The 56,717-nt window shown below is 68.5% G+C and carries 52 protein-coding genes and 5 pseudogenes (1 of these 57 running past the window's edge); 34 read left to right on the top strand and 23 right to left on the bottom strand.

The window, feature by feature from the left end; all coding sequences use genetic code 11:
* Positions 1–1,249, bottom strand: partial view of an NCS1 family nucleobase:cation symporter-1 gene (locus tag ACIBBB_RS05285; RefSeq protein ID WP_398978943.1) — the 5' portion only. Its footprint begins 284 nt before the window's first position; only the first 1,249 of its 1,533 coding nucleotides appear in the window; its start codon is at positions 1,247–1,249; the stop codon falls past the left edge of the window.
* Between the two features lie 94 nt (positions 1,250–1,343).
* Here ACIBBB_RS05285 and ACIBBB_RS05280 point away from each other — a divergent pair, with 94 nt between their 5' ends.
* The 6 genes from ACIBBB_RS05280 (at position 1,344) to ACIBBB_RS05255 (ending at position 5,294) form a co-directional block, all read left to right on the top strand.
* Entirely contained in the window at positions 1,344–1,982 is a 639-nt protein-coding gene (locus ACIBBB_RS05280) for a helix-turn-helix domain-containing protein (protein WP_398978941.1), read from the top strand.
* Between the two features lie 71 nt (positions 1,983–2,053).
* A complete protein-coding gene (locus tag ACIBBB_RS05275) occupies positions 2,054–3,139 on the top strand; it encodes an alpha-1,2-mannosidase (protein WP_398978939.1) in 1,086 nt (361 codons plus the stop codon).
* Positions 3,140–3,207: 68 nt separating this feature from the next.
* Positions 3,208–3,732 carry a GNAT family N-acetyltransferase gene (locus ACIBBB_RS05270; RefSeq protein ID WP_398978937.1) on the top strand — a complete coding sequence of 175 codons (525 nt, stop codon included), beginning with the start codon at positions 3,208–3,210 and terminating at the stop codon, positions 3,730–3,732.
* A 13-nt stretch (positions 3,733–3,745) separates the two neighbouring features.
* Positions 3,746–4,357, top strand: a complete 612-nt coding sequence (locus ACIBBB_RS05265; protein ID WP_398978935.1) for a Rid family hydrolase — start codon at positions 3,746–3,748, stop codon at positions 4,355–4,357.
* Entirely contained in the window at positions 4,354–4,713 is a 360-nt protein-coding gene (locus ACIBBB_RS05260) for a DUF1330 domain-containing protein (RefSeq protein WP_398978932.1), read from the top strand. Before ACIBBB_RS05265 ends, ACIBBB_RS05260 begins: the two co-directional genes overlap by 4 nt.
* Positions 4,714–4,787: 74 nt before the next feature.
* On the top strand, positions 4,788–5,294 hold the full coding sequence (locus ACIBBB_RS05255; protein ID WP_398978930.1) for a hypothetical protein: 507 nt from the start codon (positions 4,788–4,790) through the stop codon (positions 5,292–5,294).
* Between the two features lie 77 nt (positions 5,295–5,371).
* On the opposite strand, the pseudogene ACIBBB_RS05250 reads toward ACIBBB_RS05255, so the two are convergent.
* From ACIBBB_RS05250 to ACIBBB_RS05240, 3 genes and pseudogenes are all read right to left on the bottom strand, one after another.
* Positions 5,372–5,530, bottom strand: a pseudogene (locus ACIBBB_RS05250) (IS5/IS1182 family transposase); the annotation flags it as partial.
* Positions 5,531–5,614: 84 nt separating this feature from the next.
* Complete coding sequence (locus ACIBBB_RS05245) at positions 5,615–6,172, bottom strand: dihydrofolate reductase family protein (RefSeq protein ID WP_398978928.1); 558 nt, start codon at positions 6,170–6,172, stop codon at positions 5,615–5,617.
* Positions 6,173–6,445: 273 nt separating this feature from the next.
* Positions 6,446–6,780 (bottom strand): annotated as a pseudogene (locus tag ACIBBB_RS05240) (transposase family protein); the annotation flags it as partial.
* Between the two features lie 53 nt (positions 6,781–6,833).
* On the opposite strand from ACIBBB_RS05240, the gene ACIBBB_RS05235 reads away from it, so the two are divergent.
* Complete coding sequence (locus tag ACIBBB_RS05235) at positions 6,834–7,097, top strand: DUF6221 family protein (RefSeq protein ID WP_398978926.1); 264 nt, start codon at positions 6,834–6,836, stop codon at positions 7,095–7,097.
* Positions 7,098–7,698: 601 nt separating this feature from the next.
* Here the strand turns inward: ACIBBB_RS05235 and ACIBBB_RS05230 are convergent.
* The gene (locus tag ACIBBB_RS05230) at positions 7,699–8,202 is read right to left on the bottom strand and encodes an NUDIX hydrolase (protein ID WP_398978923.1); all 504 of its coding nucleotides are present in this window, start codon (positions 8,200–8,202) and stop codon (positions 7,699–7,701) included.
* A 506-nt stretch (positions 8,203–8,708) separates the two neighbouring features.
* Here ACIBBB_RS05230 and ACIBBB_RS05225 point away from each other — a divergent pair.
* The gene (locus tag ACIBBB_RS05225; RefSeq protein WP_398978921.1) at positions 8,709–8,975 is read left to right on the top strand and encodes a hypothetical protein; all 267 of its coding nucleotides are present in this window, start codon (positions 8,709–8,711) and stop codon (positions 8,973–8,975) included.
* Between the two features lie 327 nt (positions 8,976–9,302).
* Here ACIBBB_RS05225 and ACIBBB_RS05220 read toward each other — a convergent pair.
* Positions 9,303–9,410: pseudogene (locus ACIBBB_RS05220) on the bottom strand (AAA family ATPase); the annotation flags it as partial.
* Positions 9,411–9,465: 55 nt separating this feature from the next.
* Between ACIBBB_RS05220 and ACIBBB_RS05215 the strand changes: the two are divergent.
* Together ACIBBB_RS05215 and ACIBBB_RS05210 are read left to right on the top strand one after the other, a co-directional pair.
* Positions 9,466–10,185 (top strand): DinB family protein, encoded by a 720-nt coding sequence (locus ACIBBB_RS05215; protein WP_398978919.1) that lies wholly within the window; start codon positions 9,466–9,468, stop codon positions 10,183–10,185.
* 365 nt (positions 10,186–10,550) lie between these two features.
* Positions 10,551–10,868 carry a hypothetical protein gene (locus ACIBBB_RS05210; protein ID WP_398978917.1) on the top strand — a complete coding sequence of 106 codons (318 nt, stop codon included), beginning with the start codon at positions 10,551–10,553 and terminating at the stop codon, positions 10,866–10,868.
* 228 nt (positions 10,869–11,096) lie between these two features.
* Here the strand turns inward: ACIBBB_RS05210 and ACIBBB_RS05205 are convergent, their stop codons facing one another.
* Together ACIBBB_RS05205 and ACIBBB_RS05200 are read right to left on the bottom strand one after the other, a co-directional pair.
* Positions 11,097–12,194 (bottom strand): hypothetical protein, encoded by a 1,098-nt coding sequence (locus tag ACIBBB_RS05205; protein ID WP_398978915.1) that lies wholly within the window; start codon positions 12,192–12,194, stop codon positions 11,097–11,099.
* A gap of 280 nt (positions 12,195–12,474) precedes the next feature.
* Positions 12,475–12,626 (bottom strand): annotated as a pseudogene (locus ACIBBB_RS05200) (trypsin-like serine protease); the annotation flags it as partial.
* 236 nt (positions 12,627–12,862) lie between these two features.
* Here ACIBBB_RS05200 and ACIBBB_RS05195 point away from each other — a divergent pair.
* Together ACIBBB_RS05195 and ACIBBB_RS05190 are read left to right on the top strand one after the other, a co-directional pair.
* Positions 12,863–13,558 (top strand): type 1 glutamine amidotransferase domain-containing protein, encoded by a 696-nt coding sequence (locus tag ACIBBB_RS05195; RefSeq protein ID WP_398978914.1) that lies wholly within the window; start codon positions 12,863–12,865, stop codon positions 13,556–13,558.
* Between the two features lie 366 nt (positions 13,559–13,924).
* Complete coding sequence (locus ACIBBB_RS05190) at positions 13,925–14,740, top strand: DUF899 family protein (protein ID WP_398978912.1); 816 nt, start codon at positions 13,925–13,927, stop codon at positions 14,738–14,740.
* 138 nt (positions 14,741–14,878) lie between these two features.
* Here the strand turns inward: ACIBBB_RS05190 and ACIBBB_RS05185 are convergent, their stop codons facing one another.
* Positions 14,879–15,799, bottom strand: coding sequence for an oxidoreductase (locus tag ACIBBB_RS05185; protein ID WP_398978910.1), 921 nt, complete (start codon positions 15,797–15,799; stop codon positions 14,879–14,881).
* Between the two features lie 146 nt (positions 15,800–15,945).
* Between ACIBBB_RS05185 and ACIBBB_RS05180 the strand changes: the two genes are divergently transcribed.
* The gene (locus ACIBBB_RS05180; protein ID WP_398978908.1) at positions 15,946–16,875 is read left to right on the top strand and encodes a helix-turn-helix transcriptional regulator; all 930 of its coding nucleotides are present in this window, start codon (positions 15,946–15,948) and stop codon (positions 16,873–16,875) included.
* A 122-nt stretch (positions 16,876–16,997) separates the two neighbouring features.
* On the opposite strand, the gene ACIBBB_RS05175 is transcribed toward ACIBBB_RS05180, so the two are convergent.
* Positions 16,998–17,645: a hypothetical protein gene (locus ACIBBB_RS05175; protein WP_398978906.1), complete on the bottom strand. Its 648-nt coding sequence runs from the start codon at positions 17,643–17,645 to the stop codon at positions 16,998–17,000.
* Positions 17,646–17,715: 70 nt separating this feature from the next.
* Entirely contained in the window at positions 17,716–17,880 is a 165-nt protein-coding gene (locus ACIBBB_RS05170; protein ID WP_398980078.1) for a hypothetical protein, read from the bottom strand.
* Between the two features lie 26 nt (positions 17,881–17,906).
* On the opposite strand from ACIBBB_RS05170, the gene ACIBBB_RS05165 reads away from it, so the two are divergent.
* The gene (locus tag ACIBBB_RS05165; protein WP_398980025.1) at positions 17,907–18,296 is read left to right on the top strand and encodes an alpha/beta hydrolase; all 390 of its coding nucleotides are present in this window, start codon (positions 17,907–17,909) and stop codon (positions 18,294–18,296) included.
* A gap of 135 nt (positions 18,297–18,431) precedes the next feature.
* Positions 18,432–19,544, top strand: coding sequence for a hypothetical protein (locus ACIBBB_RS05160; RefSeq protein ID WP_398978904.1), 1,113 nt, complete (start codon positions 18,432–18,434; stop codon positions 19,542–19,544).
* A gap of 268 nt (positions 19,545–19,812) precedes the next feature.
* Here the strand turns inward: ACIBBB_RS05160 and ACIBBB_RS05155 are convergent, their stop codons facing one another.
* The gene (locus ACIBBB_RS05155; RefSeq protein WP_398978902.1) at positions 19,813–20,067 is read right to left on the bottom strand and encodes a hypothetical protein; all 255 of its coding nucleotides are present in this window, start codon (positions 20,065–20,067) and stop codon (positions 19,813–19,815) included.
* Positions 20,033–20,404 (bottom strand): SMI1/KNR4 family protein, encoded by a 372-nt coding sequence (locus ACIBBB_RS05150; protein ID WP_398978900.1) that lies wholly within the window; start codon positions 20,402–20,404, stop codon positions 20,033–20,035. The genes ACIBBB_RS05155 and ACIBBB_RS05150 overlap by 35 nt, the downstream gene beginning before the upstream one ends.
* Positions 20,405–20,790: 386 nt before the next feature.
* Here ACIBBB_RS05150 and ACIBBB_RS05145 point away from each other — a divergent pair, with 386 nt between their 5' ends.
* Positions 20,791–23,946: a discoidin domain-containing protein gene (locus ACIBBB_RS05145; RefSeq protein WP_398978897.1), complete on the top strand. Its 3,156-nt coding sequence runs from the start codon at positions 20,791–20,793 to the stop codon at positions 23,944–23,946.
* Between the two features lie 234 nt (positions 23,947–24,180).
* Here ACIBBB_RS05145 and ACIBBB_RS05140 read toward each other — a convergent pair whose 3' ends face one another.
* Together ACIBBB_RS05140 and ACIBBB_RS05135 are read right to left on the bottom strand one after the other, a co-directional pair.
* Positions 24,181–25,161: a threonine/serine dehydratase gene (locus ACIBBB_RS05140; protein ID WP_398978896.1), complete on the bottom strand. Its 981-nt coding sequence runs from the start codon at positions 25,159–25,161 to the stop codon at positions 24,181–24,183.
* Between the two features lie 202 nt (positions 25,162–25,363).
* Positions 25,364–25,930 (bottom strand): dihydrofolate reductase family protein, encoded by a 567-nt coding sequence (locus tag ACIBBB_RS05135; protein WP_398978894.1) that lies wholly within the window; start codon positions 25,928–25,930, stop codon positions 25,364–25,366.
* A 687-nt stretch (positions 25,931–26,617) separates the two neighbouring features.
* Between ACIBBB_RS05135 and ACIBBB_RS05130 the strand changes: the two genes are divergently transcribed.
* Positions 26,618–26,866 carry a nitroreductase/quinone reductase family protein gene (locus ACIBBB_RS05130; protein ID WP_398978893.1) on the top strand — a complete coding sequence of 83 codons (249 nt, stop codon included), beginning with the start codon at positions 26,618–26,620 and terminating at the stop codon, positions 26,864–26,866.
* 315 nt (positions 26,867–27,181) lie between these two features.
* On the opposite strand, the gene ACIBBB_RS05125 is transcribed toward ACIBBB_RS05130, so the two are convergent.
* Entirely contained in the window at positions 27,182–27,550 is a 369-nt protein-coding gene (locus tag ACIBBB_RS05125) for a low affinity iron permease family protein (protein WP_398978891.1), read from the bottom strand.
* Between the two features lie 430 nt (positions 27,551–27,980).
* On the opposite strand from ACIBBB_RS05125, the pseudogene ACIBBB_RS05120 reads away from it, so the two are divergent.
* Positions 27,981–28,485: pseudogene (locus ACIBBB_RS05120) on the top strand (isochorismatase family cysteine hydrolase).
* A gap of 179 nt (positions 28,486–28,664) precedes the next feature.
* Here the strand turns inward: ACIBBB_RS05120 and ACIBBB_RS05115 are convergent.
* Positions 28,665–29,018, bottom strand: a complete 354-nt coding sequence (locus ACIBBB_RS05115) for a PRC-barrel domain containing protein (RefSeq protein WP_398978889.1) — start codon at positions 29,016–29,018, stop codon at positions 28,665–28,667.
* 419 nt (positions 29,019–29,437) lie between these two features.
* Between ACIBBB_RS05115 and ACIBBB_RS05110 the strand changes: the two genes are divergently transcribed.
* From ACIBBB_RS05110 to ACIBBB_RS05085, 6 genes are all read left to right on the top strand, one after another.
* Positions 29,438–29,950 (top strand): SRPBCC family protein, encoded by a 513-nt coding sequence (locus tag ACIBBB_RS05110; RefSeq protein ID WP_398978887.1) that lies wholly within the window; start codon positions 29,438–29,440, stop codon positions 29,948–29,950.
* Positions 29,951–30,023: 73 nt separating this feature from the next.
* Positions 30,024–32,318, top strand: a complete 2,295-nt coding sequence (locus ACIBBB_RS05105; protein WP_398978885.1) for an FdhF/YdeP family oxidoreductase — start codon at positions 30,024–30,026, stop codon at positions 32,316–32,318.
* A 135-nt stretch (positions 32,319–32,453) separates the two neighbouring features.
* The gene (locus tag ACIBBB_RS05100) at positions 32,454–34,307 is read left to right on the top strand and encodes a thiamine pyrophosphate-requiring protein (protein WP_398980023.1); all 1,854 of its coding nucleotides are present in this window, start codon (positions 32,454–32,456) and stop codon (positions 34,305–34,307) included.
* A 109-nt stretch (positions 34,308–34,416) separates the two neighbouring features.
* Complete coding sequence (locus tag ACIBBB_RS05095; RefSeq protein ID WP_398978883.1) at positions 34,417–35,958, top strand: FAD-dependent oxidoreductase; 1,542 nt, start codon at positions 34,417–34,419, stop codon at positions 35,956–35,958.
* Between the two features lie 134 nt (positions 35,959–36,092).
* Positions 36,093–37,349 carry an acetyl-CoA carboxylase biotin carboxylase subunit family protein gene (locus ACIBBB_RS05090; RefSeq protein ID WP_398980021.1) on the top strand — a complete coding sequence of 419 codons (1,257 nt, stop codon included), beginning with the start codon at positions 36,093–36,095 and terminating at the stop codon, positions 37,347–37,349.
* A gap of 51 nt (positions 37,350–37,400) precedes the next feature.
* Positions 37,401–39,449, top strand: coding sequence for a CocE/NonD family hydrolase (locus ACIBBB_RS05085; protein WP_398978882.1), 2,049 nt, complete (start codon positions 37,401–37,403; stop codon positions 39,447–39,449).
* 143 nt (positions 39,450–39,592) lie between these two features.
* Here the strand turns inward: ACIBBB_RS05085 and ACIBBB_RS05080 are convergent, their stop codons facing one another.
* Positions 39,593–39,817 (bottom strand): hypothetical protein, encoded by a 225-nt coding sequence (locus ACIBBB_RS05080; RefSeq protein ID WP_398978880.1) that lies wholly within the window; start codon positions 39,815–39,817, stop codon positions 39,593–39,595.
* A 148-nt stretch (positions 39,818–39,965) separates the two neighbouring features.
* Positions 39,966–40,475 carry a DUF2267 domain-containing protein gene (locus tag ACIBBB_RS05075; RefSeq protein ID WP_398978879.1) on the bottom strand — a complete coding sequence of 170 codons (510 nt, stop codon included), beginning with the start codon at positions 40,473–40,475 and terminating at the stop codon, positions 39,966–39,968.
* A gap of 451 nt (positions 40,476–40,926) precedes the next feature.
* Between ACIBBB_RS05075 and ACIBBB_RS05070 the strand changes: the two genes are divergently transcribed.
* The 5 genes from ACIBBB_RS05070 (at position 40,927) to ACIBBB_RS05050 (ending at position 44,682) form a co-directional block, all read left to right on the top strand.
* Positions 40,927–41,877, top strand: coding sequence for an anti-sigma factor RsbA family regulatory protein (locus ACIBBB_RS05070; protein ID WP_398978877.1), 951 nt, complete (start codon positions 40,927–40,929; stop codon positions 41,875–41,877).
* A gap of 219 nt (positions 41,878–42,096) precedes the next feature.
* The gene (locus tag ACIBBB_RS05065) at positions 42,097–42,498 is read left to right on the top strand and encodes an STAS domain-containing protein (protein WP_398978876.1); all 402 of its coding nucleotides are present in this window, start codon (positions 42,097–42,099) and stop codon (positions 42,496–42,498) included.
* 32 nt (positions 42,499–42,530) lie between these two features.
* On the top strand, positions 42,531–43,187 hold the full coding sequence (locus tag ACIBBB_RS05060; RefSeq protein ID WP_398978874.1) for a LuxR C-terminal-related transcriptional regulator: 657 nt from the start codon (positions 42,531–42,533) through the stop codon (positions 43,185–43,187).
* Between the two features lie 26 nt (positions 43,188–43,213).
* Positions 43,214–44,284, top strand: a complete 1,071-nt coding sequence (locus ACIBBB_RS05055; protein WP_398978872.1) for a PAS domain-containing sensor histidine kinase — start codon at positions 43,214–43,216, stop codon at positions 44,282–44,284.
* Complete coding sequence (locus tag ACIBBB_RS05050; protein ID WP_398978870.1) at positions 44,281–44,682, top strand: response regulator transcription factor; 402 nt, start codon at positions 44,281–44,283, stop codon at positions 44,680–44,682. Before ACIBBB_RS05055 ends, ACIBBB_RS05050 begins: the two co-directional genes overlap by 4 nt.
* A 77-nt stretch (positions 44,683–44,759) precedes the next feature.
* On the opposite strand, the gene ACIBBB_RS05045 is transcribed toward ACIBBB_RS05050, so the two are convergent.
* A complete protein-coding gene (locus tag ACIBBB_RS05045; protein WP_398978868.1) occupies positions 44,760–46,337 on the bottom strand; it encodes an ATP-binding protein in 1,578 nt (525 codons plus the stop codon).
* A 114-nt stretch (positions 46,338–46,451) separates the two neighbouring features.
* Here ACIBBB_RS05045 and ACIBBB_RS05040 point away from each other — a divergent pair, with 114 nt between their 5' ends.
* The 3 genes from ACIBBB_RS05040 to ACIBBB_RS05030 all read left to right on the top strand — a co-directional run bounded on the left by ACIBBB_RS05040 (position 46,452) and on the right by ACIBBB_RS05030 (position 49,299).
* Positions 46,452–47,282, top strand: a complete 831-nt coding sequence (locus ACIBBB_RS05040) for a response regulator (RefSeq protein WP_398978866.1) — start codon at positions 46,452–46,454, stop codon at positions 47,280–47,282.
* A 216-nt stretch (positions 47,283–47,498) separates the two neighbouring features.
* Positions 47,499–48,821, top strand: a complete 1,323-nt coding sequence (locus tag ACIBBB_RS05035) for a geranylgeranyl reductase family protein (protein ID WP_398978864.1) — start codon at positions 47,499–47,501, stop codon at positions 48,819–48,821.
* A gap of 298 nt (positions 48,822–49,119) precedes the next feature.
* Positions 49,120–49,299, top strand: coding sequence for a hypothetical protein (locus tag ACIBBB_RS05030; protein ID WP_398978862.1), 180 nt, complete (start codon positions 49,120–49,122; stop codon positions 49,297–49,299).
* Between the two features lie 157 nt (positions 49,300–49,456).
* Here the strand turns inward: ACIBBB_RS05030 and asnB are convergent, their stop codons facing one another.
* Entirely contained in the window at positions 49,457–51,292 is a 1,836-nt protein-coding gene (asnB, locus tag ACIBBB_RS05025) for an asparagine synthase (glutamine-hydrolyzing) (RefSeq protein WP_398980019.1), read from the bottom strand.
* Positions 51,293–51,895: 603 nt separating this feature from the next.
* On the opposite strand from asnB, the gene ACIBBB_RS05020 reads away from it, so the two are divergent.
* The gene (locus ACIBBB_RS05020) at positions 51,896–53,758 is read left to right on the top strand and encodes a CocE/NonD family hydrolase (RefSeq protein WP_398980017.1); all 1,863 of its coding nucleotides are present in this window, start codon (positions 51,896–51,898) and stop codon (positions 53,756–53,758) included.
* Positions 53,759–54,291: 533 nt separating this feature from the next.
* Here the strand turns inward: ACIBBB_RS05020 and ACIBBB_RS05015 are convergent.
* Both ACIBBB_RS05015 and ACIBBB_RS05010 read right to left on the bottom strand, forming a co-directional pair.
* Positions 54,292–55,179, bottom strand: coding sequence for a hypothetical protein (locus ACIBBB_RS05015; protein WP_398978860.1), 888 nt, complete (start codon positions 55,177–55,179; stop codon positions 54,292–54,294).
* Between the two features lie 61 nt (positions 55,180–55,240).
* Positions 55,241–55,681, bottom strand: a complete 441-nt coding sequence (locus ACIBBB_RS05010; RefSeq protein ID WP_398978858.1) for a peptidase inhibitor family I36 protein — start codon at positions 55,679–55,681, stop codon at positions 55,241–55,243.
* A 374-nt stretch (positions 55,682–56,055) separates the two neighbouring features.
* Between ACIBBB_RS05010 and ACIBBB_RS05005 the strand changes: the two genes are divergently transcribed.
* Entirely contained in the window at positions 56,056–56,625 is a 570-nt protein-coding gene (locus tag ACIBBB_RS05005; protein ID WP_398978856.1) for an AAA family ATPase, read from the top strand.
* Positions 56,626–56,717: the final 92 nt, after the last annotated feature.

The raw sequence follows: 56,717 nt of genomic DNA, 5'->3' as shown, positions 1-56,717 counted from the left end.
TCACGTAATAGCCCGCGATCAGGATGCCGAACAGCGGCCCGATGAGCGCGCCGAGCAGACCGAGGGTGTAGTGGATGGCTTCCGGGTCGCTGTACCAGTTCCACGGTGTGAGCAGCACGGACCCTACCGCCGCGATCATGCCGCCGGCCCGCCAACTGATCTTCTGCGGGCTCACGTTGGAGAAGTCGAAGGCCGGTGAGATGAAGTTGGCGACGATGTTGATGCCGATCGTCGCGATGACGAACGTCAGCCCGCCGAGAAGGATCGCGAACGCCGTGTCGATGCGCTCCACGGTGTGGATCGGGTCGGTGATCAGCTCACCGAAGACGGGGACGGTGGCCGAGGCGGTGATCACGGTCAGGAGAGAGAAGAAGAGGAAGTTGATCGGCAGGCCGAAGAAGTTGCCCTTCTTGACGGCGTCGAACGACTTCCCGTAGCGGGCGAAGTCCCCGAAGTTGAGCATCGGGCCGGAGAAGTACGAGACGACGAGGGCGATCGCGCTGAGCATCACCGGGATCGAGGCGCCGAAGCCCAGGCTCTCGCCTTCGGAGAGGTTGAAGCTGATGTTCGACCAGCCGGCCTTGCTGACCAGGTAGACGGCCAGCACGATCATGACGACGTAGACCGCCGGTCCGGCCCAGTCGATGAAGCGGCGGATGGACTCCATGCCGCGCCAGAAGACGGCGGCCTGGGCGACCCAGAGGATCGCGTAACAGAGGTAGCCGAGCGGGGAGAGTCCCAGGAAGGTCGAGTCGTTGAAGGAGGCTGAACTCGGCCAGAACTTGAGGAAGATGATGAGCAGCGACTGCGAGGCGAGGTAGGTCTGCACGCCGTACCAGGCGATGGCGATGAGCCCCCGGATGATGGCCGGGATGTTGGCACCGGCGACGCCGAAGACGGCGCGGTTGATCACGGGGTACGGCACGCCGGTGACCTGGCTGGGCTTCGCGACGAGGTTGCAGAAGACGTTCACGATGAGGATGCCGACGATCAGCGCGAACAGCACCTGCCAGCTGGCCAGCCCGAGCGCGAAGAGGCTGCCCGCGGTGACGTATCCGCCGATGCTGTGTACGTCGGACATCCAGAACGCCAGGATGTTGTACGAGTTCCAGGACTGCTTCTTGACGGGGGCGAGGTCGTCGTTGGTGAGGCTGGGATCGTAGTGGGGCTCGGTGGCTTCGGTGGCTTCGGTGGCTTCGGTGGGGGCGCTGGGTGGCGCGACGCTCGGCGCTGCGGTGTTCTCGGCCATGAATGCCTCCGGGAGCGCTGTAAAGTCATTCCTTAACAGGGTGCGTCAAGCTAGCACTTGACATCTGTCGTTGTTTTTCGGCCGTGTAAAGGATGTGTCGCAATTGGTGGGCAAGGAGTCGGGGCGGGGGTCGGGCACGTCGGTTGACGCGATCAGCTCCGAGCGCCTGGGGCTACGGCTCCGCGAACTCCGGCTCCGCTCAGGGAAGTCGCTGCGCGCGCTGGCGCGTGAACTCGGCATCTCCGCGAGCGCGGTGTCGCAGATCGAGCTGGGGGCGATGCGCCCGTCGGTGAGCCGGCTGATCGCGTACGTCTCGGCGCTCGATGTACCGCTGGCGGCGGTGTTCGACACGGACGAACCGGAAGCCCCTGTCGAGGAGCGGGGGTTCGCGATCCGCCGCTCGTGGGAGGTCGACCCGATCCTGCTCGACGGCGGCGTCACCTTCCGCAGGCTGTCGCCAGCGCCGACGTCGGACGTCGAGTTCTTCGAGTCGGTCTATCCACCGGGCGCGATCTCGAACGCACACGGTCAGTTCCTGAAGCACGACGGCTACGAGGTGGGGACGGTCACGCAGGGCGAACTCACCATCGAGTTCGGGGCGGACACGGACACGGAAACGGTGACGCTCGCCGCGGGTGACTCGATCACGTACCCCTGTCGTCGGCCGCACATCATCGGCAACCGGTCGGAGAGCGTGACGGCGGTCGCGACGTGGCTGATCATCCACCGTTGAGTCCGTTGAGTCCGCTGGACCTGCTGGACCTGCTGAGGCGCTGTCAGAGGGCGCCGATAGAGTCCTGACGTATGGAAGCGACCTTCGCAGACTTGTCGATGTCCCCGCCGCTGTGCGGCAACGCCGAAGTACGGACCGACGGTGGTGGGTTCGGCGGGGACCACGTCCATCTCGGCGCGGGCGGGAGCGCCACGCTGGACTTCGAGGTGGAGGCGGGCGAGACGTTCATCGAGGCGACGTTGAAGGTGACGGCGCTGGTGTCCAAGCTCGGGGGCTCGCCCGGCTTCGCACCGATGGACATCGAAGTCAACGGCGATGCGCTGGTGGAGTCCCTGATGCTCCCCGGAGGCGGGGACCTGCCCCAGACGATGGTGTTCGCGGTGCCCGGCGAGCTGCTGCGGGAGGGGACGAACACCGTGACGGTGCGCAGCTCCTCCAAGGCCGCCACCATGCTCTGGCTCTACCGGATCACTCTCGACTCGGTGTACGAGCGGGACCGCTCCGAGCGGGCGATGGGCGCGAAGGCCGCGGAGCGTGCGGTGTTCGCCTTCCGTACGGAGCGCCGGGCCGTGGGCGCGGACTGGACGGACGCCGGCAGGCTGCGCCTCTACGTCGAGCGGGGCGAGGGCTCCCTGCCCGCGCAAGTCTCGTGGCGCGGCGTCGACGGTGCGGAGGGCGCGGCCAGCTTGCAGTCAGCCATGACCGACTTCCTCGGCCACCACCGGGGCGCGGACGGCACGATGGCCGAGTTCCGCGGTCGGCTGGACGGCCGCTGGACCTTCCCCGAGGGCACTGTGGACGCGCCTCTGCACCACTTCCGGACGGAGGAGGGCTGGGGTGGCGGCTGGCACACCTCCGGTGACCTGCGCATCCTGGTGGACCACGGTGGGGCCGCGATGGAGCGCGTCACGTGGCGCGACCAGCGCACGAATGGCGGCTCGATCTGCCTGCAGTCTGATGGGTCCGGTTTTGTGGGTTTCTACCAACGGGTCAACGAGGGGCCGATCGGCTATCGGGGTACGGCTGTTCGGGTGGAGGCGGAAGGCCCCGCAGGGCAGAGCGAGTTGCAGGAGGAACTGGAGCGGACGGCACGCCAGCTCAAACTCGTCGCCGACGTGGCGGTCGACAAGCTGACCGACTGGCTCCGGACCCGCTGATTCAGCTGATTCAGCGCTGGACGTGGTTGCGTAGGGTGAGTACGCCGCGATTGCTATGTTCCAGCACCATGGCGGCTCACTGGATCAAGCTCGAACTCGACGTACGCACCTTCGACGCGGCGCGCTTTGTGAAGTACGTGGAGCGTTGCCGAGCCGCCGGCATCCGGCTGACCACGCTGGCCGAGTTGGGGGACACCCCGCCCCACCGGCGGGAGCTCTACGCGCTCAACAAGGAGTGCGCCGCCGACATCCCCGACCGCGGCGAGTTCTACACCTTCGACGAGTACATCGAACTCCGGGTCGACGTCCCCTCCTTCGACCCGCGTGGTGTCGTCATCGCCCTCGACGGCGACACATGGTGCGCTCTCGCCGCGACATCGGACCGGCGGTCCGACGGCTTCGTCTTCAACGAGATGACCGGAGTCCGGGCCGGCTACCGCGGTCGGGGCGTCTCCCTCGCGATGAAGACGTTCGGGATCGGCTTCGCCCACCTCTGTGGCGTGGACAAGATCCGAACGATCCACCACCCTGCGAACACGACCGCCATCGAGATGAACCGGCGGCTCGGCTACGTGGACGCCCAGTGGCACTGACAGAAGGAACGGTATGGAGGACGCACGACAGGTGGTCAGTTCCGGATCCCCGTTGGAGCCGGAGATCGGGTTCTCGCGGGCGGTGCGGGTCGGGTCGTACGTCGTCGTCGCCGGTACGGCTCCGATCGGGGACGACGGTTCCACCGTCGGGCCCGGTGACGTCTACGCGCAGACCGTACGGTGCCTCGACATCGCCGAACGCGCGCTGCGGGAGGCGGGGGCCGGGACGGCGGACGTCGTACGGACCCGCCTTGCCCACCGGTCGCGGCGACACCTGTGCCCGTCCGGCCACCGCCTTCGGGCGCTCCCATTCCGGCCTGGACTCGGACTCCACTGTGAAACCGAAAGCGGGCATGTCTGCGCTCCTGAATGGAAGGGGCCCGACCCGCCGCCTCGCCGATACGCAATGACGAGGCCGACTGCGCCCCGTCCGACCAGGCAGGACAGCACGCGGCGCGCCACGCGGACCCCACATCCGGCCGACCCGCTCCCCGCCCTCCCACCTCGACCCGGCCGACTGACATCCGACAGGTCCAAAAGGGGTAAAGCGCCTATAGTGATCCATGCGAGGGGCTGGACTGCGGCACGCCGCGTCACCCGCGGGACCGACCGGAGGGCGAGATGAGCACCTACCTGATCAACCACCTGCGCATCCCCGGCGGCGTGCCGAACGAGCAGGGCCTGACGTACCTGGAGCGCGTCGAGGAGACCGCCAGGCCGTACGGCGGCAGATGGCTGGCGCAGGGCGAGGCGGAGGTGGTCGAGGGCGCCTGGCCGGGCACGGTGGTGCTGATGGAGTTCCCCAGCAGGGAGGACGCGCGGAACTGGTACGACTCCCCGGCGTACCGGGCGATCCGGCCGCTGCGGATCGACAACTCCATCAGCGACATGATCCTGGTGGACGGCGTCGGCCCCGACTTCACCGTGGCCGGCTTCGCCCAGCACGTGCGCAGTGCTGGTCGCCGCTCGGAGGCTCCATGAGCCGACCGGGGCAAGCGTCTGAGCCGGTGAGCCATGATTAGTGCTGGAAGCGATCGGCTGGGGGAGGAGTGCGGTTGAGCAGGACTGTGCCGGTGATCTCCGGTGAAGCGATGTTCTGGGCCTATGACGTGGCGCTCGGGATTCTCTTCATCGAGGCGGCACGAGTTGGTGAGGAGATACCGGCGGAGCTGCGGCCCTCGCGTTGGCCGGAGCTGGAGCAGGGGCTCCGCACTCAGGCGTTGGCGGGCAGCGGTTCCGCTGTCCCGCTCGACGACTTCGCCGTCGAGCAGCGACAGCTACTCCTGAGCTGCGTTGCGGAGGCAGCTCGCCGGATCGAGGCCCGCGGCGGCGTGAGCCGAGAGGAAGTCCCGACCTGGCCCGAGTTGGAGGGGAGTGTGACCAGCTTCCTACGCGGTGCAGAACACATCGCCGCTGCTCCGCTTGTTGAGCCGGCGGAGGCTCTGGTCGACCTGGCTGCCGGCACGCTCTCCCCAGCTCCAGCCGAGCGCTATTGGTACTACGGAACTCCGGAGGGGCGGATCGTGCAGGGCGGACAGGGAATACTGCGCCCCCCGTCATAGCTACTCGTTGATCACTGCGACCAGCACGGTCGCTTCGGAGTGCGCGGAAGCTGTCAAGGCCGAGGTCGCCGTTGGGTGGTACTTCGCCTTTTGCGGCGGCTATGAGGCGTGACGGCGAGTCCTGCGCATGGACAGCCACCGTGAACGATCGTCATGGCCTTGCTCACGGCAGCCTTCGCGCCCGATCCCTCGCAGAGTATGCAGTCGTCGCGGTTGCCGAGAAGGGGCCGACCAACTCGCTCTGGGGCCCGTTCCTCGTCCGTGGCTCGGTCTTACCCGCCCCGGCTCGGTCGTCGGCAGGTGAGACCAACCGGTATGGCTCAGCGGGTCCGGTAGCGCGCGTAGATCAGTCCGCTGTCGAAGGCACGCTGCTCAACCAGCCTGAGATCGAGGCGCACGCCGTCGGGGAAGAACCGTTTGCCGCCGCCTACCACGCTCGTGGTGATGAACAGGTGGTACTCGTCCACCAGGCCGGCCGCGATCGCCTGGGCCGCGAGGTTCGGGCCGTCGACGGTGAGGTCGTGGTCAGCCTCGGCCTTGAGCTTGCGCACCGCGTCCGGGTCGAAGGTCCGCTCGATCCTGGTCTTCGCGCTGGACACCGACTCGAGCGTCGTGGAGTACACGATCTTCTCCGCGGCCTGCCAGTCGCGGGCGTACTGCAGGATGTGCGGCGGCTGGTCGGGCTCGGTGTGCGCGGTCTCCCAGTAGGCCATCGTCTCGTACATCCGCCGGCCGTAGAGGTACGTGCCGACGGGGCGGAAGAGGTCGTTGACGAAGGTATGCACCTCCTGGTCGCCGGCCCCGGTGCCGAGGTCGCCCTCCGCAGCCTCGGCGTAGCCGTCGAGTGAGGTGATCATCGAGTAGATGAGCTGTGCCATGGGTCTCCTTCGGGTACGAGCGCGTCAGCCTGCCAACGGTCCCGCAGGCTGTGACCTCCGCACGACCCGGAACTCATCGATCGGCCTGCCGGCCGGTTCCGTCGACCGTCGGATCCCGGACGAAGCGAACCTCGTGGGCGGGTTGCCCGCGCAGTTCCGCGCCCTGACCACCCGCTGCGCGAAGCGAGTGGCCTACTACTGCTCGGAGATCATCATCGCGGCCATCGTGTGGTGGCCGCGCACCGACTTACAGCACACGCCCCGTCACGGGTGGACCAGGGCGCCGTCCACGAGAACACGGTGCCCTTGCGGAACCGCCACCAGGGCTGCAGGGCAAGCGCGGTGCCGAGGTGGTCGATGATGCGGTCGGCCGCGGCATTCGGCACCCAGAAGATCGGTGGGAGTTGGCGCGCCGTCAAGTCCGTTCGCCAGTAGGCCGACACCAGCAGCACCCGGTCCTCCAGCGGAAGAGACCACGAGCGATCCCTGCGAACCGGATCTGCGCCTTCGCGGCGCAGCGCGATCACCAGCCTCCCGAAGGAACGCGGACTCAGCCCGCTGAACGGGGCGATCGAGGACGGCTCCGAGGCCGTGATCACACCAGCCACCACAAGATCTTTTCATTGCCCGGCACAACACAACATGGGACGAGGAGGCCGATTTGGCCCGGCGCTGCGACGGTGACGGATGCGGGGAGTGGGCTGCCCACGGGCACACGGTCGACTTCTGCCAGGTTGACCTCTCCGGCTTCCAGCCCACGATTGCGCTGCATGTGGCTTTGCACCAACCGGCCCGCGTCCTGCGCGAGATCGAGGCCAAGCGGCGCATCCTGGCCCGTCACGCCCGCGACCCCTGGCCGTACCACGACTTGCGTGACCTTGCTTCGCCCTACAGCGACCATCCTGACTTCCCTGCCCGGACCTGAGGCGTGCGACGGGGCCGTGTGCTTGAACCGAGCCTCGCCCACTGAAGATCGTTTACGGGGCAGCCCTTAGGTGACCCGCCGACCGTTCGAGACTGGAAGGTTTGTCAGCTGTGGTCTCCCTGTCAGAAATGGCTCCGTGCTACTGAACTTGACCGGGTGATGCCGGGCTGTTTGTCGGACAGCGTGCCGGCCGCCTCGGGGCGCCCGAGGCAGTGATCGGCGGATTCTGCCCGATCCGACGCCCCTTTGTTCTCGCGCCTGCCGCACGCTGGCGGCCCGGCAGACGGTGGAGTCCACTGACACGGTCCAGGCGATGCCGTCGCCGTCGTCCGCTGCCGCCGGGACAGCGGACGAGGATCCGTTCCCAGGTGCCGTCCACGGCCCACTTGACCAGCCATCAAAGAGATAGGTTCTGGGTATGGCGGTGTTTCTCGAAGGTCGCGCGACGCGTATTGCTTTCAGTGCGACAGGAGTCAGACGGCGTGTCAAATCTGTGCCGCGGTCATGACATCATCCGGGAAAGCTGCGTGGTCCCAGAGCCGACCGTGCGAGTGGCGCGGGCGAGCAATACCAGGGGCACCACGGCCATGGCCATCTGCGACTACCTCAACGGCCCGTTGAGTGAAGTGGGGCGCGTGAGCGCGGCGATATAGGAGTCCAGGGACTGCACGTGCCCTGGGAGACCTTCGAGGAGATCCCACCAGCGAATCGCTGCGGTCTCCTCATTGGCCTGGAAGGCGCGGACTCCGGCGCAGTGACCTGCGAACACAGCCAGGTATTCGGCTCGCTGGTCGGGTGCCAGTACAAACCTTGCGTAGCCGATGAACCGCAACGGTTCGTGAGGCTCCTGCCCACTCTCCTCCAGCAGTTCACGCGTTGCCGCCTGACGAGGTGTTTCACCGTACTCGATGCGCCCGCCAGGAAGTTCCCAGGACTGGCGGTAGCGATCGAAGACCATGAGGACCCGGCCGGAACACCAGAGGGCGACGAGCGCCGCCGGCAGTGGCGCATCTCCCGGCGGGGTTCCCTCCTCTCCCTGTGTAAACGAGAGCAAGGTATTGCCGCGGTCATCGATTGCGAGCGGTCGGTCGTCGGAGCTGGCCACGTTCCGATGCTTCCCAACCGGCCGACTCGGGAAGCTCGCCGCCTGAGCACACTGCCGCCGGATTCGAGTGTCGGCTCCTGTCTACTCAGTCTTAGGGAATCGACTGCAGGACACCCCGCTCTCGGCGTCGTCAACAACCTCGGTCCCCATCACCGAGAAGCAGCACTGTGCCAACGGCCCGCGGTGGGACAGGGTTTCGTGCAAAGGGAGCTGGGCAACCGGCGGTCATGGCGGAAACGAGGAAGCCGACGGGACGCGTGGCCACGGCCATCGCACCCTTCTGGCCGCTGACGCCAACGATGGCGGGAAGAGCGCCACCACGATGGCCGAGCCGCGGAGGAAACCGTCGTGGCCGACGGCCACAGCGAGCACGCAGTTGTAGGCTGATCGCTTTCTGCGAAGCCACGGCCTGCGCCCCTTCATTGGATATCTCGGGCACGGGCGGGTGAATGCCCTTCGGCAGTGTCGCTCAGCGCCCACTGGTTGAGTTCAAGCGGATTGGATGTATGGCGTTGATGAAGCGAGTTGCTCTTGCTCCCCGTGCGGTGCGGCAGCTGCGCCGTGTCCGTTCGGTGTATGTGGTCGGGGTGATGCTGTCGGTGCTGGGCCTGGTCCTGGAGTCGGGCCGGGCAACCAGCGGCCGGCAGCTGGAGATCGCGGGGGTCTTTCTGGTGGTGTTCGCCGCGCTGCTCGGCTTGACCGTGATTCAGCTGTGGCGTCACCAGAAGACGGCTCACTGTATTACGGCAAAGAAGCTGACTCCCTCCCGCTGAGCCCGCCCTCCCGGGCCGGTTCCGCTCCGGAGTCGTACAGCTTCCAGTTTGTCAGGCCTCGTCTCAGCGAGACGGTTCTCCGGCCTTCCGGTCCTGCGTACGGTCGGCGATACACAGACACGGCAGCGGGCAGAACTCACCGGGCGAGAGATCAGCGCTGTCGTGCACACACCGGGTCCGGGCACACCCCTGTTTGAGCCTGAGCACCGCTTGCCGCTTCCACCGCAGGGATGCTCGTCGGTGCGGCGTCGCGCGTTCTGGAGATCCGCCGGCAGCGAGCTCGCGCTGAGATGGGGCCTGGGCGGAGCGGGTCTGGGCGAGGCGGTACGCCCACAAGCGCGGGTCGGTGAAGGTCTTGATCCATCCGGAGAAGGATTCGGTGGAGGCGATCGCGACGCTGTTGCGTTCTTCGCGCTCGGTCAGGACCTGGAAGAGGCCAAATCAAGCCGGGGAGGCTGGCTTGTCGGTGCTCGGACCTAGTATGCGGAGCATGACGCGGTACGTTGACGAGGATCTGCACGGTGCGGAGTTCCGCGAGTGCGATCTGACCGGGGCACGCCTGATCGGCGTCGTCATGCAGGATGCCGTGATCGACGGGCTCGTCACCAACCTCGTGGTGAACGGTGTCGAGGTCACCGAGTACGTCGGGGCAGAGCTCGACCGGCGTCATCCGGTGCGGGTGCTGATCCGCTCCGAGGACCCTGCCGATCTGCGCGAGGCATCGCGTCAGCTCCATGCTGGCTGGGCCGCCACGATCGAGCGAATCCGCCGTACGCCCGGCATCGAGCGCCGCAGCGTGAACGACGAGTGGTCGGCGGTGCAGACGATGCGCCACCTGGTCTTCGTCCACGACTCGTGGTTCCGCCGCTGCTGCCTGGGCTCGACGGAGCTGTTCACGCCGATGGGCATCGGGACGACCGTCGAGCCCTACCGTGGAGCGCACGGGCTTGACCTCTCGCTCGATCCGGCCCTCGGCGAGATCGTGAGCGTGCGTGACGCACAGGCCGCCGAGCTCGACGCCTGGCTCGACGAGGTCACCGCTGTGCAGCTCGCAGCGCGAGCGCCGGTGCCCGACGACGATGTCTGGCCGCCGTACGCCCGGGACCGCTTGGTGCGGCAGTGCCTCGGCACGGTGCTCAACGAGACCTTCGAGCACCACGGCTTCTGCGTCCGAGACCTCGACCTGATCGAGGCACAGGACGCTGAGTAGGGCCGTGGTCTTCTGCGCAACGGGCCATCCGGCAAGGTCATTTGCACAGGCGAGAACGGAGGGAACGGTTGTTGCCGAGTGCGGAGAGTGTCCGTGCATCGGTGGTGACCGAAGTGTTGGCGATCCTGGGAACCCCTTTCGGCGTGGCGGGCCAAGCTCGCGGTCAACGTCATCAGAGAGGTGAAATGAGGGTGCTTGTTGTCGCAGGACAGACAGCAGAACTGGAGTACGTGGTGGGGACGATACTCAAGGGCATGAGCCGCGTTCGGTGGCATGAGTTGACGCACGTGTACGGATCAGCGGCAGAGGTTCCGGGTCGGCTGTCACGAGTAGCGTGGGGTGACGCTCGGACGGGAGCTTCAGCATTGAGTGATCTCGGTCTGTGGCTCGGTGAGCTGGCTGTTTTCGACGCGACTGTTGAGGCGGTTCCCTTTCTGTGGGACCTCGCGGTGACCGACTCCGTCACCAGCCGGTCCGGCGTTATCGAGTTGCCGGAGGCGATCCTTGAACACGCCAATCCTCCACAGATCGAGGTGCAACGCGCAGCTCACCGAGGCGCGCTCGACGGCAGGACCATGGCGGAGGTGATGGCCCGTGACGAGGATGCTGCCGTGCGGGCAGCGGCTCGTGACTTGGTGACCGCAATCGACAACCACGTCTGCGAATCCTGCCGTCCGGCCTGACGTCAGGACCGCCCTCCCTGTCACCGAGGCCATCCACCGCAGTGCGGCTGGGAAGGGGCCGGGAGGTTGTATTTGCCGATGCTTGCTGTCAGGCGCGCGTGGGTGCTCGGGCGGTGGCGAGGTGGCCGACGAGCGGGAAGGTGTTTCGGCGTCGGCGGAGCGCGGCCGTATGCTCTCGCAGCTGATGATCAACCAGCCCTACGGCCGTCGCCGAAGTGCTTCGGACAGTCAGGAGGAATGCGGCCGCGTCGGCTCCGAGCGATTCGCTCGGCGGGCTTTGCGGACCGTGGCCTCGCGGATCGCGCCGTAGTACCGCTCGCCGTAATACGCCCAGGGCAGGGCTGCCACGTAGCCGTCCACCAACAGGAATTGCTCCAGTGCCGCGTCGTACCGGCGCTGCCGGAACAAGAAGTAGGCGAGCAGGTGGCGCAGTTCGGCGAGTCGAGGGTGGTCGGCCGGGGCGGCCGCGGCGTCGGCGAGGGCGGTGTCGACCAGCGACGTCAGCTCGGCGCTCCGGTACGCCGACGCCTTCACGGTCTGGTCGAAGTGGGCCTCGAACCAGGCGATGAGCGGGAACGCCGACATGAGGCTCCCCAGCGGTGCGCCCGCCGCCGCGCGTGCCGCGAACGCGTGAGCCAGGTCGTCGGACCCCCGCCACTTCGCGCACCAGTACTGGAGGGCGCTGAAGTGGGCCTCGAAGTGGTGCGGGGCGCGGACCGTCACCTCTGCCCACAGGTGGTCCATGTCCCCGTGCGGATAGCCCAGGCCGAGCGCCGTCCAGATCTCGGTGATGTACGGAGTCGGGTCGCCGGGGTTCAGTGCGGCGGCCCGCGCGATGTCCTCGCGCGAGCGGACCAGCGTTCGGTGGAAGCCGTCGAACTGTTTCCGGCTGGTGTGCGACGCGCTGTAGTCGCCACGTATCCGCCACGCCAGCTTCACCGTGGCGCGAGCCCGTACGATCGCCGCGTCGGGATCGTCGTGGCGCGCCTTCTCCCAGGCGAGGAGCCAACTGTCGTCCGCAGCCGCGATGTCGGCGAGATTCTCCGCGTAGATCGACCGCCGTTCCCAGTCCGTACCGGTGCCCGCGAAACGATCGGCGACCGATCGCCAGTCACCGGACCGGGCCGCCGCGAGGGCGGCCAGCAGTTCGGGCTCGGGGGGCGCGGCCAGCTCTTTGTTCAACTGGGCGACGGGCAGTAAACCGAGTCTGGTTGAGCGCGCGGACTGTCTGGGATTGGCGGAGGCGATCACGGAGTCGGGGCGACGGGTCTTGAACCAGTAGAAGATGCAGATCGCGCCCACGATCATGGGGAGATACCGAAGCATTGGGGTCCTCTCGATGGCGAATCGAGGGGACGGGCGACCACCGGACGCCTTCTCCCCACGACAGCTGGCCCTGTCGCCGGGGTGGGCACAGGGAAGGTGTGGGGGAGCAGGCCGAGTATCTCGCACCGTGCGTCCGTGAGGCAATGGATCTAGGTAGGTCTTGTGGATCAAGCTGAGGCGGTGAGCGCGGAGGCGGAACTCAGCGCACAGTCCGTCGTGGCAACTGCTCGTGCCGAGTTCGGAGTTGTTTCCCCTGAGGGGTGCTGGACGACCGTGGCGCGTAACCGGTCAGGGCTTCTGTGACGGGCTGGTAGAACGTGGCCCCACCGTTCGGCAGTTGTCGCCGCCGCCGGAGGTGAGGCCGAGGGCGGCCGGCGCGTCGGCGAAGAGCGGGCCGACGCTGTCGCCGGGCTCGGCGCAGACGTTGGTCCGGGATCGTGCCGAAGCCTGGGGCGTCGGCGGACGCCGCCACGTTGCGCCGCTCAAGGGCGGCTGCGCGTCAAGATCGAACATCTCGTCCTGTGCGGAACGGCGATGGACCGCCGACCGCGCGGCAGCAGGGGCTCGTCAGGCCGGCGGCCGAGCGGTCGCCCGTATGCATACAGCCGAACGCCTGTTTTAGACTGGATTCAGTCGATTTGCTCAGACCTGTCGCGAGGAGGCGTGTGATGGCGAAGGTGCTCTTCATAGTGAGCGGAGCGACGTACTGGGTACTGAAGGACGGCACCAGGTACGCGACAGGCTACTGGGCCGAGGAGTTCGCGAACCCGTACAAGGCGATCACGGACGCCGGCCATGAGGTCGTGGTCGCGACGCCCGGTGGCGTGACCCCGAATGTCGACATGATGAGCCTGCGCCCGGCAATGGCGGGCGGGGAACAGGGAGCCCTTGAACTGGAGGCCGTCATCCGCGACGCGGAGGTGATGCGGCGGCCACTCAAGCTCTCGGACGTGCGTCTCGAAGACTACGACGCGGTCTATCTGCCGGGCGGCCACGGTCCGATGGCGGACTTGGCGTTCGACGCCGACGCGGGCCGGCTGCTGACGGCGCAGCTCGCCTCGGGGAACCCGCTCGCGATCGTGTGTCACGCGCCCGCCGCGATGCTGGCCACCAGGATTCACGGCGAGTCCCCCTTCAAGGGCTGGAAAGTCACGGGCTTCACCAACGAGGAGGAGGAAGGGGTGGGGCTGGCCCCCAGGGCGACGTGGCTGCTGGAGGACGATCTGAAGAACAAGGTCGGCGTCGAGTACAGCCGCGGCGAAACCTGGAAACCGTACATGGTGGAGGACCGCAACCTCGTAACCGGGCAGAATCCCGCGTCCGCCGCCGTTCTGGCGAAGCGGCTGCTGCAGATCCTCGGGTGAGCTCGCCGGTGAAGAAACCGAACGCCGCACGCGATCCGTGAACACGGAGGCGGCACGAGTCCGGCGAGTCTCCCGCCGAGTGAATCCCGTGTCAGGAGCGGGACGCTTGGCAAGGACCGAAGGGCACGATCGACAACTACCCGCCGCGGCCTCTCCCGGACTCCATCACGCGGACGCGTCCGCTCAGCAGTGAGCCCCGCCAGGCATGGTCACTCTCGGTAATGCGCTTCTATGCGTCCACGACGCCCCAGACCCACAGAGGCGCCCTTTGCGGCGATGAGTTCCGGTCCGGTCGCGAGTCTCCTCTGGTGGGCGTCGTATGGATTCGTACGGCGCTGCCCGGCCCGAGACATTACGGAGGACACCATGACGACCACGCCGAGTGACCCGACCCCCGCGCCGCCCGGCCGCCCGCCCATCGTCGACCCGGCCGACTGGCAGGCCGCCCGTGACGAGCTACTGGTGCGCGAGAAGGCCCACACCCGTGAGGGCGACGCGATCGCCGCGGCCCGCCGTCGGCTGCCGATGCTGGAGTTCGACGGGACCGCCGAGGTCGTCGGACCCAACGGTCCGGTCCCGTTCCTCGACCTGTTCCAGGGTCGCGACGAGCTCATGGTCTACAAGCACATGTGGTACGACGGCGCGCCGCACCAAGGGCAGTGCGAGGGCTGCACCACCACGGCCTGGCACCTGAAGGACGCCGTCTACCTCAACGCCCGCGGCGTCTCGTTCGCCATCCTGACCACGGGCCGGTGGGACGAGGTGGCCCCTTACGTCGAATTCATGGGCTACACCCAGCCCTGGTACTCGGTACGCGACGTGGACGCCCCGATCGGCGACCCCATGGGCTACCTCACCAGCTTCCTGCGCGACGGCGACCGCGCGTTCCTCACCTACTCCACGACAGCTCGCGGCAACGAGCGGGTCAACGGGTCCCTCGGCCTGCTCGACATGACGCCCTACGGTCGCGGCGAGGGTTGGGAGGACAACCCCGACGGATGGCCCGTGATCGGCGATGTACGCGAGGAGTACCCCTCCAGGGCTCGCCAGTCCTGCTGGTCCTGGCGCTCCGACGCGGACGGGAACGCCACGTGGGGCCCGACCAGCCGGCCCGTACCGCAGTGGACCCGACCTGGCGCGACCCCGGTGGAGACCCTCGGCCGCCAGGGTCATCACCACTGACAGGCCCTTTGTCGGCGGTCTCGGGGAGTGGCGCACGGCGGCGCGGTGCCGTTCCCTGAGGACGTACGCGCCCCGCGACGACTCGCTGGCGGAGCCGGGACGCCATATAGGGCAAGCTCGGCGCCTCGGCCGGTGCGGTCACGGATAGCTGATGCCGGTCAGCTCCTCGGCGGCGGCCCACAGCTTCCTCCCGACGGCGGGGTCGGCCGCCTCCGGGTTGGGCTCGGTCGGGGCGACCGGGCCGCGCATCTCCTTGAAGCCGGACGGCCCGAAGAACTGGCCGCCGCGCACGCCGGGCGCGCTCGCAGCGTGCAGCTGCGACCGTGCGCCCTCGTGGACCGAAGCGAACGCCCGCTGCGTCGCCCGGTCGACGGCCCGCGAGATCGGCCATTGGTCCTCGAACGCCCGCGGGCTGAGGTTGGTGCGGCAGATCCCGGGGTGGGCGATGACGCTGACGACGGGTGAGCCGGTCCTTTCCAGCCGGCGGTGGAGTTCGAAGCCGTAGACGGTGCAGGCCAGCTTGGAACGGGCGTACGCGCGGCGGGGTTTGAAGTTCTTCCGCGACATCAGATCGTCCAGGTCGAGGCGCGCGATCCGGTGGGCGGTCGAGCTGATGCTGACCACGCGGGGGCCTTCCGCGCGGCTGAGGGCGCCGAGCAGGAGGCCGGTGAGCGCGAAGTGGCCAAGCATGTTGACGCCGAAGTGGGTCTCGAACCCGTCGCCGGTGGTGCGGGCCGGGCCGAGATGGAGCACCCCGGCGTTGTTGACCAGCAAGTCGATCGCCGGGAAGTCGTCGTTCATGCCCTTCGCGAAGGCGCGTACGGACTGGAGGGAGGCCAGGTCGAGTTGGCGTGCTTCGATCTCGGCGTCCGGTACGGTCCGCCGGATGTCCGTGGCCGCCTGTTCTCCGGCGGCGGTGTTGCGTACGGCCATCACCACGTGTGCCCCACTGCGGGCGAGTTCGGTCGCTGTGACCAGGCCGAGTCCGGAGTTCGCGCCGGTCACGACGGCGACCCGACCGCTCTGGTCGGGCATGTCACGTTCAGTCCATTCGGTCATGACCGCTACTCCTGTACTGCTGGGAAAGGGTGTGCACGGCTGCTGGGCGACAACCGTAGGAGCGGGGCGGCGACGTGCCGTCGCACTCGTTTCCCTAGGAGTGCCAGACCTACCTTCGGCGGGCGCCGTACCCGCACACTGTCCGTATGGCTGCCGACCACTCGTTCGCCCGTGAACTCGGTGACTTCCTCCGCGCCCGGCGCGGCCGGCTGCGCCCGCAGGACGTCGGGCTGGAGCCGGGCCCCCGGCGCAAGGTCACCGGCCTCAGGCGCGAGGAGATCGCGCTGCTGGCCGGGCTGAGCACCGACTACTACCAGCGAATGGAGCAGGGCCGCGACGTACGCCCCTCCGACAACGTCCTCGACGACCTCGCTACGGCGCTGAACCTCGACGACGACGAACGCCGGCACCTCTTCGCCCTCGCCCAGGCGGCACGCCGGCCGCAGCGCGTCCGCAGACGCCGCGCCCCCGAACGCGTACCGGACGGCACCCGGCAGCTTCTGGCCACCATGAACACCCCCGCGGTGGTGCTCGGCCGCCACCTCGACCTGCTCGCGTGGAACACGCTCGCCGAGGAGCTGTTCGGCGACCCGGACCAACAGCCGCCGGAGCACCGCAACATGCTCACCTCGCTGTTCCACGACCCCGAGACCCGGATGCGCTGCCCCGACTGGGAAGCCACCGCGCTCCAGTACATCGGCATGCTGCGCACCGCCGTCGTCACCGACCCGACGCACCCGCGGGCCACCATGCTCATCGGCGAACTCAGCATCCGCAGCGCGGACTTCCGGCGGCTCTGGGCCCGGCACGAGGTACGCGAGACGGTGCAGGGGACGAAATTGTTCCGCCACCCCCAGGTCGGCGAGATCACCGTCCAGTGGGGCAGCTACCCGTTGCCAGGCAGTCCCGGACCGGTCATGTTCGTCTACACCGCCGAGCCCGGTACCCCGGACGCGGAAAGGCTGCGACTGCTGGCATCCCTGCGCGCCGCCCGCACCCGGCCCGACGCCCCGTTCCGGCAACGGGAGTTGGGCCCCGGGGACGAACGTCGTGCGGCGGTCGAAGGACCGCACTGACCCCGTTTCCCTGCCTCGTACAGCAAATCGTCGGGCGGACGGGCGGACGGGCGGACGGGCGGCGGACGGGCGGAGGGAGTGGATCGGCGGATCGAGGCTGAGCGGGGCCGGTGTGTGTCGGGTCAGTCCTGGTGGCAGGAGTCGCCGCAGTGAATGAACACATCGTCGCCAGGACCCCCGTGCGATCCCTCGCTGTAGGCGCCGCCGCCACCGTCGAGGCGATCGTCACCGTCTCCGCCGTAGAACACGTCGTAACCGCTGCCGCGAAGAACGTCGTCTCCGGGACCGCCGTCGATTCTGGTATACGCGTGACTGTTCGCGGCCATGGTCAAACGGTCGTCCCCGTCGGCCAAGTTGACGACCAGTGAGGTGAGTTCGGAAGCCCTGTCACCGGGCGGATACGTCGTACAGGTCACCGTGGTCCGGTCTTCGCGGTCGGGATACGCGCAGCCTGGGCCCGCGAAAATCCTCACCTTGTCGCGGATGGTGAACCGGTACTTCTCGTTCGCCGTGAAGTCGACGGTCGTCTCGTTGATCTGACCGGCGGACGCGGTGGAGTGGACCTCGTTGTCTTCGGTGACGGAGGCGGAAGCCTCTTGTGTCGTGGACGCGGCAGTCGGACTGCCCGCGTCGATGGGGGCGCTCGGCGGCTGCGCGGTGCCTGAGCCTCCGGTCCGCGACGTCAGGAGCACCAGGACGGCGATGGCGGCGACCGCGACCGCGGCGCAGACCACGAGACGGGTCCGGCGCGCTGTAGGAACCGTTGGCACGAGAGCCTCCTCCGGCGCGACTTGCTGCCACACACCCGTTGGGCGGCGCATCGAGAGGCGAGCGTGCGGCTCAGGCGCCGACGGCACCATATGGCGGCAGCCGCACGTCGACGATCGTCACCTCGGGCCGGTGCTCGTCGACCGCGGCAAGGAACCCGGGGCCGTCGGTGGCGATCGCGGCGATCTGGAAGCCCCGGGCGGCCAGCAGCAACTCCAGGCCACTGGACAGCAGCACGTTGTCACGTCAGCCCGGCGGCCGCGATCATCTGCGGAGACCGCGCCGCCCCGCGAGACACCGAGATCTACTGGCGCGACATCCAGCGCAGTCGCCAACAACACCCGCTCTTCGGGCCGGTCACCAACAACATCGACCCCTGCGCCTTCTGGCCCGCCCCACCGCACGAGTCGCCGACGACGGTCACCAGCGACGCGCCGGCCCTGATCGTCTCCGCCACGGGCGACACGGCGACCACCCACCGGGGCAGCCGCGCCATGCACCGCCTGCTGACCGGCTCCCGTCTGCTCACGGTGCGCGGGGTGATCGGTCACGGCATGTACGGCGAGTACGGCAACGCCTGTGTCGACGCCGAGGTGAACGCCTACCTGGAGTCGGGAGACCTGCCAACGGAGGACCCCAACTGCCGGAAATGACACCCTGACACACCACGTCCGATCCTTCTCGGAGTCGCTGCTGTCCCTCATCTCGGCCGTAGCGGCGGACGGCGAAAATGCGTTGGCCGGACGCGGCTGAGCTGCGATCATGCCTGTTTCCGTTGCGGAGGTCGCGTGTTCGTTTTCTCGTGTGCGGGGTGCGGAGCCGAGCTGACCGCCCCGCTGTCCCAGGTCGTCCTGCCGGTCCACGCTCGTCAGGTGTACGGGAACGGGTTCCAGCTTCCGGTGCTCATGGAATCGGGCACGTTCGCGGTGGACCCTGAGCCCTGGGGACGGCCGTGGCGACGATGGGAGGAGATCGATCCGGACGAGGCCGCGGCGCGCGGCATCTACGCACCGGTCCACAGCCTCTCCGACGGCGCACCGAGTGCGGTCGTCATCGCACCCGGAGATACCCGCGGCACGCTGCTCATGCCGGAGAAAAGCGGCGGCGCCTGCTGCGGTCTCGACGGAGCTGATGGCCCCAACATGGCGTGCGCGACGTGTGGCCTTCCCGTGGCGAGCCGGATCGACGACTGCTCGCTCTGGCAGGCGGTGTGGCTCGCCCCCAATGCCGTGCGGCGGCTCCCCGTCGCCGACACCGAACCGCTCTCCTGGGCGGAGCTGACGGCGGAGGGGAAGGGCACGCCCCCGCTTGAGCCGATCGCCAGGTGGGGAGGCCGGTCGGCGTCGGACTCCTTCTGGTCATGGAGCCCGCAGTGGGAAGCCGCGGCCGGCCGGGCACTCGCCCACCTGCTGGCCGCCTCGGAGGGGCGGCCGGTGACCGTCCCGGAGGGCCTGAGCGCGGAGGTGTTCCAACGCGCCCTCGACGCCCTGCTGCTCGCCGGCCCGCCGGTGCGGCGCGCCGTCCTGGCCGGGCCGGGACTTCCCGGTCCTGACATGGACGCCGACGTTCTCCTCGTACCCGTCCACCCGCAGACGGGGGAGACCTGGGCCCCGCCCGGACCGGCCGCCTCCGCATATCCCGTGCCACTGCCGTTCGGAGTATGGCGGTGGCTGGCCTTCCCCGAGCCGTACCTGCCCCTCCCTACGTCGGGCGTCATGCCCGACGGTGTCCTTCGCGACGAGGACCCGCCCGCGCCACGCCCGCATTACATGTTCCGGACCGACCCGGTGGCGTTCCGGCACACCCTGGTCCGGCTGCCGTCCGTCCGAAGCCCGTGGCTGCGCGAGATCCTCGAGAACCTCACAGCGCCGGTGCGCGGCCGCGTCTTCTGGCCGACCTGAGTGGTGAATCATCGTGTGGGCCTGTGGTGAGCGCAGGCCCGCGTCTGAGCGACTTCCGACGAGCGATGCCCGTCTCTGCCCGGAGGAACTTCGGCCTGGTCCAGCCGAGCGTCCGCTTGAGCGGCCGGAAGGTGTGCTCCACGTCGACGCGCCGGAGGCAGGCCCGCCGGCGCCGGTCGACGGTCTCGCCCCACGTGGCCGTGTCTCCGAGGACGAACTCACCGCCACGCGTGGGGCGGACGCTCGCGCATCACCCGGTCGTGGGCGACTACACCTCGTTGAAGCCGCGCGACGCGTCGTAGATGTCGGCCTCGACAACGACCACGAAGAAGAGCGTCACGACGTAATGGATCATCACGTGGTCTTCCCAGGCCGCGCGCGTCACAGCGTCTTTCGTATAGGCAAGGTGACTGTCGGCGCCTTCAGGCTCAGCTGCGATCCTGTTGACGAGACGCAGGAACTTCTCGCGGTCTTCGGCCGGTATGTAGTCACGGAACCGCGCGACCTGCTCGGTGAACTGCACGCGTCTCTTCATCGAGGCGGATTCTATGGACACGGCGAAGATCCCCGCCGGGAATAGTGGCCCGGGCCCTCATCCCGTCGCGTCGCCCGATGCCCATCAGGCTGTCGAAGGGAACATGGTCTTCGCTCCACGAGGTCTGCCCGGTGGTGGGGTACGTGCCGTGATCAGCAGCCACGATGCCGCCGTTCTGAACCCGCAGAAGGTCAAGCAGGGCCGAGGGCAGCCTCACACCGAGCGCACGCTCGGCTTCTCGCACCATCGCCTCCGTCAGGAGCTGCTGGACGCCGTAATCACCCTTACCCCAGAACGTCGCCGTGACCTCGTCGAATCGTCCCATGACACGCACCCTACGGTTCAGCCGCACGGGTTCACCTACAAGATCATTTCTTGGTCCGGAAAGACCCGTCGTAGGCAAAACCAAAGAGCCGCCCCGAGTGGCGGCTTGGCCCGCTCGATCGCCTGCTTCGGCCCGTCGGGGCCAACTGGCGGCAGACAGACGGTGATGCGCCCTTTGCCCATGGCGCCCCTTGAGTCGTGTGGACCGTGCTCGGCTCGGCCTGCCTTGGCCGGCTGCGCCGGTCGGCCGACCGGCGCAGCCGAGCCGCCGGACTGACGGATGCCGACGGTCGCGTTCGGGGTCTTGACGGTTTCGGCTTCGGATACGAAGAATGAGCGCGACGTTGACAACGTTGTCTTCGATTCCGTTCCAGGAGGCGTATCCGCGTGAACCACCACCCGGCCGAGCTGAGCAGGCGCCGATTCGCCCAACTGGCAGGCGTAACCCTCGCGTTGGCGACGGCTTCGTCCCTCGGCGTGCCATCGGCCGTGGCCGACGGCCGACCGGTCGTCCATCGCCCGGCTGCTCCCGACGGCATCGCTGACATCTACTACCGGGTACTGCTCACCCACACCCGCTGGTCCGAGACCCAGTGGGACGCGGCCAAGGGGTACTACACCGCGAAGGACTTCGGCTTCGCCGTCGTCCTCGGCAACGCCCTGCTGCTCACCCGTGGTACGTACGACGCCGAGCGGGCCGGCATCGACGAGAAGACTCTGCTCTCCCGCACCATCGACACGATCAAGCACTTCGCCGCCTCGAACCGCCTCACCGGTGGCACCGAATGGGGCCGCACGCTCTTCTTCGACACCACTTTCCAGCTCTACTTCGTCCTTGCCGCGCGCCTTCTCTGGGACCGGTTGGACAGCGCGACGCGCGACAAAGTCGACACGATCGCGCAGGCACAGGCCGAGTTCACCACCGGTCTCGGTACGGGTGACGACCCCGCGTCGGGAGACTGGACGCCGCACGGCCTCACTGGCGGATTCGTGGGCGACACGAAGCTGGAGGAGATGGGCGTCTACGCGCAGTCGCTGGCTCCCGGCCTCGCCTGGGCGCCCGACAGCGCGAAGTATCGGCAGTGGAAGGACGCCTTCGGCCGGTGGAGCCGTAACGAGGCCGGACTGCCGGCCGCGGACCGCGTAAATCCGGCCCTGGTCGACGGCGTCGCCATCAGCGACAACACCGCGCAGAACCTCTACGACAGCTTCATCGTCGAGAATCACGGCTCGTTCGGCCCGCACTACCAGTCCGAGCTGTGGCGAACGTCCGGGCGTAACGCGGCGCACTTTGTAACCGCCGGCCGGCCGATGCCGGAGGTCCTGACGTCCCAGCCGAATGCCGGTCTCCTGTGGGAGACGCTCCTTCTGGTGATGAGCGATTCGGGCGAGCCGCTGATGCCGATGGTCAACGACCGTGAGCACCTCTACGGACGTGACGTCATCCCGGTCGCGTTCCTCGCCCAAGTAATCGGGGACCGGGCCGCCGCCCGCGCCGAGGCCGCGCTGGCCGAGCGCCTGGAGGCCTACCAGGCGTACCCGCCGGTCAACCGGCTGACCAAGTTCTCCGGGGAACCCAAGTACGAGCCGGAGGCCCGCGCCGAGATCGCCATCAGCTATCTGTTGCACGAATGGCGGGCCGCTCAGGGCAGGGCCGTGCGCCCCCTCACGGAACGGGAACTGTTCGAACGGGCCAGCGGTGTACGGGACTTCGGCAGCGCGCCGGGCCTCGTCGCGCACCAGTCGCCGAGGGCCTGGGCCGGGGCCGTCAGCAAGCCCGGCTTCGTCAAGTTCGCCTGGCAGCCCGCCCACGACGACTGGCTGTTCGCCCTCGGCGGGACCACACCCATGTTCCTTCCCGCGACCACCGCCAGACCCGCCGCCCGTTCCGTCACCACGTACAGCGAACTCCGTGACGGCTTCGACGCCAGCGCCACGCTCCTCACGCTGCCCACGGGCTTCGCGGGTTTCACCACCCTTCCCTCCGGTGACGTCGTCTACGCGACCAGCGGCACCTCCGCCGGCGAGGGCCGCCTCGACGTGCACAACTTCACCATGCCGGGTGTCGCCGGTCTCGACGGCGGCCGTACCTACACCGCCGCCGAGGGAGCGACCACCGTCGCCGCCAAGGACAGCGGCGCCGCGACCCCGCCGCCGGCCGCCGGCGGGCGCACGGACGACATCACCCTCGCCAGGGCTTCCTACAGGTACATGAGGATGCAGGGGATCATCCCGGACCCGAAATACGGCTACTCCCTGTACGCGATCGAGGTCCGCGACGGTGCCGAGGGCGCGGACCTCGCCCGGGGTGCGACCGTGACCGCTTCGTCCTCCGACGCGGGCAAGGGCGCGGCTCTGAGCGTCGACGGCGACCTTACGACGCGCTGGGCCGTCGCTGTCGCGGACCGCACACGGGCGGACAGCTGGATCACTGTCGACTTCGGACAGGAGCGGGAGTTCGACCGTGTGACCCTCCGCTGGGAGTCCGCCGCGGGCCGTGCGTACGCACTCCAGGGCTCGGCCGACGGAAAGACCTGGACAGACCTGGCGCGCTACCCGAAGGCCGACCTCATCAGCACCGGAGGCTGGATCTCGGTGGACGGGCGCGCGGGCCTCGTCGTACGCGGTGCCAAGAATGCGCTCGCCGTCTACGGTGACACGCTCATCCTCTCGGACGGGCCGGCCGAGGCCGTCGTCGTGGAGGGCTACGCCGACGGTGATCCGTCCGAGGTGAAGGCGGCCGCGGGGCGCGAGGCACCCGGCTCGGGCCATCCCGACGTACGGGCGAGCACGGCGGGAGGGCACCTGAGCCTGTTCAACCTGTCGTCCGCCGCGGTGACCACCACGGTGTCCGTGCCGCAGGACACCCGCTCGGTGCGGTTGTTCGCGGGCACGCAGACGGTGACGGCCGACGGCACCGACTACCGTGCCGATCTCCCAGCCGCCCGCGCGGAGGTGACGCCCGCCCGCTTCCTCCTGCGTCCGAGTGCGGGTGGGCGCGTTCCGGCCGGACTGCACGCCGAGGTGGTCGACGCCGCCACGCTCCGGCTCACAGGGCCTTCCTGCCGTCTACTGGTCACTCCAGTGGGCGGGCGTGCGACGCACGTCAGCGTGCGCCGCGGTCGTACCGAGCACGTGACAGTGCCCGGTACCACCGCTTATCCACTCGCCGACGTAGCGCTTGGCCGGGTCACCTTCCCGACGGCGCCGCTCCCGTCCGGCATGTCCGACCCCGCGGCGGCGGTCGACGGCGACCGGCACACATCCTGGAGTCCCGGGGCCGGCGGTCGCATGGTGGTAGATCTCGGGGCGCCGACGGCGATCCGCGAGATCCGGATCAGCTGGACGGGAGGGCATGTGCCGTCGGCGGAAGCCGAGTTCAGCGCAGACGGTCTGGCGTACGAACCGGTCGGGACCTTCCGCACCAGGGGCCGTGACGCGACGCTCACCGCGAAGGGAACCGCCCGCTACGTCGCCCTGCGGATCCGGGGCCGGGCCGGTAATGACGCACGGGTGGTATCGCTTTCCGTGATACCTGCCTGACTCCTGCGCCGAGTGACTTCGCCGAGCGGGCAACGACGGCCACGACACCTCGCCGTGGCCGTCGTCCGCCGAGCGGGACGACGGCCACGGCCGAGGGGAGACTGGCCGCCGACACAGCGAATCCGCCGGCCGTCACGTCGGGAGCCGACCACCCGTCACCAGCGGTGTCGGCTCGGGCAACGACGGGTCACCTCAACTGCGGTAGTGGCGAGTGTCGTTGTGGGGGAGTGGGTGTTACGACCTGTGGATCGGAGCCGCGCCGACCCAGCGGTGATAGGCGCCTACGTCGACGTTGCTGCCGCACAGGATGGTGACGACGTGTCGGCCGGCGAAGCGGTCGCGGTCTTCGAGGATGGCCGCGATGCCGAGCGCGGCCGACGGTTCGACGACGAGGCCGGCGTGGTCGAGGAGCATCCGCATACCGGCGATGATCGACGCCTCCTGGACCAGGACGGCGTCGTCAGCGACCAGGAGGAGGTCGTCGAGGACGGCCGGGATGGGGCGCCGGCCGGCGACGCCGTCGGCGATGGTGTCGGTCGAGTCGGTGGTGACGACGCGCCGTTGGTGCCACGAGTGTGTCAACGCCGGTGCGCCCAGCGGCTGGACGCAGACCACCTCGACCTCGGGTGCGCGGGCCTTCATCACGTGGCCCACGCCGGTGGCCAGCGCCCCGCCGCCGAGCGCGATCAGGACGGTGTCGAACGGCGGTACGGTGTCCACCAGTTCCAGGCCGATGGTCGCCGCGCCCTCGCAGGTCTCGATGTCCAGGCTGTCCTCGACCAGCCGAATGCCCTCGTACCGCGCCACGGCCGCCGCCCGTTCGCGGGCCAACTCGTGGTCGCCGTCGACCAGTTCGAGCCCGGCGCCCAGCGCGCGGATGCGGTCGAGCTTGGCCACGGTCGCGAAGCGGGATGCCACGACGGTGACGTCGAGGCCCCGGCCGCGACCGGACCAGGCGAGGGCTTGGCCAAGGTTGCCCGCGCTGGCGCACACCACCGCTCGCGAGCCACTGTCGGCGAGTTGGCCCGCGACCACCTCGGTGCCGCGGCCCTTGAAGCTGCGGACCGGGTTCGCCGTTTCGAGCTTGATGCTCACGGTGCACCCGAGTTCGGCCTCCAGCGCCTCGCATCGGTACAGCGGAGTGTTGAGAAAAACCGGGTCGATCACCTGGCGAGCCGCCAGGATCCGAGCGGTGTCGAGGCGCGTTCCCTGCACGGCACAGAGCTTAGGGCGTGTGGTGGAAGTAGCGTCGTCCGCCCGCGGGGCGGGGCTCGCGGCGGCTGGTGCGTGCGATCGCGAGGCGGAGGATCGCCCTCGTACCGGGCGTACTCGGGTGACCCGAGTACGCCGCGAGCGTGCGTGCCAGGCGTCGTGAGCCGGACGGGACTTTCACCACACGCTCTGGGTGTGCCGCTGCTCAGCGCCTCGTCTCGTACCTGGTCAGGATCACGCCGCCGGGAAGCGTCCGCGTCTGAACCAGGTTCAGGTGCACCCAGCTGTCCAGCGCGGTGAAGAACGGAGTGCCGCCGCCGACCAGGACCGGATGGGCGGCGATCGCGTACTCGTCGATCAGCCCGGCGCGCATGGCCGCCCCGGCGAGCGTTGCGCCGCCGATGTTCATCGGGCCGCCGTCCTCGGCCTTGAGCCGGGTGATCTCGGCGATCGCGTCGCCGGTGACCAGGCGGGTGTTCCAGTCGACCTTGTCGATCGTCGAGGAGAACACCACCTTCGGCGTGTCCCGCCAGTTCCGCGCGAACTCGATCTCCGCCGGGGTGGCGCCCGGCTGCTGGTCGCCGGTCGGCCAGTAGGAGCTCATCGTCTCCCATAGCTTGCGCCCGTACAGCGACAGGCCACTCGCCTGCTCGTGGTCGAGCCACCACTGGAACAACTCGTCGCTCGGCGGTCCGCTAAAGCCGATGTCATCGCCGGCCGCGGCGATGTAGCCGTCCAGGGTCAGGTTCATGCCGTAGATCAGTTTCCGCATGGCTCAGCCTTCCGTCCGTGGGTGTCCGGCGTATAGACCAGCGTGGCGCGGGAAACTCATCGGTGCGCGATCTGGGCTCGCCGGTAGTCCTCGTGCTCGGGGCTCAGCGTGGTGTACTCGGCCGACACGGGCGAGCCGCCTGATCTCGACCTCGCCCTCGCGAAGAAATGCCACGGATTTGAACTGATCATGGGTGACAAGGCCGCGAGACAGCCAAGAACGCCCAGGTCACGCAAGATCGACATGTCACAAGCGGCGAGACCCCACATCTATCGGGTTGCGGACCCGTGCGGGTTCGGGGCCCGGTAGGTGCTCTGGCGGTTGCGGACAGGTGCGCACCAGCCCCTGCACCGGTGGCCGCGAGAACGCCGAGCAGTCCTCATCCCTCCGTCGGTATCTCCTCGTCCTCCGACAGGAAGAACGCACCAACGCCAGGGGGCCAACGCAGTCAGACCCACAGCCGAACCGCCTCGCACCCAGAAGTCCAGGTCGCCGCCGACCTTGGTCTCGACCGGCTCGCAGAAGCTTTCAAGCCACGGGACTACATCGGCCACGATGTCACCGAACTCGCCCGCCTCGAAGAGCCGGCCCGACTGCCGGTCCCGACATGTCGCCCCCAAGGAGTCGTGTCCCGGTGCCGTCCGGGCCCGGTTTCGCCAGGCCCGGACGGCAGCCGCTTAATCTTTTATGGGACAGCCCTTGGTGCCACCGGCGCGTGCCGACGAGGATCCGGCGTGGTTCAAGAACCTCCAGGCGGGCCCGAGCGTCGGGGTGCAGGCCGGTGGCCGCCGGTTCACCGCTCTCGCCCGGGTCGCGTCTCCGGCCGAACGCGAGTCCCTCTGGCCTCAGGTGGGGCGCATCTTCCCGCTGTACGACGAGTACGCACAGAAGACCGACCGCGAAATCCCGATCGTCCTGCTCACTCCGCAGGACTGACGCGAGCCCAGCCACGACAGAGACCCGAACACCCAGCCGGCCACCCACGCGACAGGCGCGCCCGCCACCACGCGGCCGGGACGTGGGCACGGTCCTCGGCGGACGCCCGCGAGGTGCTGCTCATTCACCGGCCGTAACGCGCTGAGCCGATCGTTCCGCCGCGGGGAGGGTGGTGCACCGTCTCCTCAAGCGGAGCGGGCACGCCCGCCACAGCTCACGCCCCCGCCGCGGCGGGTGTGCAGGCCCGGAGCGACCCGCGGACCCGCGCTGCCCCTGACCGACTGAGACCGCGCGGGGCGAACACGGCCCCGGAGGTCAGGTGTCGTCCTCGATCTTTATTGCCTCCCTCAGGCTGTGCACGGCCGTGCCCTGCTTGCCTTCCTGTGTTTCGAGGAGAGCCGCGGCAATGGCGTCCAGCTTCAGCTGGATGGCGTGCTCCGCGCGGCGCTCGGAGTTTTTCAGCAGGGCCAGCAGCAGCAGCGTCACGGCGGTCATCGACTCGCCGGCGAGCAGCAACCAGGTCACGTCGAGCTTGGCGAAGTGCGCGCCGATGACTATGCCGACGAGGACCATGCAGGCCCCGAAGAATGCCGGTGAACTGGAGAAGTTGGAAGCGTACTCAGCAAGGCGGGCGAACCGTCCGGGCCTGTCCCCGCCACGGTTCGCGGGATGTTGAAGCGTCATGCACCCGACCGTACACACGTTCTTTCCATCCTCGGACGGCTGCGTCGGCCGTGCTGTGTTCGCCGGCGAACGGTACGAAACAAGGACGAGTTGTGCTTCACGCCGACCTTCGCCTCCTGAGCCGATCCTGCCGAGGCAATCGAACCCGAGGCGCCCCCCCCTGTCGGCGTAGTCGACTGATCCGCGTGCTCCACCGACACCGAGGGCGTATCCCGATCCGGATGCCAATGCGTGGGTCCCGAACGGCTCCAGCGCTGCGTTCAACAACCCGGGTCAGGACCGCCAACCCGGCAAACCAATGCGGTCACAGGGCCCTAGACGCGTTCGAGGGCGTGGTGGGGGAGTGAGGGGAGTTCGACCTCGATGAGGTCGGTGGGGCAAACGGTTTCGCCGTGGCGGACCACAGTCATGATGCCGGACTTGAAGGTGAATTCGCCGGACAGGGGGTCCAGGGGATGCCGATCTCCTCCTGCCGTCCGCGAGGGAAGCGGTGCCTCGTATCGCGCGGCTGATCGACGAGGTTCGGAGCCACAGGGTGCCGGTGATCTACGTGAACGACAACTTCGGTGAGTGGCGCTCGCACCACGGTGAAATCCTCGAAGCGGCCTTGGCCGGCCCGCATGCCGATCTGGTCGAACCCGTCAGGCCGACGGACGACTCCCTTTTCGTCGTCAAGGCGCGGCATTCGATCTTCTACGAGACTCCGCTGTCCTACCTGCTGTCCCAGCTGGGCGTCGGTCACGTGATCCTCTGCGGTCAGGTCACCGAGCAGTGCGTGCTCTACTCCGCTGCACGCGCACATCCGGCACCTGCGGGTGACGGTGCCCGAGGACGCCGTGGCCCACATCCATGCGGACCTGGCTGATGCCGCCCTCCAGCTGATGGAACGGAACATGGGTGTCGCCATCCGGAATACCGTCTCGATCGATTTCTGACTCCCTGCCCGTAGGAGACGCAGCGCCGAACGCGCGGGGTAATACGTCGAGCCGCATGCGGTTCCCTGCCCCGAAAAAGCTGTCTTATCGACGTGGTAGACGGCAAGGGGAATAGGAAATGCGAGTGGGGCGGACCGGTCGGTATCCGGTCCGCCCCACTCGTGCTGTGGCGCGATGTGTCAGAGGGGGCGGTGCCCTTCGTAGTAGCTGCCGAGCTGCTGGTGATAGCCGACGTCGCCGATGTGCTTGTCCTTGTCGAACTCCGGGGAGTCCTTGATCTGCTCCTTGGTGAGATCGACGAAGACCGTGCGGGCCGCCTGGTCCACCGTCCGTACGACGCCGGCCGGCAGCAGAACGTGCTTGCCGAAGATCCAGACGCCCGTGTCGACCACGAGGTACGCGGAGCTGACGTCGTCGGAGTGCTTGTCGACCTTACCGACGCTGCCGTCGGTCGCCTCGACCTTGTACCCGATGAGGTCGGTACCCGCAGTGTGGCCGGCGGTCGGCTGATAACCCCAGATGCTGTCGCTCATAAGACGTCTCCTTCATGCGTAGAAATGCCTTCCCCGTCACCAAGAACGCGAAAGACCGAGCGGATTCACGCCGCACCCGTAGGGCGGCGAGACGTTTTTGTCCTATTCATCGCTTGCCCGGGGGTGCGGGTCTCACACTCTCTGTCTTCGGAATGAATTCAGGAAGCGGACGCACAGGCATGTCCTCGCCGATCTCCACCTTTCTGGTTTCCGCAGGTGAGGGCCTAAAATTTCCCTGAAGCAACTGTTGGATGCGAGACGCGGCGGTGCGCCGTCATGTCGCCGCCTGACCCCTCGTCACCTCCCAGGATCATCCCGCAGCCTTCGGTTGCGGCACCGACCGGATTGGGAGCGTCCGGGGCGGGCACCCGACGGCGTGGATGTACGAACACGGTCCGTCGCGGAGAGGCAGGGCAGCTATGAGCGTCATCGAAGGTGCTGTCGATGTCGGTGTCCCCGTCCATATGGCCTACGACCAGTGGACTCAGGTCGAGTGCTTCCCCCGGTTCATGAGTGGAGTGCGCCGGGTGGAGCGGTCGCGTTCCTCGATGACGCACTGGGTGGTCAGGTTCGGCGGTGTGACCCGTGAGTTCGACGCGGAGATCACCGAGCAGCGTCCCGACGACCGAGTGGTGTGGCGCACGGCGGGCACGCCTCGGTTGACCGGCTCGGTGCGTTTCCGGTCGCTGGGGGACACCGGCTGCCGGGTTGTCTTCCGTATCGAATTCACTCCGCGCGGCCCGGCCGAGCGTGCCGGGGACGCGCTGGGCGTGGTTCGCAGGCAGGTGCACGGGGATCTTCGGCGCTTCAAGGAGTACATCGAGGGCCAGGGCCGGGCGACCGGGCAGTGGCGGGGAACGATCAGCGGCGGCCATGTGAAACCGGACTCCGACCGTCTGCCGCCGCGGGTGCCGAACTGGCCGAGCGGCTGAGACAGCCCGTACGACAGCGAAGAGCCGACAGCGAAGAGCCGAAAGCGAAGAACCGAAGTGGAAGGTTGGGGCGGTGCGAGAATCATCGAACGGTGATCCGGGTGGCGAGCAGGCGGAGATCACCCCGCCGAAGACCTGGGCGGCGGGTGTTCCGGCGGTTGCTCACGCGGTCCAGTACTCACTCGCCGAGACTTCGGCACGCCGTACGGCACTGAACCTGCTCGACATCAACCAGACCAGGGGCTTCGACTGCCCCGGGTGCGCCTGGCCCGACCCCGCGCCGGGCAAGCGCCACACCAACGAGTACTGCGAGAACGGCGCCAAGCACGCCAACGACGATGCCACCACGCGGCGCATCACCCCCGAGTTCTTCCGGCGGCATTCGGTCTCCGAACTGGCCCGCGGCTCGGACCGGTGGCTGAACCAGCAGGGTCGGCTCACCCAGCCCATGGTGAAGCGTCCCGGCGCGGACCACTACGAGCCGATCAGCTGGCATGACGCACTGGGCCTGATCGCCGACGAACTGCGGGCGATGGACTCCCCGGACGAAGCTGTCTTCTACACCTCGGGCCGGGCAGGGAACGAGCCCGCCTTCGTCCTCCAGCTCTTCGCCCGCGCCCTGGGGACCAACAACCTGCCGGACTGTTCCAACATGTGTCACGAGTCGAGCGGTTCGGCTCTCCACGAGACGCTGGGCATCGGCAAGGGCGACGTGAGCCTGCTGGACATCCACCACGCCGACCTGGTGCTCACCGTCGGCCAGAACCCGGGCAGCAACCACCCCCGGATGCTCTCCGCACTGGAAGAGACCAAGCGCGGCGGCGGGCAGATCGTCGCCGTGAACCCGCTGCCCGAAGCGGGACTCATGCGCTTCAAGAACCCGCAGAAACCGCGCGGGGTGGTCGGCCGGGGCACCAACATCGCCGACCAGTTCCTCCAGATCCGCCTCGGCGGCGACCTCGCCCTCTTCCAGGCGCTGAACCTGCTCCTGCTGGAGGCCGAGGACGCCGCACCGGGAACGGTCCTGAACCGGGATTTCATCGACCACCACACCACCGGCTTCGAGGAGTTCGCCCACCACATCCGCACCACCGTCTCCTGGCCGGACGTCCTGACGGCCACCGGCCTGACCCGCCGTCAGGTCGAGGAGCTGCGGGACCGGGTCCTGGCCAGCGAGCGGATCGTCGTCTGCTGGGCGATGGGCCTGACCCAGCAGAAGCACGGCGTGGCCACCATCCGTGAGCTGGTGAACTTCCAGCTCCTGCGGGGGAACATCGGCCGGTCAGGAGCGGGCGTCTGCCCCGTACGCGGACACAGCAACGTCCAGGGCGACCGGACCATGGGCATCTGGGAGAAGATGCCCCAGGAGTTCCTGGACGCACTGGAACGCGAGTTCTCCTTCACGCCGCCCGCCCACCACGGTCTGGACACGGTGGACTCCGTCCGGGCCATGCTGGAGGGCCGGACCAAGGTCTTCCTCGGCCTCGCGGGCAACTTCGTACGGGCCGCGCCCGACAGCGACCTCACCGAGAAGGCGATGCGCCGGTGCCGGCTCACCGCGCACATCTCCACCAAGCTCAACCGCTCACACACCGTCTGCGGCGACACCGCGCTGATCCTGCCGACTCTCGGCCGCAGCGAGAGGGACTGCCAGAACGGCGAGGAGCAGTTCATCACCGTCGAGGACTCCATGAGCCAGGTGCACGCCTCGTCCGGACGCCTGGACCCGGCCTCCAGCCATCTGCTCAGCGAGGTCGCGATCCTCAGCAGGCTCGCCCGCCGGACACTGGCCGACAAGGTGGCCGTCCCCTGGGAGGACTTCGAGGCGGACTACGGCAACATCCGCGACCGTATAGCGCGCGTCGTCCCCGGCTTCGAGAACTTCAACACCAAGGTGCGCAAGCCGGGCGGCTTCGCCCTGCCGAACCCGGTGAACGAGGGTGTCTTCCACACCCCCAGCGGCAAAGCGCTGTTCACCCGCAACCAATTCGAGGCGCTGAGCGCCCCGGAAGGCCACCTCCTGCTGCAGACGCTCCGCTCCCACGACCAGTGGAACACCGTGCCCTACACCACCGACGACCGGTACCGGGGGATCCACGGATCCCGCCGGATCGTGCTCGTCCACCCCGCCGACCTGCGTGCCCTCGGACTCGACGACGGCGCGAGGGCAGACGTGGTGAGTGTCTGGCAGGACGGCACCGAACGCCGCGCCGAGGACTTCCGGCTCGTCTCCTACCCCACGACTCCCGGTTGCGCCGCCGCCTACTACCCGGAGGCCAACGTCCTCGTACCGCTGGACAGCGTGGCCGACACCAGCAACACGCCGACCTCCAAGGGCATCGTCGTCCGCCTGGAGCCACGTGGGTGACATCGATGAGCGACGACGGTCAGCGGCTTCCCCGGAAGGCGGGCGCGGACGGGTGACGTTTGCCCCCGCGCTTCGCGGGTTACCTGTCGGACGCCACGTCAGCCGCGCTCATGGAAGGGAGTTCCGATGGCCGGAATGAAGGTGTCCGACTACATCCTCCAGCGGTTGCGCGAGTGGGAGGTCGACCACGTCTTCGCCTACCCGGGCGACGGCATCAATGGCCTGCTGGCGGCATGGGGCCGCGCCGACAACAAGCCGAAGTTCGTCCAGAGCCGGCACGAGGAGATGTCCGCCTTCCAGGCCGTCGGGTACGCCAAGTTCTCCGGCAAGGTCGGAGTCTGCGCGGCCACATCCGGGCCCGGCGCGATCCACCTTCTCAACGGCCTGTACGACGCGAAGCTCGACCACGTTCCCGTCGTGGCCCTCGTCGGGCAGACCAACCGCAGCGCCATGGGCGGCTCCTACCAGCAGGAAGTGGATCTCCAAAGCCTCTACAAGGACGTCGCCTCGGACTTCTGCGAGACGGCCAACGTTCCCGAGCAGTTGCCGAACCTCATCGACCGCGCCTTTCGCACCGCGTACGCGAAACGCACGGTCACGGCGATCATCCTGCCCGCCGATGTGCAGGAGCTGGAGTACAGCCCGCCGACACACGCGTTCAAGATGGTGCCCTCCAGCCTGGGCCTGGGCCGCTACGCCCCGGTACCGGCAGACGACGACATCCGGCGTGCCGCCGAGGTGCTCAACGCGGGTGACAAGGTCGCCGTCCTGATCGGGCAGGGTGCGCGCGGGGCGCGGGACGAGGTCGAGCAGCTGGCGGACGTCCTCGGTGCGGGCGTGGCCAAGGCTCTGCTCGGCAAGGACGCGCTCCCCGACGATCTGCCGTACGTCACCGGCTCCATCGGCCTGCTCGGCACCCGCGCCTCCTACCAGCTGATGAGGGACTGCGACACCCTTCTGATGATCGGCTCCAGCTTCCCGTACTCCCAGTTCCTGCCGGAGTTCGACCAGGCACGGGCGGTGCAGATCGACATCGATCCGCACATGATCGGTCTGCGGTATCCCTTCGAGGTGAACCTTGTCGGCGACGCCCGCGAGACGCTCCGGCGGCTGCTTCCCTCTCTGCGTCGCAAGGACCGGTCCTGGCGGGAAACGGTCGAGGAGAACGTCGCCCGGTGGTGGGAGGTCATGGAGCGTCGGGCCGCGGTGGACGCCGACCCCGTCAACCCGGAGTACGTGGTCCACGCGCTCGACGACATGCTGCCGGACGACGCCATCCTCACCGCCGACTCCGGCTCCGCCGCCAACTGGTACGCCCGTCACCTCAGGTTGCGCGGCCGCATGCGCGGTTCGCTGTCCGGCACCCTGGCCACGATGGGGCCCGGCGTGCCGTACGCCATCGGTGCCAAGTTCGCTCACCCGGACCGTCCGGCGATCGCGCTCGTCGGTGACGGCGCCATGCAGATGAACGGCATGATGGAGATGGTCACCGCCGCCAAGTACTGGCGGGAGTGGTCGGACCCCAGGCTGATCGTGGCGGTGCTGAACAACCGTGATCTCAACCAGGTCACCTGGGAGATGCGGGCCTTGTCCGGCGCACCGCAGTTCGAGGAGTCGCAGCACCTCCCCGACGTGCCCTACGCGGAGATCGCGCGGCGGATCGGTCTGGGTGGGGTCCGGGTGGAGAAACCCGAGCAGGTCGTGGGCGCGTGGGAGCAGGCGCTGGCGGCCCCTCGGCCCTTCGTCATCGACTTCCGTACGGATCCCGCCGTACCGCCGATCCCGCCGCACGCCTCCCTGGATCAGATCGAGGCCGCAGCCTCGGCGATCCTGCGGGGTGACAGCGACCGCGGCTCCATGATCAAGCAGGGCCTCAAGGCCAAAGTGCAGGAATTGCTGCCGGGCGGCAGCCACCGCGGCGACCGGCCCGGCGCTGTCACGCGACCCTCCGAGCGACAACGCCGGGAGGACGACGAACGACGCGGGTGAGCCGGTTGGCGGGTGCCGAAGTGCCTGTCACTTGCCGCGCGAACAGAGTTGCAAAAGGCGCCCGATCGAGGCTGCGCCTTCTCACGACCGACCTTTCTGAAAGGCTGACATGACCGACTCAGGGCCCCTGCCCGGACAGGACGAATCCTTCTGGATGGCAACCGCCGGCGCCACCGACCACCCGGCGCTGAGCGAGGACCTCACCGTCGACGTGGCCGTGTTGGGCGGGGGCATCGCCGGATTGAGTACGGCGTGGGAGCTGGCCGCCACCGGCAGGACGGTCGCCGTCCTGGAGGCCGACCGGATCGCCGCCGGGGTGAGCGGATACACCACCGCCAAAGTGTCCGCGCTGCACACCTTGGTCTACGACCGGCTGCGCCGGACACGGAACGAGGACGCCGCGCGGCTGTACGCGCGCTCGCAGCAGGGCGCGGTGGAACGGGTGGCCGAGATCGTCGCCACGCTCGGCATCGCCTGCGACCTGGAGCGCGCCCCCGCCTACACCTACGCCACGGAGCCAGACGCCGTCCCCGGACTCAAGGCCGAGGCCGAGGCGGCCACGGCGGCCGGGCTCACGGCGACGTACGTGGACCACACCGAGCTGCCGTTCGATGTGAGCGGCGCCGTGCGGGTGGACGCGCAGGCGCAGTTCCACCCCCGCAAGTATCTCCTCGCCCTCGCCGCCGACCTCCGGGCGAAAGGAGGTCTGATCTTCGAACGATCGCGCGCGACCGGCCTGTCGGAAGGCTCCCCCTGTCGGGTCACTGTCGAGTCCGGCCACACGGTCACGGCCCGCGACGTGGTGATCGCCACCCACTTTCCCGTCTTCGACCGGGCACTGATCTTCTCGCGGCTCTCCCCGCGCCGGGAGCTGGTTGTCGCCGCCCCGATCGCGGCCGGAATCGCGCCGACCGGCATGTACGTCACGCAGGAAGAGGGGAAGCGGTCGGTGCGCACCGCGCCGTTCGACGAGGAGCGCCGTCTGCTCATCGTCACCGGCGAAAGCTTCACCCCCGGTACCGGCGATCCCCGCGAGGGGTTCCGCCGCCTGGACGCCTGGACGCGCGCCCGGTTCCCGGTCGGTCACACCGCTTACCGATGGGCCGCCCAGGACAACGACTCCTCCGACACGGTGCCGCTCGTCGGCCCCTTCCATGTCGGCTCCCGTCACACGTACGTGGCCACCGGATTCGGCGGGTGGGGCATGAGTGGCGGCGTCATGGCCGGCCGACTCCTCACCGAGCTGATCGAGGGCGACGAGCCGCCGTGGGCCGCTCTGTACGACCCACGACGGCTGGCGAGCACCCTGCGCGAAGCGCCGGCCCTGCTGAAGCAACAGGCCGACGTCGCCAAGCACTTCGTGGGCGACCGGCTGCACACCACCCACGTGGACTCGGTCGCGGAGGTCCCGCCGGGCACCGGCGCGGTGGTACGGGTCGGCGGTCGGCACCGCGCGGTCTACCGGGACCCGGACGGCGTCGTCCAGGCGGTATCCGCCCGGTGCACCCACCTGGGATGTCTGGTGGCCTTCAACGACGCCGAGACCGCTTGGGAGTGCCCCTGTCACGGCTCCCGATTCGGTGTCGACGGTTCGGTGCGGCAGGGGCCGGCCGTCCGTCCGCTGGAGAAGTGGGACGCGCCGGGCGACTGACACCGACGCGCGCCCGCGTCGTTCGCTGCCGGATTGGCGGTCGTCTCTCGGGTTATACGACACCCACGTCAACCGGAAGAGGAGCCGTGAAGAAGAACATCTTCGTACTGGGCCTTGAGCAGTCCAACCTCCCGATGCTGCACCTGGTGCCGGACGCCGAGTCGCTCCGGTTCCACCAACTGCTCACCATCGGGGAGCTCCAGGGCGGCGAGGTCTCCGTGGACGACCTCATCACCAAGGCCGAAGGGGTGCTCGACGCCTTCGAGGGGAGCATCGACGCGATCGTCGGCTACTGGGACTTTCCGGTGAGCACTCTCGTTCCGATCCTCAGCGAGCGGTACGGGACTCGCAGCACGAGCCTGGAGTCCGTGGTCAAGTGTGAGCACAAGTACTGGAGTCGGCTGGAGCAGCGGAAGGTCACCGATCGGCACCCGCGCTTCGGCATGGTCGACATGGAGTCCGGCAACCCCGTGCCGCCCGACGGCGTGACCTTTCCGATGTGGCTCAAGCCCGCGCTGGCGTACTCGTCGGAGCTGGCGTTCGGCGTGGCGGACCTGGAGGAGTTCCGGGCGGCCGTGGAGGAGATCCGTGCGGGGATCGGCCGCGTCGGGCGGCCGTTCGAGGACATACTCGCCAGGCTCGAACTGCCGCCGGAGATGGAGGGCGTGGGCGGCCAGGTCTGCCTGGCCGAGGAGGCCATCGCGGGTGTCCAGGTCGCGGTGGAGGGCTATGTCGACCGGGGCGAGGTCACCGTCTACGGCGTGCTGGACTCCATCAACTACCCGGACTCCTCCAGCTTCCTGCGCCACCAGTACCCGTCCATGCTCCCCGAGCCCGTCCTGCGCGGGCTGCGTGATGTGACGGAGCGCGTCATCGGGCAGATAGGCATGGACGCGGCGACCTTCAGCGTCGAGTACTTCTACGATCCGCAGCAGGACGAGATCAACCTGCTGGAGGTCAACCCCCGGCACTCGCAGTCGCACGCGGAGATGTTCCAGTACGTCGACGGCGTACCCAATCATCACAGCATGATCGCCCTCGCTCTCGGCCGGGACCCCGCGCTGCCCTACCGGGCCGGAACGTATGCGATGGCGGCGAAGTGGTACTACCGCTGGTTCGCCGACGGAGCCGTGCACGACGTCCCGACGCCGGAGGACATCGCGCGTGTGGAGCGGGAGATTCCGGGCGTACGGATCGACATGGTGCCCACGGAGGGACAGCGGCTGTCCGAGTCACCCGGCCAGGACAGCTACAGCTACGAAGTCGCCCACATCTTCACCGGCGGTGACAGTGAGAAGGACCTGCGGGAGAAGTTCGACCGCTGTGTGGCCGCACTGGACCTGGCATTCGACGAGACGCGGCCCGGCGGACGAGGCGAGAAGAACGCCTGACCGCCCCAGGCCGTGAGCCCGTGCACCCGCAAGGTAGGGAGAGCCGCCCGCATGCGCTACGTGACCAACCTCCCCTCGGAGACGAAGGAAGAAGAGAACGTCGTCATCCCGGTGTCCGACGGAACCCGGCTGTCGGCCCGTGTCTGGCGTCCCCTCTCGTCCGACGCCGAGCCGGTGCCCGCGGTCCTGGAGTACATCCCGTACCGCAAGCGCGACCTGACGGCCGTACGCGACTCGATGCACCACCCCTACATCGCCGGTCACGGCTACGCCTGCGTCCGCGTCGACCTGCGCGGCACCGGGGACTCCGAGGGCGTGCTGACGGACGAGTATCTGGAGCAGGAGCAGCGCGACGCCGAGGACATCCTCGCCTGGATCGCCGAACAGCCGTGGTGCGACGGCTCCACCGGCATGATGGGCCTGTCCTGGGGCGCGTTCGCCGCGCTCCAGGTCGCGGCCCGGCAGCCGCCGAGCCTGCGGGCGATCGTCATCGCGTCCTTCACGGACGACCGCTACGCCGACGACATGCACTACATGGGCGGTGCCATGCTGTCCGACAATCTGGCCGAGGCGGGCACCATGTTCGCCTATGCCACCTGTCCGCCCGACCCCGCGGTGGTCGGGGAGCGGTGGCGTGAGATGTGGCACGAACGGCTGGAAGCCACCCGCCCGTGGGTGGTGGAGTGGCTGCGGCACCAGCGGCGCGACGACTACTGGCGGCACGCCTCGGTCTGCGAGGACTACGGCGCCGTGCGCTGCCCGGTACTCGCCTCCAGCGGCTGGGCCGACGGGTATTCCAACGCGGTGATGCGGCTGCTCGGCAATCTCGATGTGCCCCGCAGGGGCCTGATCGGGCCCTGGTCCCACAAGTTCCCGCACCTCGGCGAGCCCGGCCCCGCCATCGGCTACCTCCAGGAGGTCGTGCGCTGGTGGGACCACTGGCTCAAGGGGGCCGAGAACGGGGTCATGGACGGACCGATGCTCCAGACCTGGATGCAGGAGAGCGTGCCTCCCTCCACCTCGTACGAAGAACGGCCCGGCCGCTGGGTCGGCGAGCCGAGCTGGCCCTCCCCGAACGTCGAGCGCGTCACCCACCCCCTGACCCGGCACCGCATCGGGGCGCCGGGGGACACCGCCGCGACACCCGAGAGCGGCGGGGCGACCGAGCCGATGACGGTGCAGTCCCCGCTCTCGGTTGGCCAGTTCGCCGGCAAGTGGGCCTCGTACAACGCGCCCCCCGACCTCCCGTACGACCAGCGCGAGGAGGACGGCGGCTCACTGGTCTTCGACACCGAACCGCTGACCGAACCGGTGGAGATCCTCGGCCCGGTCGCCGTCGACCTCGACGTGTCCGTCAGCGAACCGGTCGCGACGGTCGCCGCGAGGCTGTCCGACGTGGCTCCCGACGGGAGTGCCACCCGTGTCTCGTACGGTGTCCTGAACCTCACGCGCCTCGACGGCGGGAACGCCCCCCAGGCGCTGGAGCCCGGCCGGCGCTACCGAGCCACCGTCGACCTCAACGCGGTGGCCCAGCACTTCCCGCGCGGGCACCGCGTCCGCCTCTCGCTCTCCACGTCGTACTGGCCCCTCGCCTGGCCGCCACCCCGTCCGGCGCTCCTGAGCGTGTACGAGGGCGCCAGCACACTCACGCTGCCCGTCCGCCCCACGGCCTCGCCCGACGAGGGACCGCCACCGAGCCCGTTCGGCGAGCCGGAGAGCACGCCGCCCCTGGACGTCACACAGCTGACGGACCCCGAGGAACGCTGGCTCGTCACACGTGACCTGGTCGGATACAACGCCGAGCTGGAGATCGTGAAGGACCGGGGACTGGTCCGCTTCGAGGACATCGGTCTGGAGGTCGGCCGCAGGGCCCGCGAGCGGTACTCGTCGGTGGCCGAGGAATTCACCTCCGTCCGCGGCGAGTCCACCTGGACGATGAGTTTCCGGCGGGACGCGTGGGACGTACGGGTGGAGACCCACACCGTACTGACATCCGACGAGGAGCGGTTCTTCGTGGATGCCACCCTCGACGGATACGAGAACGGCCGCCGCGTCTTCTCCCGCACCTGGAACGAGACCGTGCCACGCGACCTCCTGTGACCCGCTGATCCGCCGGACGAGGAGCCGTCGCGGCGCAGCGCCGCCCACCCTGTATCGGTGACCTGCGGCGCTTCAAGACCTTCATCGAATCCCGGGGCACCGGAAACGAGACCGGCGCCCACCGCGGACAGGTCTGACACCGGTCAGGCTGCGCGCGCGGCTTTCTCGGCGGCCGACCGTACGTCGTCGGCGCTGATACCCGCGGCTGCCGCGTGTTCCGCGACGGCGTTCTCGGCCGCAGCCGCCGCTTCCACCCACGGTCGCCAGTCCTCCGGGGGCGAACCATGCGCGCGGGCCTCCTCGGCCGCCGCGTTCAACGTCCGCTGAAGATCGATCAGTGATTCCGGCACTCCGCTTTCGTTGGTCACGGGGGCATCGTAGGCGGTGGGGATCGGAGAACGGGGCTCAGTTCCCACGCCGCTCGTGCCTTCGCGGTCATGCCTTCGCGGTCATGCCGGGACGCGGGCCATCCCGGCATCCGCCGGGATGGCCCCCGGGTGTGAGGCCGTTGTGGGGTCAGCGCCCTGCCGTTGCGACGTCCTTCGGCGTCCGGGGCAGCGTTCGGGGAGCGGCGGGCAGGGTGGTGCTCACACGCCTCTGCCGCGCGACCTGCGTGAGTTCGGCGCGGCCGAACAGGAGGGCGTAGCCCGGTGGGAGTTGCGTGAGGACTCGGCTGAGGACATCGCTCCCGGCGAGGCGACCGACGAGGGTGAGCACCGTGCTGGAGTCCCAGCGGGTGGTGGCCGTGGTGCCGCCGGAGCGCGCGGCCAGTTCCTTCACGAACTCCTGGCCGGTGAGGGGTTCGGCCGGGGCGACTTCGTTGAGAAGACGAGCGGCTTCGGCGGGCATCCGGGCGGCGAGGAAAGAGCGTTCGCTGTCGGCGAGTTGTCCTCCGAGGGCAGTCAGAACACAGGTCACCGACTCCTCGGCTCGCTCACGGGTGGGGTACGCGCCTTCGTAGCGCACCGTCTCAAGCATCCGCTCGAACGTCATGATCTTCGATGGAGCTGCTGCCTGGGCATGCATGGGCAGGTGCCTTCCTCGTCGTGGGGGTGTTCTCGCCAACAAGGCAGACAGAGCTGTTCCGCGCCTTTGCGGATGTCCTGTCGTCTTCCGGTCCTGACTGGTCCCGGCCCGTGTCGGGCCGGGACCAGTCAGGACCAGGTCTCTGCAATGGGTGGGGAGTCGGGCCCGCCTGCTCGATCCTGCGGGCCATGGGATTCTCAGCATCCCATCGAATCCGTCAGCGCCAATGCCGCCACGTCGGGTGCCCCGGCTCTCGCGGCCCATGCGCGAGAACGCTGGAAATCTGCTGGGGACGGCGGACGGGAACGGCGACGAGGCCGGCGTCTTGCGCAGACGGATCTGACGCGCACCGGGGTCGAACGGGGCGGGACTATGATTCTCCCGGCCCTCGGCTCCTGACGTGAGGGGCCCGTCAAGGACTTGAGGAGCACCAGGTGGCGGAGGGCGCGGCATGACCGGGAGCGAGATCTCGGTGCCGCCTGCCAAGTTCGCCCACTCCGCTCTCCTTTACCGGGGCCCCGAGGAGTACGTGTCGGCGGTGAGCGGCTTCGTCCGGGCCGCGGTCAAGGAGGACGAGCCGGTGTTCGTCGCCGTGCCCGGAACGCGCCGGGGCGCCCTGCGCCAGAGCTTCGGACAGGATCTCGCTCCCGAACGCATGGTGGACATGGAGGACCTGGGCCGCAATCCGGGGCGGATTCTCGCTGCCTTGCTGAGTTTCGCCGAAGAGCGGCCGGGGCGGCCCATTCGCGTGGTCCAGGAGCCGTTGTGGCCAGGTCGTTCGCCGGCGGAGATCCTGGAGGTCACACGCCACGAGGCCCTGACGAACATGGCTTTCGCGGCCTCCGCCGCCACGTTCCTCTGTCTGTACGACGTCGGTGCACTGCCTCCCGCCGTACTGGACCAGGCCCGCCGTACGCACCCTTCGCTGGTCGCGGACGGAGGCGCCCGCGCCAGCGACACCTACACCGATCCGCTGTCCGTCAACGCCCAGTGCGACCGGCCGTTGCCGGAGCCCGCTGTCACCGTGCCCGCCCTCGTCTTCGGCGCGGGGCAGATCGCCCACGCCCGGAAGTACACCGAGACCCGGGTCCGGGGCACCTTGCTCAGCGCCGCGCGCCGGGGAGATCTCGTGCTGGCGGTCGGCGAGGCGATCGCCAACTCCGTCGCGCACGGCGGCGGCAGAGGCACTCTGCGGATCTGGACCGTGGAGGGCCGGACCGTCGTCGCCGAGATCCGGGACAACGGTCGGCTCCTGGACCCCCTCGCCGGGCGGCGCCGCCCGCACCCCGCGTCGGCCGACGGCGGCCGGGGCCTGTGGATGATCCATCAGCTGTGCGACCTGGTGGAGACCAGGGCTGCCGGCACCGCCCTCACGCTGCGCCTGCACATGGACATCGGCTGATTCCACATCCCCTCCGGCCCTGTTGGTGCGTCCTCCTGGATTAGTGCACATTGACTTCGGCAACTAGTGCAGATTCACTAGTATTTTGCTGGTGTCCATGTACTACTCCGGGGTAAAGATGCGGCAGCTGACGACGAGGCGCCCCTCGGCTGAGGGGCCTCACTGGAATCCGTGGCGCGGTTGTGTGTGGCACTGGAGCAGAAGGGGGTGCGGTCAGCCGTGACCGCGCACGCGTTTGAATCACGCATCGCCGTTCGTACGGGCGTGGCGCGGGTGACCCTCGTCGGGGAACTCGACCTGGACACCGCTCCCCACGTCCGGGAGGCGGTCGCCGCGTGTCTGGCGAAGCGGCCGAAGAGCCTGTGCCTTGATCTCACGAGCGTCGGTTTCTGCGACTGCGCCGGGCTCAACGCCCTGTTGGCCGCACGGATCTCCGTCCTGGAAGCCGGTGCCGCTCTTGTCGTGGAAGGCATCGGGCCGCAGCTCGCCCGGTTGCTGACTCTTGTCGGGGCCGACGACATCCTGACCGACGAGCGAGTCCGGCAGGCACGGCGCCGCCGGGCCCCCGCCGAGGCGGGGCGGCCACTGCCCACCGGGCCCGCGAGGCCCCCTCTGACATGATCGTGCGGGCCGACACGACCGAGGATGCTCCGATGACTTCACCACCACCGCGCAGCGGCCCTGTCCGGGTGCTGCTGGTCGAGGACCACGACATGGTGGCCGAGGCGATATGCCTCGCGCTGGAACGCTCGCCCGATCTGGAGATCGTGGGACGTTCGGCGTCGGTGGCGTCGGCACTGGCGGACGCCGGCCGGTACGAGCCGGACGTCGTACTGATGGACCGGCGGCTGCCGGACGGTGACGGTGTCTCCGCCATCGTCGATCTGAAAGCGGTCGTACCGGCCGCACGGGTTCTCATTCTGGCCGGCGAGGGCTCCGCGTCCGTGGCTGCGCGGGTGGCGGAGGAGGGCGGAGCGGGGCTGATCCTGAAGGCGAGCGGCCTGAGTGAGCTGGAGGACGCTGTGCACCGCGTGGCGGCAGGGGAAGTGGTGTACAGCCAGGAAGTGCTCGGCGACGTGCTGGGGCGGCTGAGCGGCCGGGTGCCCGGAGTCGGCTCCACACTGACTTCGCGCGAGCGGGAGACTCTGAACCTGCTGGCGGAGGGCCGCAGCACCGCGGACATCAGCGACCGGCTGGGGGTCGCCCTCAACACGGTGCGCAACCACATCCAGCGCGTGCTGAAAAAGCTCGGAGCGCGTTCCCAGCTGGAGGCCGTGACGATCGCGCGACGCGAGGGGCTGCTCAAGTGACGCCGAAGCCGCAACCGGACAATGCGGTGCGGAAGCAGGCTGCCCCGCTCTCCGAGACGGCGTTCACGCTCCTCGTCCAAGGGGTGCTGGACTACGGGATCTTCATGCTCGACCCGCAGGGGTACGTGATCAGCTGGAACGCGGGCGCGGAACGGATCAAGGGCTACCGGGCCGACGAGATCGTAGGGCGGCACTTCTCGACCTTCTATCCCACCGAGGACAAGTCGGCGGGCAAGCCCCAGTGGGAGCTGGAGACAGCTGTCGTCGAAGGCAGGCTGGAGGACGAGGGCTGGCGGATCCGCAAAGACGGCTCCCGGTTCTGGGCGAACGTCGTCATCACCGCACTGTGGGACGACAAGGGCGTGCTCCGAGGTTTCGGCAAGGTCACCCGCGACATGTCCGAACGACGGGCCGCGCAGCAGGCGCTGAGCGAGCGGCGCCGCCTGTTCGACCACCTGGTTCAGGCCCAGGAGACGGAACGGCGCCGTATCGCGTGGGACGTCCACGACGACTCGATCCAGACGATGGTCGCGGTGGGAATGCGTCTGCAACTACTGGCCGAGCGGTTGCCCGATGAGAGTGCCGCCGAACTGGCTCGCCTCGACACGTCGGTACGTGAGGCGATCAGCCGCCTGCGCAATCTCACCTTCCGACTGCATCCGCCAGGAATCGACCGCCACGGCCTCATCGAGGCGCTCTCCAACCACCTGGATGACGTGGCGGGAGCCTGGGGGTTGGCATCCTCCTTCGAACACCGGCTGGATCGTGAGCCCACCCCCGAGACGGCCATCACCATCTTCCGCATCGCTCAGGAGGCACTGCTGAACGTGCGCAAGCACGCCCGGGGGAGTTCGATCCTGCTCCAGGTCAAGTCGGTGGACCGGGGGATCCTGACCCGCGTCGTGGACGACGGCATCGGCGAACCGATGTCTTCGAACGCCGTGCACGACCATTTCGGCATCATCGAGATGCGGGAGAGAGCCGAGACGGCGGGAGGATGGTGGTCCATGCACAGCAGGCCCGGAGAGGGGACAACAGTCGAATTCTGGGTGCCGGGCCTGGAGCCGGCCGCAGCACCGACAGACGAACCGCGATGACCACCGGGGCGCCGCAGGAGCCCGCCGACCCGCCGTTGACCGTGATTCTCTGCGACGACAACGAGATTCTCCTCGACGCCCTGCGCGAGGTGGTGCGGGCACAGCCCGATCTGGAAGTCCTTGGCACGGCGTCGGACGCCGAAGAGGCACTTCGGCTCGTTCGCCGGCACAAACCGGACCTCGTGGTCGTCGACGTCCGCTTCCCCGGCGGCGGTCACCTCGTCGCTCAGGAGACGCTACGAACCTCGCCGGACACCCGGATGCTGGCCTTCTCCGCGTACGACGACAGCAGCTCCGTGGAGCAGATGCGGCGTGCCGGCGTGAGTGAGTACATGGTCAAAGGAGTGACCAACGCCGAGTTCCTGGCGGCATTGCGCAGGCTGGGCAAGCGCCGGTGAAGACGGCCCTGACGGCGGCGTCAGGGCCACCGGCGGCTCCGGAGGATCCACGTTCCCCGAGTCTGTGACGCGCGGTCCTACGAACTCTTCGGGAGGGTGAAGACGAAACGTGCGCCCGGGGTGTGGTGGGGGTCGAGAGAAATGGTGCCGCCGTGGTATTCGACGATCTTCTTGCACAGCGCCAGGCCGATGCCGTTTCCCGAGTACTGCTCGCGCGTGTGCAGGCGCTGGAAGACGACGAAGACGCGGTCGGCGAACTCGGGCGCGATGCCGATGCCGTTGTCCTCGACGGCGAACTCCCGGTTCCCGTCGGTCTGCCGGGCGGAGATGTGGATGTGCGGAGTGCGGTCGGGATCTCGGAACTTGATGGCGTTGGTGAGCAGGTTCTGGAACAGCATGCCGAGTTGGGTGCGGTCGCCCTCGACGGCGGGCAGCGGGTCGTGGGTGATGAGGGCGCCCGATTCCTCGATGCTCTCGCTGAGTGTGTAGAGGGTGCGGTCGTAGACGTCTTCGAGGTCGACCGTGCCATGGTCGGCGAGGAGCCGGCCGACGCGGGAGAACGCCAGCAGGTCGTTGATCAGTCCCTGCATGCGGTTGGCGCCGTCCACGGCGAAGTCGATGTACTGCCGTGCCCGGTCGTCGAGTTGCGCGGAGTAGCGGCGTTCCAGGAGCTGGCAGAAGCTGGCGACCTTGCGCAAGGGTTCCTGGAGGTCGTGGGAGGCGACGTACGCGAACTGTTCCAGTTCGGCGTTGGAGCGGCTCAACTCCTCCGCTTGGGCGGCGAGTTCGGCGGAGGCGGTGTCGCGGTGGCGCAGTTCGGCCGCGAGCCGCGCGCGCATGGCCTCGATGTCCGCAGCGAGCAGCCGCAGGTCTGCGGGGCCCGACCCGGTGACCGGGTGGTCGAAGTCGCCCGCGGCCACGGTGCGTACGTCGGCGGAGAGCCGGTCCAGGTGGTTGGTGACTCCGCGGCGCAGGGCGACGACGACGGAGCCCGCCAGGGCCAGGATCACCAGGGCGATGGCCGCGAAGGTCCAGTTCCGCAGGGCGCGGGCGTCCAGCAGGTCCGCACGTGCGGAGGCACGCTCCTCGTTCAGATGCCGCTGTTGGTCGGTCAACGCGGTGCGGAGCGGGTCGAAGAGCGTTTTCCCCTCCTCCGCGCGCTGTTGCGCCAGCGCGGTGGGGGCGGCGGATGCGGCGATCGGCTCGGCCACCCGGGACTGCCAGCGCTCCGCGAGGCTCCGCACCTTGTCGAGGTCCCGCAGGCTCTCGCCGTCCCCGGCGATCAACTCCCGCAACTGCCGTTCGGCGGCCTCTTGGCGGCCCAGGCCGTCGCGGTAAGGCTTCAGGAATTCCTGACGGGCGGTCATACCGAAGCCGCGAATGCCGGTCTCCTGATCGACCAGCGCACCCTCCAGCCGGACCGAGGCGATCAGGGCCGGCGAAGAGCGGTCGACGAGCTGGTTGTTGATCGACGTGGAGCGCGCGAAGATCCACGACCCGCACAGGACGAGTGCGAGCAGCAGTACCAGTGCCACGGCGGTGCCCGCCGCCACCCACTGGCGAGTGGTCCACCGGGGGAGCCGAGCGGCCACGCTACTGCCGGGGTGTCCGGATCTGTCCAAGTCCTCGTTGTCCTCGTTGTCCTCGTTGCTCACGACGCGCTCTCCTCGCTTGCCCCACGGGCTCGGAGAGTCTCCGAGTCAGCGGAGTGTACCGTTGCCTGACAACAACAGTTGTCGCGGGTGGTTGGCGGCCCTAGAGTGCGCCCCATGGTCACCGATGTCACCACCTCCGCCGAGGAGCGGGAACTGACCGAACTGGCGGAGAAGGCGGTGAACGAACTGGTACGCCGTATGGTCGGCCAACTCCCGGACTCCCCTTCAGCGGACCTCCGGGACGCGTCGACGGAGCAGACGGGCGCCGAACCGACTGCCGGTAATCCGCTGGATCATCTGCGTGCCCTGGCCCACCTCAGCCGGGCGGTGACCCGGTGTGCCCAGCAGGAGGCCGCCGCGGCGGCCCGGGCAGGCGCCAACTACCCCCAGCTCGGCGCGGCGTGGGGAATCAGCCGGCAAGGCGCGCGACAGCGCTGGCCCGGACTCGTCTTCACCGCCCGGCCCGCCTCACGCCCACTGCCCAACACCGAGCACAGGAGTCCCACCGTGAATGCCTTCAGCGCCGACCGGCCCTACAACGTGCTTCTGGTCGAGGACGATCCGGCGGACGCCCTGCTGATCGAGGACGCACTCGTCGAACGCGGCATGGCACGCAGCATCGCCCAGGTCCCCGACGGCCTCGCGGCCCTCGAATACCTGCGCGATACCGCCAACGAGCGCCCCGACCTGATCATTCTCGATCTGAACATGCCTCGGATGAACGGCAGGGAACTGCTCGCGGCACTCAAGAAGGACCAAGACCTGGGCAGCATCCCTGTCGTCGTCCTCACCACCTCAGCAGCCCCGGACGACATCGCGGGCGCGTACCGGCAGCACGCCAACGCGTACGTGGCCAAGCCCATCAACCTGACGGAGTTCATCGAGGCCGTGCAGGGGATCGACGCCTTCTTCCTCGAAACCGCCACCCTCCTGCCCCGCTCGTAACCCACTGAGTTCTGGCTCGCGGGCCGATCCCGAATGTCGCCGCCCCGCCCGGGTGCGCCGTTGGGGACCTGGATTGCCGGATGCATGACGAGGGTCTGCCTCGGCACCGTACTGGGTAGTTGTCTCACGCGAACGTGAGCGGACTCACGGAAGCGCGCAGCGCTGGCGCGTGGAGCAGGAGCGTCATCGGCTACCTACCGGTTGAGGAGGCCGCACGTGCCGCCTACAGGGCGATCACAGGAATTCGCGGACGCCGGCGATCACCAGGCGCAGGTAATCGTGGTGGGCGCGGGCCCGGCGGGTTCGACCGCGGCCCTCTACCTGGCACGGGCGGGCTTGGACGTATTGCTGCTGGAAAAGGGAACGTTCCCCCGGGACAAGGTGTGCGGTGACGGCCTTACCCCACGAGCCGTACATCAACTGGTCAGAATGGGTGTCGACATCGATGCCCCGGGCTGGCTGCGCACCAAGGGAATGCGCTGGATATGCGACGGACGTGAGGTGCATATCGACTGGCCGCGCTCGGGAAGTCAGCCGGACTTCGGCCTCACCCGCAGTCGTCACGACTTCGACGACATCCTGGCCCGCCAGGCGGTATCCGCCGGAGCCCGGCTGCGTCTGGATACGAAAGCGACAGGCCCTCTGACCGACCGCGGCGGGCGCATCGTCGGCGTGTGCGCGACCACCGGAGCTGACAAGCAGCCACAGACGTACCACGCCCCCGTGGTGATCGCCGCTGACGGAGCGTCGGCGCGAACAGCCCTGGCCATGGGGCTGGAACGCGATCGAAGCAGACCGCTCGCCACCGCCGCTCGCCGTTACTACCGGAGCAGTGTCCGCACACATGACCCGTATCTGGAGCTCTGGGCCGATCTGCTCTGCTCCCGCACCGGCCGCGACCTGCCCGGATACGGATGGATCTTTCCCCTCGGTGACGGCCGCGTCAATGTGGGCCTGGGCGCCCTGCCCCACCGGCGGCACGGAGCGGTCGATCTGCGGGCCACCATGGACGAGTGGCTGGCCCGCCTGCCTCCGGACTGGGGGCTCCGGGAGGAGAACGCAGACTCCCCACTGCGCAGTGCCGCCCTGCCCATGGGCTTCAATCGCAGGCCGCAGTACCACCGAGGCCTGCTCCTCATCGGCGACAGCGCGGGCATGATCAGCCCGTGGAGCGGCGAGGGCATCGTTCAGGCGATGGAAGCCGGGGAAGTCGCCGCCGAAACTGTCGCGCTCGCTCTGCACCGTCCCAGCGGCACACGGCGTGAGCAGGCTCTGCACCAGTACCAGCGAGAGGTGAACCGCCGCTGGGGGCGCTACTACCGGCTCGGCAACACCGTTGCGGACCTTGTGTTCGCCCGTTACGGCTATCGACCTCTCCTCAACCGCCACGTCATGGCCACCCCCGCTGTGGTGCGCACCCTCGCACGACTCCTGACGCACGGGACCGACGCGCCCTCCGACGACCTGATCGACACGGCGGTACGAACGCTCGTACGGATAGTGCCCGCGCCCGCCCAGCGCACCAGGTCCAAGCGCTGACGCACCGCGGCCAGCCAGCCCCCCATGTGTTGACGGCATTGAACACGGCGAAGGCCGACGTCACCGTCCAGATCCACGGCTCGGAGCTGAAGTAGCCGCACAAGGGGCCACCGTGCCAGTGCATGGAGGACGCCTCACATGGTTTTCGCAGAACGGTGACGCCGCTCCGAGGCCCGGCTCCCTGTCGTGCACGGTGGCAGGGAGCCGGAGTTCGGCCGGAGGTGGGGCGATCAGTGACCGATGAGCAGGTCCGGCGTTGATCACCGTGATCCACTTCGCCCCCTGAAAGGAGCCAGCGATGCGTCATCGCTTCGCCGCCCTCGTGCTTTCAACGGTCGCTCTGGCCGCGTACGCCGCCCCGGCCCAGGCAGTAGCCAATCCCTCCCCGCTCCCACCCGGCGTCGAGTCCCTCATCACCGAGGGGCTCACGATCGAGGGCCCCCTGATCAACAACCTCACCCTGCGGAAGCTGATGTAGCGCCCGGCGGAGACGGTGCTCGACCGCCGGCCCCGGGATCGGGGTTGGGGAGGCCGAGGTGGACCGGCGGCCTGTGCCCTTCTGTGTGCCCCCTCGACCGTGCTGTCCGCGACGGTGTCGGCGGGGCTGAGCAGTAACCGCGTACCTTGACTGCCTGTCAGAATTCCAGTGTGATCCGGTAAGCGCCGAGCCAGGCGTTGAGGGCCAGGACGAGTTCGCTGCCGTTGCGCAGCTCGGATCCGGGTGCGTGGGCGGTCAGCCGCTGGGCGGCGGGCAGGTCGAGCAGGGGGCGGACGGGGGCTCCCGGGTCGGCGAGCAGTTCCTTCATCTCCTGGCGCAGGGAGTCGGTGTAGCGGGGGTCCTGCGTGGAGGGGTACGGACTCTTGACGCGGTGGGTGATGGAGGCGGGCAGGATGTCACCGGCGGCCGCGCGCAGCAATGACTTCTCGCGGCCGTCGAAGCTCTTCATGGACCAGGGCGTGTTGAAGACGTACTGGACGAGTCGGTGGTCGCAGAAGGGGACGCGGACCTCCAGTCCGGTGGCCATGCTGGCGCGGTCCTTGCGGTCCAGGGCGATCTGTAGACAGCGGGTCAGGTGCAGATGGCTGACCTCCCGCATCCGCCGCTCCAGGCCGGTCTCGCCTCGCAGAGCGGGTACCAGGGCCAGTGCTTCGCGGTAGCGGGCCTCGGTGTACCCGGGAAGGTCGATCGTCCGGAGCAGGGACGGCGCGAGCAGGCTCTCGCGCTGGTTGAGGGCGTGGCCCAGGGCGTACAGCCAGGGGAAGGTGTCGGCGTGGACGGCCTTCTCGTCGTGGAACCAGGGATAGCCGCCGAAGACCTCGTCGGAGCACTCGCCGGACAGTGCCACCGTCGACTGCTCACGCACGGCCTTGAACAGCAGATACAGCGAGGTGTCCGTGTCGCCGAAGCCGAAGGGGAGATCACGCGCGGTCAGTACGCGCTCCCGGTTGGCCAGGTCCAGCAGTTGGGCGGTGTCCAGAGTGATGTCCCGATGGTCGGCGCCGACGTGCGCAGCCAGTTCGTGGGCGTATGGCTGGTCCCGGGTGGGTCGCAGGTCGTCGGGCTGGAAGCTTTCCGCCTGGCCGGCGAAGTCCACGGAGAAGGAGCGCACCGGTCCGCGGTCGGCTGCGGTAAGTGCCCTGGCCGCGAGCGCGGTGATCGCCGACGAGTCCAGGCCGCCGGACAGGAGCGTGCACAGGGGAACATCCGCGACCAGTTGGCGGTCGATGATGTCCTCCAGCAGTTCGCGCACTCGCGCGACGGTTGTGGGCAGGTCGTCGGTGTGCTCGTACGATTCCAGACCCCAGTAGCGGCGTTCGGTGCTTCCCGCACGGCGCACGCGCAGGGTGTGGCCGGGCCGCAACTCGCGCATACCGCGGTAGACGGCGTGGCCGGGGGTCTTGGTCAGGGCCAGGAGTTCGGCCATGCCGTCGGCCTCCACCACGGCGGGGACCTGCGGATGGGCCAGGATCGCCTTGGGTTCGGAGCCGAAGATGACACCGTCGCCGGTCAGGAAGTAGTAGAGCGGTTTGATGCCCATACGGTCGCGCACCAGGAGCAGTTCCTGCCGGCGCACGTCCCACAGGCCGAAGGCGTACATGCCGTTCAGCCGTTGCGTGAACTCCTCGCCCCACTGAAGGTAGGCCCGCAGGGCGACCTCGGTGTCACCGCTGGTGCGGAAGGAGTGCCCCAGCGCGGCCAGTTCGGCCCGTAGTTCTCGGTAGTTGTAGATCTCGCCGCTGTAGGTGGTGACGAGCAGCGTGTGCCCGTCGCTGTCCACAGCCATGGGCTGCGCGCCGCCGGCGATGTCGATCACGGCCAGCCGGCGGTGGCCGAGGGCGGCATGGGTGTCCAGCCACACGCCCTCGTCATCGGGCCCCCGACAAGCCATGGTCTCGGTCATCGCCGCCACAGTGGCGCGTTCGCGGCTCAGGTCGCGGCCGTAGGAGATCCATCCGGTGATTCCGCACATGAGGTTGCGCCCTCTCTTGATGGCTGCGTGCAGGGCGAAGCGGCCGGTGCCACTGTCCTTGCGGGCGGCGTGGATGACACACATCCACGAGTTCACAAATGGCCGTATTCATCCAGGAATACATCAAATGATGCTTCATCCCGGTTCGCGGGCGGGAGCACCGTTTGCGCGGTCCTGGGCCCTGACCTCTTGTGGCAGCGCAGCATCGGTCTCCACTCATCCTGCGGGTGGATACCCGAGATCACCGGGACGGGTGATCACAGAGCGAGACCCCCGGTTGACGGAACACGCTTGAACGCGCTGTGCCGTGCATGGACGGAGCTACCGTCCCTGTCGGCAGTCTGATCCACCACTGAGGCCGCAGCACCATCTGCCTGGCCCGCTTGGCCGATGTCCGGCTCGCATGATTGACGGCCCAAGCCGACCTGACCTGCACGGATGAGGTTCCGGGCCAACCCGCCCGGGGCGCTGCCACATTGACGTGATTTACCGATGATCGTAGGCTGCCTCGCCGTCAACTCCGACCACACCCGTGACCCAACTCTCCTGCGTACGGGGACCGTTACCGTCGCCTATCCGCACCACCAACTCTGGGAGACGCATGTGAAAAGACGTCGCTCGGCCACATGGGCCGCCTCAATACTCGTCGCCACCCTCGCGTTGACCGGCACACTCACCGGCCCCGTCGCCGCAGCGCAGGATCGGGCGGGCGCGGTCGCCACCGCGACCGACCCCGTCACGCACGCGGAGAACGACCGCGTCCCGGAGGGCTCCGTCTGGACGCAGAGCTACTTCCCGTCCTCGGACGGCTCCGGCACCGAACTGCACGCCGACGTCCTGCTCCCCGAGGCACTGGCCGAGAAGAAGCGGGTCCCCGTCATCCTGTCGATCGGCCCGTACTTCGGGCACTCGGGGCAGACCGATACCGAGGACTGGACGCACACCGGCCCCTCGGCCCGCTTCCAGGACTTCATCGAGGGCACCGACCTGTTCGACGAGGGATACGCCTTCGTCATGGTCGACCTGCGCGGCTTCGGCGGCTCCACCGGCTGCCTCGACTGGGGCGGACCGGGCGAGCAGGCCGACGTCAAGGCCGCCATCGACTGGGCGGCGAAGCAGCCGTGGTCCACCGGTGCGGTCGGCATGTACGGCAAGTCGTACGACGCCGTCACCGGCCTCATCGGCAACAACCTGGATCAGAGGGCGCTCAAGGCCGTCGTCGCCCAGGAGCCCGTGTGGGACATGTACCAGTACATCTACTCCAACGGCGTGCCCCGCCCGAACGTCACCGGCACCGCCAACGCCTACAACTCCATCGCCACCCTTGGCCAGATGGCGGACGACGACGCGCACTACCAGGCGAACGCCCGGTGGGAGGAGACCCATCCCGAGTGCCTCACGGAGAACTCGGCCGGATACCGAATAGCCGACCAGTGGGACGAGCACTGGACCTCTCGTGACCTGGCCAAGATGGCCAAGCACACCGACACCCCGCTGTTCGTCACGCAGGGCTTCATCGAGAACAACACCAAGCCGGAGGAGATGCAGGAGTACCTCCGCAATCACAAGGGCCCCGAGCGCGGGTGGCTCGGCCAGTGGGACCACGTGCGGGGCGGTGACCAGACCAGCGACGGGCGCCTGGCCATGGGACGCGAGGGCTGGTACGACGAGACGCTCTCCTTCTACGACCAGTACCTCAAGGGCATCAAGCCGAAGGCCGACTACCCGGACTACTCGGTCCAGGACTCCACCGGCAACTGGCGTGCCCAGAAGACGTGGCCCGTCGTAGAACGGTCCGCCACCGTCAAGCTCGGCGACGGCTCGTATGTGGACGACGGCGGTGCCTCCGCGCGCGTAGGCCTGGCCCCGTCCGGCGAGACGACGCCGCTGCCACGCAGACAGCCTTCCGGCGAGTGGGACATGGAGAACGCGCCCGCGCTCGATCCCGCCGCGCCGAAGGGCCTGGCCGAGGGACAGGCGAAGCGCCAGAAAGCCGGTGAGATCACGTCCAGCTTCTTCGTGTGGTCCAAGCCGGTCAAGCAGGCCGTGCGTGTCACCGGCACCCCACAGGTCTCCCTGACCGCCAAGGGCGAGGGCAACGTCATGGTCAAGCTGTACGACGTCGCCCCGGACGGTACCGCCGTCATGTTCGACGAGCAGGTCTCCCTGCTGGACTCGGGCAAGTTGACGGTCGACCTCAAGTCGACCGACTGGACCCTGACGACCGGGCACGTCCTGGCGGTGGAAATCGGCTCCATCCAGACCGGTTCATGGCGTGACACACCCTCCGGCGAGATGATCAAGGTCAAGGACGCGCGGATCGAACTGGCCCTGGACGACCCGGCCGACGACCACGCCACCGGCGGGGCTCGCTCACCGTTCCTGGACACCTACCTGCGCCAGTACACGGTTGACCTGCCGGCCGGTCCCGCATCGTTCACGCTCCCCTCCGGCGGACGCCACTGACCCTCGGGCCGACTCCCGCGGCCTCCGTCCCTCCGAAGCTCAACCGCACCAGTCACCGGGGCGCGGTCGCAGTCGTGGAGGCCGCGCACGCAGCGTGCCACCGCCGATGGTCTCCCACGGCGGCGGCACGCTGTTCTCGTCGAGGGGTGGGTCACGTATCCGCCCATGCTCGACACCTACGCGGGGTACCAGGGTGGCATCCATGATCAGCAGGGCGTCCTGGGCGAACGCCTGCGGGGCTGGGGGGCGAGCTTCGGCCCGAGGTGGTCGATCACCCGGTCAGCACCCGGTCCTCCAGCGACAGCTTCCACGGTCGACCCCAGACCATCCTGAGACGGAGATCGTTTACGGGACAGCCCTTGTCTGCGTATGCGCCTCCCCTCCAGCTTCTTGACCGGTGCAACCCAGTACGCTTTGTCAGCTATTCCGTGGCCTTGAACGTCGACTCGCAGTGGGCGAACCTCGCACGCACCGGGGTGGCGGCGGCCTCAATTTCATCTGGGTGCTTGTTTCGTGTGCTGGTCGCCGGCGATTCATGGCTTCTTCGCCTCGGCAAGAGCGGCCTGCAAGAGCCGGTAAGTTCTCGACACGACGGCTTCGTTGTCGGCCAGCCAGCGTCGCGTGAAGCGGTCGACCGCGGCGGCGCGCCGCTCGCGCAGTCGCACCGTGGTCTGGCACTCCGCGTCCGCGAGCGCGAGCGTTTTCTCGTCTGTCCCGGCGCGTTGGCGTCGGCCGTCAGGGTAGTACGTCGTGGCCAGGGCGACGGCGTCGGCCGGCGTCGCGGTGTCGTACCCCCTGGTCGCCATGCACTGTGCGAAGGCCGTGTAGGCGGCGCGCACATCGGGGTCCGAGTCGGCCGCGGATGCCTGCCGCTGCACCAGTTCGGGGAGGTAGAACACGGTCAGGTAGTTCTCCACCGACCCGTAGAGTTGCCGCCGGGCGCTGCCCACACAGCCCGAGGAGGAGGCGGCCGCGTCGAAATTCCCTGGAAGCACAACCCGCACATCATTGCCGCCTTTGCCCCGGAGCACGTGATAGAACCGCTTTCTGATATCAGCGGGCAATGAATCGGCGTAAGTCTCGACCGGACCCTTTTCCGGAATCCGGGCAGGGGCCATCCATTTGTTGGGGTAGCCATGTTCTCGCACGGTTTCGGCGCGAAGCGGTGCCGCACCCCTGAGCAGCCCGATCATCGGCCGGTCGTCGCGCGGGGCCCGCGTCTGCGGAAAGGTCATCCCCGCCTGGTCCATGCACCGCGCGGTCAATCGGTTCTCGGCCTCGTCGAGCACCGCGGGCCGGTCCACGAGCTGCCGGAAGTGGTCCGGGACAACGGCCGCCTCCGGTGTCTGCCCGCAGGCGGCGGATCCGATGGCCAGCACAAGCGACACAGCCGCCATGCCCATGGCGGCGAATTTCGGCATCGGCTGTCTTCCCGTCAGGAACGGGGGTGCCGGGAATCCGGTACCCCCGTCGGTGCGAGGACTACTTCACCCTGAAGTAGTTGATCTTGTCGTTGGCCGCTGAGCCGATGTTCGCTTCCGTATAGGGAGCCCACTTGAAGATGTCGTCATCGGGAACACCGGTCAGGTCATTCACCCCCACCCACTCGTTGGCCGTGTTGTTGGAGCCCGATGACGTGCCGCCCCCCACCTGCACCCGCGAGCCGCGGCCGGCTGAGGACTTCAGAAGCTGCCCGTTGTAGTTGGCGTGGATGTAGGCGCAGAAGTAGCCGCTCTGACACCGCAGGGCCGGCACCCTCGCCGATTCGATGGTCCGGAAGGGGATGTTGAGGGTCTCCTTCTGATCCGCCGACACCTTCGCGCCGGTCGGGCTGGTGGTCGTGCTGGTGGCGGCGCTGGCGCCGACGCCGGTCAATGCGATGGCCATGGTCAGGCAGGCGGTGGCCGCGAAGCGGATGCGCATATCGATCTCCTGTCGAAAGGGTGCGGAGTGCCGCCGACATCCGACCCCGGATCCAACACCCCAGGGCCCTTTGATCCCTTGGTGGGCGCGGCGTCGGGACGTTGACGGCCCCCGGGCGACGCGGCGTGATGGCGGCTTCAGGACGCCGTGGCTCACGTCCTGCGCGAACCTGCGGGGACGGACCTGGCTGGCGTGCCCGTGGCGTACATCGTCAGCGAGATCGTTGCCGGCCGCGAGCGGCAGACGCTTGAAAGTCACACCCGACAGCCCTGGATGGATCAAGCAGACGAAGGGCTCGCCCGGTCCTGCGGAAGAACGTAGGGAAGGCGCGTGGCCCCCGAGGTCCCGGCACTGGGATCTGTACGGTGAGGCAGGTGACAGCGACTTACCAGACCCAGCTCGTGGTGCTGCGAGGCAACAGCGCCTCCGGCAAGAGCTCGGTTGCCGCCGGAGTGCGCCAGCGCTACGGACGAGGCATCGCCGTGGTCTCTCAGGACACCCTGCGTCGCAACGTACTGCGCGAGCGCGACATCCCCGGCGGCGCGAACGTCGGCTTGATCGACCTCACTGTCCGGTACGCCCTGGAGCACGGCTTCCACACTGTGCTGGAAGGCATCCTGTACGCAGCCCACTACGGTGACATGCTGGCTGGGCTGCTCGCCGACTACACGCACCGTAGCCACTGCTTCTACTTCGACGTTCCGTTCGAGCAGACTCTGGAACGGCACGCGACCAAGCCGATCGCCCTTGAGGTTGGCGAGGCGCAGCTACGCGACTGGTATCGCCCGCTGGATCTTCTGCCTGGCGGAGTCGAGACCATGATCTCCGCGAGAAGCGCCTTGGACGAGACGGTCGATCAGGTGATGCGGATGTCAGGCTTGGCCCCACTTACCCCACCACCGTACGCAGTTGACGGCCTTGCGGAGCCCGCGACCGTAAACTGAGCTGCCCCGAGTTTCGTAGAGTCCGGTGATCTTGTTTCAGGCGGACTGCGGGGCTCGTTCCTGGCTCTGCCAGAAGTCGCGTTCGTACTCGG

It is taken from the genome of Streptomyces sp. NPDC051217, from assembly GCF_044455465.1.
Classification (GTDB): Bacteria; Actinomycetota; Actinomycetes; order Streptomycetales; family Streptomycetaceae; genus Streptomyces.
The sequence above is the reverse complement of the archived record's forward strand: the minus strand, read 5'-3'. Positions and strand labels throughout refer to the sequence as shown.

Coding starts and splice junctions, on each gene's coding strand:
- ACIBBB_RS05015 (WP_398978860.1), bottom strand. CDS start 55,179: ATGCCGAAATTCGCCGCCATGGGCATGGCGGCTGTGTCGCTTGTGCTG.
- ACIBBB_RS05270 (WP_398978937.1), top strand. CDS start 3,208: ATGGCGGCTCACTGGATCAAGCTCGAACTCGACGTACGCACCTTCGAC.
- ACIBBB_RS05010 (WP_398978858.1), bottom strand. CDS start 55,681: ATGCGCATCCGCTTCGCGGCCACCGCCTGCCTGACCATGGCCATCGCA.
- ACIBBB_RS05205 (WP_398978915.1), bottom strand. CDS start 12,194: ATGCTTCGGTATCTCCCCATGATCGTGGGCGCGATCTGCATCTTCTAC.
- asnB (WP_398980019.1), bottom strand. CDS start 51,292: ATGTGCGGAATCACCGGATGGATCTCCTACGGCCGCGACCTGAGCCGC.
- ACIBBB_RS05070 (WP_398978877.1), top strand. CDS start 40,927: ATGACCGGGAGCGAGATCTCGGTGCCGCCTGCCAAGTTCGCCCACTCC.
- ACIBBB_RS05265 (WP_398978935.1), top strand. CDS start 3,746: ATGGAGGACGCACGACAGGTGGTCAGTTCCGGATCCCCGTTGGAGCCG.
- ACIBBB_RS05030 (WP_398978862.1), top strand. CDS start 49,120: ATGCGTCATCGCTTCGCCGCCCTCGTGCTTTCAACGGTCGCTCTGGCC.
- ACIBBB_RS05135 (WP_398978894.1), bottom strand. CDS start 25,930: ATGCGGAAACTGATCTACGGCATGAACCTGACCCTGGACGGCTACATC.
- ACIBBB_RS05190 (WP_398978912.1), top strand. CDS start 13,925: ATGACGACCACGCCGAGTGACCCGACCCCCGCGCCGCCCGGCCGCCCG.
- ACIBBB_RS05245 (WP_398978928.1), bottom strand. CDS start 6,172: ATGGCACAGCTCATCTACTCGATGATCACCTCACTCGACGGCTACGCC.
- ACIBBB_RS05130 (WP_398978893.1), top strand. CDS start 26,618: ATGGGACAGCCCTTGGTGCCACCGGCGCGTGCCGACGAGGATCCGGCG.
- ACIBBB_RS05100 (WP_398980023.1), top strand. CDS start 32,454: ATGAAGGTGTCCGACTACATCCTCCAGCGGTTGCGCGAGTGGGAGGTC.
- ACIBBB_RS05040 (WP_398978866.1), top strand. CDS start 46,452: ATGGTCACCGATGTCACCACCTCCGCCGAGGAGCGGGAACTGACCGAA.
- ACIBBB_RS05090 (WP_398980021.1), top strand. CDS start 36,093: ATGCTGCACCTGGTGCCGGACGCCGAGTCGCTCCGGTTCCACCAACTG.
- ACIBBB_RS05215 (WP_398978919.1), top strand. CDS start 9,466: ATGACGCGGTACGTTGACGAGGATCTGCACGGTGCGGAGTTCCGCGAG.
- ACIBBB_RS05095 (WP_398978883.1), top strand. CDS start 34,417: ATGACCGACTCAGGGCCCCTGCCCGGACAGGACGAATCCTTCTGGATG.
- ACIBBB_RS05275 (WP_398978939.1), top strand. CDS start 2,054: ATGGAAGCGACCTTCGCAGACTTGTCGATGTCCCCGCCGCTGTGCGGC.
- ACIBBB_RS05125 (WP_398978891.1), bottom strand. CDS start 27,550: ATGACGCTTCAACATCCCGCGAACCGTGGCGGGGACAGGCCCGGACGG.
- ACIBBB_RS05260 (WP_398978932.1), top strand. CDS start 4,354: ATGAGCACCTACCTGATCAACCACCTGCGCATCCCCGGCGGCGTGCCG.
- ACIBBB_RS05185 (WP_398978910.1), bottom strand. CDS start 15,799: ATGACCGAATGGACTGAACGTGACATGCCCGACCAGAGCGGTCGGGTC.
- ACIBBB_RS05150 (WP_398978900.1), bottom strand. CDS start 20,404: ATGGGACGATTCGACGAGGTCACGGCGACGTTCTGGGGTAAGGGTGAT.
- ACIBBB_RS05195 (WP_398978914.1), top strand. CDS start 12,863: ATGGCGAAGGTGCTCTTCATAGTGAGCGGAGCGACGTACTGGGTACTG.
- ACIBBB_RS05110 (WP_398978887.1), top strand. CDS start 29,438: ATGAGCGTCATCGAAGGTGCTGTCGATGTCGGTGTCCCCGTCCATATG.
- ACIBBB_RS05225 (WP_398978921.1), top strand. CDS start 8,709: ATGGCGTTGATGAAGCGAGTTGCTCTTGCTCCCCGTGCGGTGCGGCAG.
- ACIBBB_RS05085 (WP_398978882.1), top strand. CDS start 37,401: ATGCGCTACGTGACCAACCTCCCCTCGGAGACGAAGGAAGAAGAGAAC.
- ACIBBB_RS05115 (WP_398978889.1), bottom strand. CDS start 29,018: ATGAGCGACAGCATCTGGGGTTATCAGCCGACCGCCGGCCACACTGCG.
- ACIBBB_RS05060 (WP_398978874.1), top strand. CDS start 42,531: ATGACTTCACCACCACCGCGCAGCGGCCCTGTCCGGGTGCTGCTGGTC.
- ACIBBB_RS05180 (WP_398978908.1), top strand. CDS start 15,946: ATGGCTGCCGACCACTCGTTCGCCCGTGAACTCGGTGACTTCCTCCGC.
- ACIBBB_RS05075 (WP_398978879.1), bottom strand. CDS start 40,475: ATGCATGCCCAGGCAGCAGCTCCATCGAAGATCATGACGTTCGAGCGG.
- ACIBBB_RS05050 (WP_398978870.1), top strand. CDS start 44,281: ATGACCACCGGGGCGCCGCAGGAGCCCGCCGACCCGCCGTTGACCGTG.